Source organism: Sphingobacterium sp. UBA6645 (assembly GCF_002455685.1).
GTDB classification, from domain to species: Bacteria; Bacteroidota; Bacteroidia; order Sphingobacteriales; family Sphingobacteriaceae; genus Sphingobacterium; species Sphingobacterium hotanense.
This window is the reverse complement of sequence record NZ_DKLH01000077.1, coordinates 1-45,930: the sequence shown is the minus strand read 5'-3', so window position 1 is coordinate 45,930 and position 45,930 is coordinate 1. Positions and strand designations below refer to the sequence as shown.

Genomic DNA, 45,930 nt, shown 5'->3' with positions numbered 1-45,930 from the left:
AATTTAGAAGTGTTTTGTTTTTATTTGTACCTTTGTCTCCCAATAAAATGAAAGAGACCTTCTACCCAATATCGTCACAAATCGCATCTGTAAATCAGATCAATTCATAAATTGATATAATAGCCCGTTTGGGCTTTTTTTGTGCTCGGTCGGGAAAATGGTTTCACAAAGGAATGAATTAATTTAACTCGAAATAAGAATGACCAACTACAGCAAATTGCCAGCAATTTTAGTCCTTGAGGATGGAACTGTTTTTCATGGAAAAGCAGCAGGTAAAATTGGTACCACGACGGGAGAGATCTGTTTCAATACCGGAACGACGGGTTACCAAGAAATCTTTACCGATCCTTCGTACTATGCGCAAATTATGGTTACCACCAATGCACATATTGGAAACTACGGTATCGACGAAGAGGATGCGGAATCGAATAAGATTCAGATTGCAGGTTTAGTTTGTAAGAATTACAATATCAACTATAGCCGCAAGATGGCGGATGAGTCCATCCAAAATTATTTCCAAGACGGCAACTTAGTAGGTATCTCGGATATTGACACTCGCTCATTGGTACGCCATATCCGTAGCAAAGGTGCGATGAACGCTATTATCTCTTCTGAGAATCTTGATGAGGAGTCTTTAAAAGCAGAATTAGCAAAGGTTCCTTCGATGGACGGCTTAGAGCTATCTTCAAAAGTATCGACAACAGAACCTTATTTCTACGGCGAAGAGTCTGCTCCAACGCGTATTGCTGTGTTAGACCTAGGTATCAAGAAGAATATCTTACGCAACTTTGATTCTCGTCAGGTTTATGCAAAGGTATTCCCTGCGAAAACGACATTTGCGGAGATGGAAGAATGGAATCCTGATGGTTACTTCATCTCGAATGGTCCTGGCGATCCGGCAGCGATGGACTACGCAATCCAAACGGTTAAAGATATCTTAGCAGCAGATAAGCCGATGTTCGGTATTTGTTTAGGGCATCAAATCCTTGCATTAGCAAATGACATCCGTACGAGCAAGATGCACAATGGTCACCGCGGTATCAACCATCCGGTAAAAAATATCATAGCTAACAAATGCGAAATCACTTCACAGAATCATGGTTTCGGTGTAGTAGCAGAAGATATCAAAAACTCAGACAAAGTAGAAATTACACACATCAACTTAAACGACAATTCGATCGAAGGTATCCGTGTGAAGGGCAAGAAAGCATTCTCGGTTCAATATCACCCAGAATCATCTCCAGGTCCACACGATTCACGTTACTTATTCGATGACTTCGTTGCGATGATCAAAGCATAAACAAAAACGATAATAGCAGAGCCTCAGAATTTCTTCTGAGGCTTTGTCATTTTAATAGCGTCTGTTTTCAAAGGCCGCCAAGTACTTTCCTCTCGCTTTTCATTTGCTTTTGAACATAAAAAATCTGTATTCCGCCACTTACAAAAAACCAACAGAAACCCCATATTTATCTAAATACCCAACAGATATTCTTGAATATTTATTTATCCAAGCTCAATTAAAATTCCTTTTGCTTAGCATTAACATTGTAGTTTTTTCCTATTTTTGATTAAGACATATATTTTACTATATTAGTGTTCTGAATACACTAAGTATAGACAAGAGAAAAATAAACCAAAGAAAAAAATGAGCTTGATAATCGATGTACATGCGCGTCAGATTTTAGATTCGCGAGGAAACCCAACCATTGAGGTTGATGTAACGACACAGAATGGTTTTGTAGGCCGTGCAGCAGTTCCTTCTGGAGCTTCTACAGGAGCACACGAGGCAGTAGAATTACGTGACGGCGACAAAAAGAAATACCTAGGAAAAGGTGTTTTGAAAGCTGTTGAAAACGTGAATACTAAAATTGCAAAAGCATTAGAAGGTGTTGATGTATTCGAGCAAAATGCAATCGATAAGATCATGATCGATCTTGACGGTTCAGAGAACAAAGGAAAATTAGGAGCAAACGCAATCTTAGGTGTTTCTTTAGCAGCAGCTAAAGCAGCAGCACAAGAGAGCCGCCAGCCATTATACCGTTATATCGGTGGAGTAAATGCAAACACATTACCATTGCCGATGATGAACATCGTGAATGGTGGTGCGCACTCAGATGCTCCAATTGCTTTCCAAGAGTTCATGATTATGCCAGTAGGTGCTGAATCATTCTCAGAAGCTTTACGTTGGGGTGCTGAAGTATTCCATAACTTGAAGAAAATCCTTCACGACCGTAACTTATCTACAGCAGTAGGTGACGAAGGTGGATTCGCTCCAACTTTCGAAGGTACAGAGGATGCTATCGAAACGATCCTTGAGGCAATCAAAAAAGCAGGTTACAAACCAGGAAAAGACATCTGTCTAGCATTAGACTGTGCTTCAACGGAGTTCTTCGTAAAAGGAAAATACGATTACGCGAAGTTTGAAGGTAAAGGCGGTGCTGTTCGTACAGTAGAAGAGCAAGTAGCTTACTTGGCTGAATTAACTGAGAAATACCCGATCATCTCTATCGAAGATGGTATGGCAGAAGACGACTGGAAAGGTTGGAAATTATTAACAGAGAAAATTGGAGACCGCGTTCAATTAGTAGGTGATGATTTATTCGTTACGAACACTAAACGTCTTCAACAAGGTATCGACACCCAAACAGGAAACTCTATCCTAGTAAAAGTAAACCAAATCGGTTCATTAACGGAAACTATCAACGCGGTGCATTTAGCACAAACGAATGGTTATACTTCGGTAATGTCTCACCGTTCTGGAGAAACTGAAGATAATACAATCGCTGACTTAGCGGTAGCATTGAACTGTGGACAAATCAAAACAGGATCAATCTCTCGTTCAGACAGGATCGCAAAATACAACCAATTGCTTCGTATCGAAGAAGAATTGGGTAGCAATGCCAAATTCATTGGCAAGGAGTTTAAATACGCTCCTAAGAAGTAATCAAATTCGAAAAGGGAACCGCAGGTTCCCTTTTTTATTTTCCCTATATTTTCTTCAAAATTCCCATTTGTAATCTTCCCGAGAAAATAACTATCTTTATCGAGGTTTTAGCTTAACAACTCAATTCTATGGAACGCTTTATCAATACTATTCGAAATAAATACCTTATCGCAGGGGTTGCCTTTGTCGTATGGATGGTATTCTTTGATCGGTACGATTTTGCAACGCAATATAGTTTCCAAAAGGAGAAAACAAACCTGGAGGTAGAGAAAGCCTATTATACGGCAGAGATTGAGAACATCGAAAACTCCATTAAAGATGTTCAATACAACCCGAGCGAAATACAAAGAATTGCGCGCGAGAAATATAAGATGAAGAAAGATCACGAAGATGTCTACATCGTTACAGAAGTAGAGCCGACAGAAAAATAAAAAAAGCCGTCAACAAAGACGGCTTTCTTATTTAGATTTCACTAAAGAAATTTCCTGATAAGTATCGGATATCGCAAAGATGCGATATCCCTTTTGATAGAGTTGTTTAAAGAATAGATCGCCCTTTGCTTTGCCATCTGTAAAAAAGCGTTCATGCGTTTCAACCAGAATCTGTTTGATCGCAATGCCACTGTTCAGTATTCCTTCCATTACCGCATATTCCGAGCCTTCTATATCCATTTTAAGTACATCGATAGCCGCATGCCCATTCTCTTGAACAATCTCCGTAAACTCTTTTAAAAGAACATCTACAGCGTTCGTTTCGTCCACGAGCTTGTGGCCATATACGGAGCCCGAAACATGATCTTGATTTTTAGGAAGGTGGAAAGTGAAGACTCCCGTCTTTTCGCCAATGCCGAAGGGGTGGAAATGAAAATTTGCCGGCAACTGTTGCTTGGCAATCCAGTTGATGGATTTGGGTGTAGGGTCGAAGCCAAATACTTGAGCTCCGTGCTTACTGATGATATCGCGGTCGAAAGAAATGTCTTCGCCAATACCGAAAGAATAAACAATGGCATTTTCCGGAACCAAGCTCGGATCTACATAAAATCCGCCATAGCCATTGCCGTACCATTGTTTATCTCTTTTTTCTTCTATATCAATAAAGGATATTTTTCCTAATCTAGCTTTTATCCAATATTCAATTCTTTTTAAAGCATTGTTTCTTTCCATCCTTTTTTAGCCATCTTACTAAAGATAACGAAAAATATAGGAAAACTATATGTCGGAGATAGCGTTGATAATATCGTATTGCGTAATAATATTTATCCTGCCTAGTTCATCTTCCACCAATACCGCTTGCGTATCCTTGTCAATCAAAGTGGAAATCTTATCGATAGACATATTTAAGTCTACAAATGGGAATGGCTTTGACGCGATAGTTTCTACTTCAGCAGACTTCAGCGAAGGATTATCCAACAGCGCATTCAAGATATCGGCTTCCGTCACTTTGCCGACGACCATACCCTGTTGGGTCAGTGGTATTTGAGAAATATTTAAAGACTTCATGACGTTGAATGTCTCCAGAACCGACTGTTTAACATCAACAGTAATGATTTCCTGATTGGCGCGTTTCTTCAGAATTGACTTAGCCGTGAGTTTCTCATCTTTCAGGAAGCCACGCTCACGAAGCCAATCCTCATTATACATCTTGCCCATATAGCGCGAGCCATGGTCATGGAAGATCACGACTACCAGATCCTCGTCTTTCAGTTCAGCACCCAATTGTAACAGGCCAGCCACCGCTGCACCCGCCGAGTTGCCCGCAAAGATACCTTCTTTACGTGCTAATTCTCTCGTCATCAAGGCCGCGTCCTTATCTGTGACTTTCTCGAACAGGTCGATCACATCGAAGTTGACATTTTGAGGAAGGAAATCCTCACCGATGCCCTCCGTGATATAAGGATAGATCTCATTCTTATCGAAAACACCCGTTTCCTTATATTTCTTAAAGATGGAACCGTAGGTGTCGATTCCCCATACTTTAATGTTGGGATTTTTCTCGCGAAGGTATTTCGCAGTACCCGAGATTGTACCGCCGGTTCCCACACCTACGACGAGGTGCGTAATCTTTCCTTCGGTCTGCTCCCAAATCTCCGGTCCGGTTTGTTCGTAGTGCGCCTGCGTATTCGATAGGTTATCATACTGATTTGCCTTCCACGCATTTGGCACTTCTTTTTCTAAACGACTAGAAACGGAATAGTAGGAGCGTGGATCCTCCGGATCGACGTTCGTCGGACATACGATCACCTCCGCACCAAAAGCGCGCAGGGCATCGATCTTCTCTTTGGATTGTTTGTCGGTCGTGGTAAATATGCAACGATAGCCTTTTACTACGGCTGCCATGGCCAATCCCATCCCGGTATTACCCGAAGTACCCTCGATTATGGTACCTCCGGGTTTTAATAGGCCTGCCTGTTCGGCATCCTCAATCATTTTTAAAGCCATTCTGTCTTTGATCGAGTTCCCTGGGTTGGTCGTCTCTATCTTTGCCAGTATGGTTCCTTTTAGGGGTTTGGTAACTTTGTTTAGTTTAACCAAAGGGGTGTTCCCAATGGTTTCTAAGATGTTGTTGTACCACATAGGTGAAAGTTTGTGCTGTTTGTTTTCTTCCACAAAGGTAGCCAAATTTTAGAACTTCAAATGTTTCACCGTTAAGCCGTTATTAATCAGTTGGCTCAATGCATCGATTCCAATCTTCAGGTGCTGCTCTACATAAGACTTAGTAACCGACACATCTGAAATCTCTGTCTTTACACCTTCAGGAATCATCGGCTGGTCCGAAACGAGCAATAGGGCGCCAGTTGGAATCTTGTTTGCAAAACCAACGCTAAAGATGGTAGCGGTTTCCATATCCACAGCCATTGCACGGATCGTTTTTAAGTATTTCTTGAAGTTCTTATCGTGCTCCCAAACGCGTCTGTTGGTTGTATAGACAGTACCTGTCCAATAGTCCCTAGAATGATCGCGAATGGTCGTTGAAATTGCTTTCTGCAGCGCAAAGGCCGGTAAGGAGGGCACCTCCGAAGGGAAATAATCGTTTGAGGTTCCTTCTCCGCGGATGGCAGCAATCGGTAAGATCAACTCGCCAACACCAATTTTCTTTTTCAATCCGCCGGTTTTTCCTAAGAATAAAACTGCTTTTGGAGCAATGGCCGATAAGAGGTCCATGATCGTTGCCGCCATTGGGCTACCCATACCAAAATTGATGATCGTGATGCCTTCTGCTGTACAACTTTGCATCGGCTTGTCTTCACCCATAATAGGGGCGTCGTCGTGCATTTGCGAGAACAACTTCACATAATTCGAGAAATTTGTCAACAAGATATATTCGCCAAACTCATCCAGCGGCCGGCCAGTATATCGGGGTAACCAATTGTTAACGATATCCTCTTTTGTTTTTAATCCTGCTTTTACAGGTGAATCTACTTCCTTTACATTCTTTTTTGTCATCTATATTCCTTTCTTTAAAATTCACATTTTATAAAAAACCCCCGCCGATGGGCGAGGGTCAAATCGTTATGCAACTTGGAGCTTCTTGAAATCCGTCTTGGCGAACTTATTCTTCGCGTAATCCAACGTAATTTGCAAGTCCTTCTCGTTGCTATGCTCCTTGCTGGTCGGTATCTCAAACATCGCGTCAAGCATAATCGCCTCACAAATGCTTCGAAGACCACGAGCACCTAATTTAAATTCCCAAGCTTTATCAACGATAAAATCATATACCGCCTCATCGAACTTCAGGTTAACACCCTCATATTCAAATAGCTTCTTGTATTGTTTAACCAAAGCATTCTTAGGCTCTGTCAAAATGTTCAACAAGGTCTCTTTATCCAATGGATTTAAGTGTGTCAATACAGGTAGACGACCAATCAACTCAGGGATCAAACCGAAGTTTTTCAAATCCTGAGGAGTGATGTACTTGTACAGATTATTTAAATCAATTTCTTGTTCCTCGTCGTTCATTTTGTAACCAACAGTCTGCGTGCGCAAGCGGTTAGCAATTTTCTTTTGAATACCATCAAATGCACCACCACAAATAAACAGGATGTTATTCGTGTTCACCGTAATCATTTTCTGATCAGGATGCTTTCTACCGCCCTGCGGTGGAACATTCACATTTGTACCTTCTAAGATTTTCAATAAAGCCTGTTGAACACCTTCTCCCGACACATCTCTGGTAATTGAAGGATTATCGCTCTTTCTTGCAATCTTATCAATCTCATCAATGTAGATGATACCGCGCTCTGCTGCCGCTACATCGTAATCCGCCGCCTGCAACAAACGCGTTAAAATACTCTCCACATCCTCACCCACATAGCCTGCTTCAGTTAGTACAGTTGCGTCTACAATACAAAACGGAACATTTAGAATCTTAGCGACCGTTTTTGCCAATAAGGTTTTTCCGGTACCCGTCTCGCCAACAATAATTAAGTTTGATTTCTCAATCTCTGTCTCATCGTTGTCAACACGTTGATTCAAACGTTTGTAGTGATTGTAAACCGCTACAGAAATTACTTTCTTAGCGTCATCCTGACCAATAACATATTGATCCAGATGTTCTTTGATTTCTTTAGGACGAATAAGCTTTAAAGTCGTCTGTAAAGACTTGTTCTTTCTCTGCTTTAATTCCTCCGCCAAAATCTCTCCAGCTTGTTGAACACATCTGTCACAGATGTGGGCACCATCGCCTGCGATAAGCATTTGGGCTTCATTTTTACTGATGCCACAAAAAGAGCAATGGATGTCTCTACTGTTCGATTTACTCATTTTCTTTATTTTGTTTCCTTTTTAGGAAGCAATACTTCGTCGATCATACCAAATTCTTTGGCCTCGGCAGCACGCATCCAATAATCACGATCTGATGATTTCTCTACCCAGTCATAAGTCTGGCCAGAGTGCTCAGCGATAATCGTGTACAATTCCTCTTTCAATTTCAACATTTCACGAAGGTTGATCTCCATATCCGAAGCAACACCTTGTGCACCGCCCGAAGGTTGGTGAATCATCACGCGCGAGTGTCTTAATGCTGCACGCTTTCCTTTTGCTCCAGCAACTAATAATACAGCGCCCATCGAAGCGGCCATACCTGTACAGATAGTCGCAACATCGGGTGAAATATACTGCATCGTATCGTAAATACCTAAACCTGCATAAACACTACCACCTGGAGAGTTGATGTAAATTTGAATATCACGCTGAGCATCAGTAGATTGTAAGAACAATAACTGTGCCTGTACGATGTTTGCTACTTGATCATTGATACCATCACCCAAAAAGATGATGCGGTCCATCATCAAACGCGAGAACACATCCATCTGCGCAACGTTCAATTGACGCTCTTCGATAATGTATGGCGTAAGATTGGATGGAATTTGTTGCTGTAAGCGAGAAATATAGCCATCAACGTGTTGACTTCCAATTCTATGGTGCTTAATCGCGTATTTTCTGAATTCGTCTTTATTGATATCCATGTTTTGTTCCTTCTAATTTTGACTTACTAATATAATACTTATTTTAAATTCTCCTATTGCTCATGGGCGAATGTTGGTAAATCCGACAGAAATGTGAAATTCCCATGATCGAAATCTATACTACAATAATGGTGCTCAAGTCCATTACTGACTAAAAGCAGCGGAATTTTATAAATAGTATTGTAATTCGCGATTTGTCGAAAGGTGTTTTCGGTAATTTTGACAGTCGGCGCCTTAAACTCTGCCAAAAGAATGCGCTCGCCGGAAGTATTGTAAATTACCAAATCGCTGCGTTTCTGTAGCGTGTTGAGCAGTAGCCCGCCTTCAATTTTCATTAGCGAGAGTGGGTAACCTTTCTCGTTGTGCAGGTGATGAACCCAATGTTGCCTTACCCATTCCTCCGGAGTTAACAATAAATGCTTTTTCCGAAGCTCATCAAAAATAAAATATTGATCGGCTTTCTTTATAATTTTCGCTGGAAAGGGGGGTAAATTCAGTGGGACTGGCCTAAACATTTACAAAATTACGAAATATTTAGCATATACCTTCTATGATATAGTTCCCTTTCAAAGCCCTTTCAAACCCAATGTATAACCCAATCAAAGCCGCTCGGAAAGGGGGTTGATAGGGTTGTACATTGGATGATATCTGTCGCATTCTCGAAGCGGAATGCTAAAAGATTTTTTGTAATTTCGTGGGACATGAATACCCAATCCATTTTAGCTGATATCAAGAAGAAAAAGCTTAGCCCGATTTATTTACTACATGGCGAGGAGCCTTACTTTATCGACCTCATATCGGATGCTATTGAGCATCAGGTACTCGATGAGGCGCAGAAAGGCTTTGATCAGTCGGTGGTCTATGGTAAGGAAACTGACTTCTCTACACTGATCAGTATGGCAAAGCGCTACCCTATGATGAGCGACTTTCAAGTTATCATTGTGAAAGAAGCGCAGAACCTGAAATGGAAGGATGATGATCTGCTGCAGAAGTATTTGGAACATCCTACACCGACAACGGTATTGGTTTTCGCGCATAAATATGGTAAGTTCGACAAGCGGAAAAAGTCGTATAAAGCGATGGATAAAGCGGGAGTGGTATTGGAGTCGAATAAGCTTTACGATGATAAAGTTGCCGGATGGATTACAGAGCAATTAGGCGCTAGTGGACGAAAGATTCATCCGCAGGCTGCAGCAATGATGGCCGACTATCTGGGTACTGATTTATCGAAGGTGGCTAACGAGCTCGAAAAGTTGATGCTCAATGTGTCGGCAGAGCAGGAGATTGGGCCGGCGGATATTGAGCGCAATATTGGTATCAGCAAGGATTTCAATGTGTTTGAACTGAATACGGCACTTTCCAAGCGAAATTCACTGAAGGCATTTCAAATCGTTAATTATTTTGCTGCGAATCCTAAATCCAACCCTATACCGGTGGTCATTGGTTCACTAGGTACCTACTTTACGAAGATCCTCAAATATCATTATCTACCGGATAAGAATTCAGCAGCGGCAGCAAAGGCACTTGGCGTGCACCCTTTCTTCGTGAAAGAGTATGAGTATGCCGCGAGAAATTTCAATCGCCGGAAAACTTTCGATATTATTCATTTGATCAAAGAGTACGACTTAAAATCGAAGGGTATGAATGTCGGTCACTTGACCAGCCATGGCGATTTAATGAGCGAACTAATCTATAAGATACTTAACTAACCTTACTATGCTAAAGCGACTTTTTACGATCGGTGCCTTTTTACTTTTATTTTCTACTCACAGTTTTGCGCAACGAGACTATTATACCTTATTGCAAGGTGGGGGGAGTATCGGAGTCAACAATCCGGGTTTCGAGGGGACTTTTAATGGATATAGTTTGCATTTTATTTTTGGTCGCAACTTCGACGAACGTGCTTTTGTAGGTATTGGGTTAGGAAACGAAGTATTGCGTGGCGATTATACGTTCAAAAATCCAACGGAAACTCAACAAGGTAATTTCAAATACGATCGTAATCTATTTCCGCTTTTCATCGACGCTAGATTGCCTTTTGCTTATATAGGCGATTTTTCACGTGTTGGTGCCGTTGCAAATGCCGGTTATTCGGTTCGCCTAGGCGGAGTGTATGATAAAGGCGCGATGGGAAAGATCGGTCTTTTCTACCTTTATGATGATATCAGACGTACGAACTTTACGATCTCAGCAACCTATGCGTATCAACAACTTACTTATGTGAGCTTTCGCGAAAAAATGAACCACCAGAGCATTAATTTGTCGGTGGGTATTTGGTTGAAGTAGGGGATTAGATATTAGATGTTAGATATTAGATTTTAGATATTAGATATTAGAGTAGGGCGCCGATTAGGCGCCATTTTTTGTGTTTTGTTTTGAACCAAGAAAGGAAGGATTTAAGGATTGGCAGGATCGGGTGTGATTATTTTCTGAACCAGGAAAGGAAGGATGTAAGGATTGGCAGGATCATGTCTAATCTCTAATATCTAATGTCTAATATCTAGTCTGAAATAATTACACCCAATCCTGCTAATCCTTGTATCCTTCCTTTCCTGGTTCAAAGACAAAACCCAAACTCCAAAATCAACATTCTTTTCTAGTAGACCCAAATCGTCAAAAAACTTTCTTTTCCAACTAATAATTTTTGTCTTTCGGCTTAACGGATCATTCTTGTTCATTTATTTAAAAAGAAATTCAATCCCATATAGGGTACAGTCATACGATACGGTACTATATATTAAACCTTGTCCCGTTTAGTTAATTTATGAAGTATAATTGCTGTGTAGATAGTTAAACAGGTTGAGCATCAGATTGATTGATCGCTCAAGTAGAACGCATGCTGAAGTAGAGAAAGCAATTGAAAAGCTTCCAAAAAGCATGCAATATAATTATACGAAAATCCTGAAGGATATACATATGGGTAAAAAACTGTGATCGTAATATATGTTTTTCCTAATGTTGATTGCAAGTTTTTAGGGCTCTCCGTTTGGAGGGCCTTTTTTTATGCGATAGTTAAAGGACTCATTTACCCTTCCTTTTCTGTTTCCAAAAAAAGAAGCTGTCCTTTCGAACAGCTTCTTCATTTTAAGAAATATTTCTTCAGTAGCCGCCATCGGTCTAACTACTATGTACTAACTAATAACTACTCCTAATGAGCACTCAAATTCTTTTTCTTCTCTTCATCGAAATTCGCTTCCAATTCAGCAAGTTTCTTTTTACCGTATGCTAGACGTGTAATTACAACGAATAGTACCGGTACGAAGAAGATGGCTAAGAATGTCGCTGCGGTCATCCCTCCGAATACTGTCCAGCCGATTGTTTGGCGTGAAACAGCACCTGCGCCCGTTGAAAGCATCAAAGGAATAATACCTAAGATAAACGCCAAGGATGTCATGATAATTGGACGAAGACGAAGTTTTACGGCGTCTAATGTTGCGTCTAATAGGTTCATTCCGATATCCACACGTTCTTTTGCAAACTCCACGATCAAGATCGCATTTTTCGCGGCAAGACCGATGATAGTTACTAGACCGATCTGCGCAAAGATGTTGTTATCCAGTTGCGGCAATAAGGTCAGGGCAAGAATTGCTCCGAACACACCCAATGGAACGGATAACAGGATTGAGAATGGCACGGACCAACTTTCGTATAGCGAAGCTAACAGCAGGAATACGAATAGAATACAGAGCGCGAAGATTTGGATGGTCTTGCTGCCGGATTGTTTCTCTTGCAACGATATTCCGGAGAACTCGTATGAATAACCGTCTGTTAATGTTTGTGCTGCTACTTCTTCTAGTGCTGCAATCGCATCCCCAGAAGAATATCCAGGAGCCGCTTCACCCGATAACTGGATCGAACGGAAAATGTTAAAGTGGTTGACGATCGAAGGATTCGTAATCAAATCATAACGTACTAAGTTGGTCAATGGAACAGGTTGTCCTTGTACATTCTTGACGTATAATTTATTGAGATCCTCAATATGCATTCTATAGCTGGTATCTGCCTGTGTTACGACGCGGAAGTTACGACCATATTTGGTAAAGTCATTCACATAGCTACTACCCATATAAGCTGAAATAGTGCTGTAGATATTGGTCAATGGTACACCCATTCTCTTGGCCATTTCACGATCTACATTGAGTTTGTAGTTTGGCGAATTACTATTGAATAGGGTATAGGCCATCCCAATCTCAGGACGTTGATTTGCTGCGGCTAAGAATTTACCGATCATCGCCTCAAACTGTTTGATATCTACCGTCTGTCTATCCTGAATTTCCATGGTGAAACCGCCAGATGATCCAAGACCCGGGATTGGCGGAGGCGTGGCAGCAATAACAGAAGCTTTAGTATAACCACGGTATTTACCCATGATCGCTCCGGTAATATCCGTTACTGTTTTCTCGCGTTCTCCCCAAGGATAAAGCGAAACGAATAGACTGGCGCCGTTAGGTTTCGCCGATCTATTCAATAAGTTCATCCCGTTAATTGCCGTTACATATTGAATTTCTGGGAAAGTCTTTCGCAAATCTTCCGATAATTCCTGTAATACAGCCTCTGTACGGGCACTAGATGCACCTTCTGGAAGGTTGACACCCATAAAGAATATACCAGCGTCCTCGGCAGGAATAAAGCCTGTTTTCTTATTCGTGAACATCAGTCCTGTTCCAACAAATATACAAAGCAAGATAATCAAGGCTAATGGAGCCGCTTTTATCACCTTCTTAACGCCTTTTGAATAACGATAAGTTACTTTATCGAACCAAACGTTGAATTTGTAGAAGAACTTGTTTAGGCCTTTAGAATCCTTGCGAATTGCTGTTGGCTTCAACATGATCGAACATAATGCTGGCGTCAGCGAAAGGGCGATAAATGCCGATAACATTACGGATACGGCAATGGTAATAGCGAACTGTTGATAAAGCTGACCCACCATCCCCGGGATAAATCCTACAGGAACGAATACTGCCGCTAAGATCAGGGCAATGGCAATAACCGGTGCGGTAATATCTTGCATCGCGCGTCGCGTCGCTTCTTTGGCGTCCATCTTATAATGGTCGATATAGTGCTGCACGGCTTCCACCACAACGATGGCATCATCCACCACAATACCGATCGCGAGGACGAAGGCAAGCATCGTTAAGTTGTTTACCGAGAATCCGAATATCGTAAAGAAGATGAACGTACCGACAATAGAAACAGGAATCGCTAGCAACGGAATCAAGGTTGCTCTCCAACTTTGTAGGAAGAAGAATACAACAAGAGTTACTAAGATCAATGCTTCGATCAAGGTATGAATTACCGAGCTGATGGATGCATTAACAACAGAAACCGTTTCATATGCAACTACATAGTCTACGCCCTTAGGGAAGGATTTTTTTAACTCCTCTAATGCCTTGTAAATACCATCTGCAGTCTCAACGGCATTTCCTCCCGGTGTTTGCGAGATCATCATACCAGAGGTTGTCTTACCGTTTACTTTCGTCGTGATACCGTAGTTGAATTGTCCAAGCTCAACGCGGGCTACATCTTGTAATAAAACGATGGAACCGTCGGTGTTTGTTTTTACGACGATATTCTCGAAATCTTCGACTTCTTCCAAATCGGAGTCAAGGATAATCGGATATTCGAATACTTGTGCATTCTCTTGCGGACGCGCACCAACGCTACCCCCAGCCATACGTGAGTTTTGCTCAGCAATGGCTGTACTTACGTCAGATGGTGTTAAACCTAAGTTGGTCAGTTTGTTGGCATCTAGCCACACACGCATGGCGAATGGCTGTCCGAAGGCCTGCACATCACCCACACCTTTAACACGCAATAGGGCGTCTTTCAGATACAGGTTGACATAGTTTGCCAAGAAGTTCGCATCACGTGATCCGTCAGGTGAGGTCAGGGATACCATCATTAAGATATCCGTGTTCACTTTACGAGTGGTTACCCCTAAACGGCGCACTGCTTCAGGCAATACAGGTTCAGCGATACTTACACGGTTTTGTACATCTAGCGTTGCGATGTCGATATCTGTACCTACTTCGAAGGTTACCGTGATACGAGAACCACCGTCAGAGGTACTGTTCGAACTCATATAAATCATCCCCGGCGTACCGTTGATCTGGCTTTCAATCGGGGTTGTTACTGTTTTCTCTACTGTTTGGGCATCAGCACCGGTATAGTTCGCCATTACGGATACCGTAGGCGGCGCAATATTGGGATACTGACTGATAGGTAGGGTCGTGATGGAAATAGCTCCAATGATGGTGATCAATATGGAGATAACCATCGCGGTTACCGGTCTTTTTATAAATACTTCTGAAATCATTATCTATGAATATGTTGGGACTTAGCAAATTATTTCTTTGGTTGAGCGTTCGCGTTGTTGTTTTCAACAACCTTAGCGCCTTGTTTCAATGCGGCAACACCGTCTACGACAATGCGCTCGCCGACTTGAAGACCGTTGGTAATTACCACCTTATCTCCAAGTTTTTGACCTAAAGAAACTTGCTTCAAGTCTACCGTGCTACTATCAGTTACTGCGTATACTGAGAATGTTCCTAGCTGTTCAAATATCGCGCGGTATGGAATTACCATTTCCTCGTGCGCAGTCGTACTTTCTACATTCAATGTTAGGTTCAAGCCTGCGCGCAAGGTATTTGCAGGATTATCAAACGAGGCACGTACTTTTAGCGTCCCTGTTTGCGGATCTACAGCGCGGTCTATGGTAGAGATACGACCCAAAGAGTTGTATGTGCTACCATCAGGTAAAGTCAAGTTGATTTTGGTAGATGATTTGCCGGTTTGTAGCCCAGTAAATTCAGGAATCTCCTTTTCGTTGATCTGGAATTCAACGGCAATAGGATTTGTTGAACTCACGGTATTTAAAAGGGTTGTTCCAGCACTTACTAAAGCACCAGTGCGAACTTGGGAAATACCGATATTCCCGGAAAATGGTGCAACGATCACCGAGCGTTGTAAGTTAGTTCTAGCAGTTGTTAATGCTGCCTGAGCTGCCTGTACTTGCGCCTTTTGGTTATTAACGTCTGTGTAAGCATAGTCTAAGGTCTGCTTAGCGATCGCGTCTTGATCTGCAAGTTTTTCATAACGTTGTAAATCCTTTTCAACACGAGCAAGGTTTGCTTTTGCGATTTCCATATTCGCACGTGCCTGATCGACAGCAGCAGCATATCGAACGCGGTCAATCTCATATAATCGTTGTCCCTTGCTTACATAAGCACCATCGGCAACATAAATATTCGTAATATAGCCTGATACCTCAGCACGTATTTCTGTTTCTTGCAAAGGAACAACATTTGAAGGGTAGGAGCGAATCCCCGTTACAACTTCCTTACTAACTGTTGCGGTGGTTACCGGTGTTGCAGGTGCTTGCATTCCAGGTCCTGCTCCTTGTTTACCAGCTTCTTTATTCCCACATGATTGTAGAAATAATCCTGTTCCTAATAGAAGTGCTGTTAATATGTGATTTGTCTTCATTATATCTTTATTGCTTGTGGTTGATTAATTGCTAATGTTTACTGTTCCTAATGCTTTCTGAATATCTAACTTGCTTGACAACACCGCGTAAAGGGCATTCAAGTAGTTTAATTGACTTGTCTTCAAATCGGTTTCTGCGGTCATAAGTTCTAAGTAAGTTTTTACGCCTGCATCGTATTGAAGTTTTATGGTATTGTACACTTCTTCAGACAAATCCATGTTTTCTTTCGCATTTCTCCATTCGTTCATGTTGGCGCGATAGGATGCCATAGCTGCTGAATATTGTGCACCGATTTGATTCTCCAGATTTTCCATCTCTAAATCCAATCTGGACTCTTGTAATTCCGATTTACGGATTTCCTGAATACGTTTTGTTCCTTGGAAGATTGGAATAGATAGGCTTAAACCCACACTAGAATTCGGAAAGTTATCTTGAAAAAGATCACCAAACTGATTGTTTCTGTAGTTTAGACCATAGTTAGCAAAGGCGCCCACTCGTGGAAGGTAGTTCCACTTTTGATATTGTGTGTTCAACTTTTGCAGGTTTTGCAAGGTCTGCAACTGTTTAATTTCAACTCGGTTAGCATATTGCAAAAGCTCAGTCGTGTCTAAAAGGATATTCGACTCCATGTTTTGGTTTTCGAATGATAAGCTAACAGGCGCTGATGGATTTAAGCCCAACAGAGTCTTTAGGTAATCGTATTTATAGCGGCGAAACTCATTTGCCGATTTTAGCTCAGCATTTGCATTATTCAATGAAATCTGCGCTCGTTTATAATCTGTTTTATCGACTAATCCAGTTTCGTAGCGCGCGTTGGCTTCAGTGTATTGTCTTTGAAGGCGAGCAATGTTTTCAGTGATAATATTTATTTGCTCTTCGCTTGTAAGGATATCATAATAGGCCTTACTGACATCAACCACGGTATTGATACGCGTGTCTTCAATATTTAAATCATTTTGTTCGCGAATAAATCGAGAGGCCTTAGATGCTTGAAATAACCCCGGGTTTATAATGGCTTGGTCAGCTTGAAATACCATTGAAGCCGTATTCTTTTGTCCCATATTGATATTCTGATCATTGATGTTCGCCGTAGGGAGCTGTATATTATGGGTGTAATTTCCATTAGCGTTAATCTGTGGAAACCAACCTGACAGTGCTGATGCAATTTCACGTTCTCCAATTTCCTTGTCGATCTGTGCTTGCTTTAGCTCGATCTTGTTGCTCAATGCATAGTTAATTAGCTCGTCAAGCGTCGCGTTGCTGTTCAAAGAACCAGCTTGCTGCGCTTGGCTAATACCGATGGTAGTACAAGCTACCGATAGGTATACTACGATTTCCTTAAAATTTAATCTCATGTTTCTAACTTATATTTTAACGCCGTTCCAAATAATTTCTACTAATTGATTCATCTCCTCCTCCATAATCTCTTCTTTGGTGATTAAACAGTTGCGAAAGAGGGAGATAGCTCCTCCAAGGTAGATCGAGAGTATTAATCGAACATTCAGATCTTTTAAATGTTTTTCTTGAACTCCTTCTTCGATAAAATGGATTAGTTTATTTCGTTCTACTTTCTGTCCCAATACATTGTTTCGGACTTCTTCGTAGAAAGGGGAGCCATAAAACTGATCTAGAAATCCGAAGATTTCAATGTTCTGCTGGTAAAAGCCGATCCATCGTTTCCAGATTGTCTTAAATCTTTCCTCATAGGATTGCTCCGGATTGACACCTCTGAAGACATCTCCGTTCAGCTTTTCCTTGCAGTACCAGTACAGCTCGATAATTAAATCTTCCTTCGAAGGAAAGTAATGATATATAGAGCCTACAGCCACGTTGGCTTCCTTCGCAATCTTGCTCATAGGGGTCCCATGGAATCCATAAAGATGGATTAAGCTAAGCGTGCTAAGGAAAATTTGCTCTTTCTTTTCTGTCAATTGAATGTTCATTCGGTTGCAAATGTAGGCATTTTTGGAAGGCGTATTTGTCAAATAATCGTTATAAAGTGCTAAAGCGATTGAGCAGTGATGAGAGTCCATGTTAACAAATTGTTAAATTTCATAAAAAGACTTGACATGTGTATGTTTTACACTTACCTTTGTAGTATCATAATTTAGGTTTATAATTGGTTATTAAAGGTTTTCATTCTCCCCGTTTGAAAACCTTTATCTTTTTATAGAAACCACGTTTTCAAGGCCTTGAAGTAATATTATTCCGTAATTCTTGTTTATCACAATTACAACTCCGGATAGGGGATAGTGGTCTCTGAAATGTTCTAGATATTTTATGCAATCAATTAAATTATTCTTCTGACATTCTTTTTGCAAACAAAAAGACCCTTGAATTTCTTCAAAGGTCTAAAATCTTATATCTATTTTTCAGAATCTACTCACACTTTGCTAAGTACTTTTCTATTTCTTCTCTTGTAAAATGTGTTTTACTATTTCCAAAATAAGTAGTTACGTAGGTCAAGACGTAAGCGATGTCTGTTGCGTTCATTTGAGGCACCCCGGGCATCTCTTGATTATACTTTACGCCATTAACGGTGATTTCCCCACTCATGCCGTTTTTAACAATGCAAGCCAGCTTATCGCGATTCACATTTAGAAATACAGTGTCTGTCAGGGGGGGATAAAGTTTTCCTAATCCCTCTCCGTTGGCTCCATGGCAATTTTGACAATGCGTGGTATAGACTTTTTGCCCATTAGTAGCATACTGCATTGTTTCCACGCTTAATCCCGACTGGCAGGAAAAGAGCAGATAGAGTCCGAATACAATACTTAAGATAAAATAGGTAGATCTTCGGAGCATTACTTATACTCTTTTAATATAACATCTAAGTCTTCTAACAGCTTATTAACCTGCGTTTGGTCTGTTCCGTCATAAGCACCACGAATTCTTTTATCAGGGTCAATGATCACCAGGTAACCTTGATGGTCATAACCTCCGGGAGCATTCGCATCTTCTTTAGCATACACTAAATAACGATCGGCCATACCATAGATATCCGCCTTAGAACCATTCACAAACTGCCATTGGTCGTTATCCACCCCAAGTTTATTAGCGTAGTCTTTTAGAATATAAGGTTGATCGTATTTGAAATCGATACTATGTGATAAAAACGCGATTTTCTCATTGCCTTTGTATTTTTCGTAAGCCTTTAAGAGATTACGCTGCATCGTCGGGCAGATGCTTGGACAATGCGTAAAAAAGAAGTTGGCAACATAGATCTTCCCTTTAAAGAAGTCTTGAGTCAATTGGACGCTATCTTGATTTAAAAAGCTAAAGTCAGGAATAGTTTGATAAACCGTATCAACTACCTTTTTACCATCTATTTCTTTCTCCACAGGCGTTCTTTCTCCATAGATTGGCAGTTTTCTGTCTGATGATGAACAAGCGAATATACCGCTAAGAAGTACTGCTAGGATGGCTGAACTGAATAGTCTATTCATTCGGTCTTATTGATTAAATGGGGTTAAAGTTTTGTTGATTTGACTAGTTACACTTTCAAATTGTTTCTGCATAGCTGTAATCTTGTCTAACTCTTTTTGTTGATAAGCATCATCGGTGCTAGCAGCATCATAATCCTTCATCCAAGTCATCATATTATCGGTCGCTGCTTCAATGCTATCCTGCAAATTTGTTAATTCAACGCGTGTTGCCGCAGTATCTAAATCTGCTTTCGTTGCTTTAATTTCGGCTAGATTTGCTAAGATGGAATCAATCTTAACTGTCGTTTTATCAAACGTAGAAATTTGAGGCATGATTTCATCATGTATTCTGATGGCTTCAGCGCCTAGCTTTTGGTTTTTGGTTTCATCAGTCTTATTCTGGCAAGATACCATTGCCATGCTGATTCCTAATGTAATAAAAGCTAAATTTTTCATGTGATATAATTTATTGTTGTATAGGATTAGCTTCCTGAGAAGCTTTTTGTTTGTAGTAGGAGTCGAAATCAAAATCCAGATTTCGAATGTAGATTTCATTATGCGCGACAGCGCAGAGCGTCCCTTTTTTGTCGTAGACATGCGTGGCGAAAGTCTTTACCACTTTACCGTGTGTTTGAATGGTTTCTAATGCTTCTTTCAGCACTTCTTCATCCAAACGTATGCTGAACTGCATACTCGTTCGTCCGGGCTTTCTATACTCGATATGGGCCGTCTTAAGCCAGGCAACTGTACGCAGGATACCCTGATGTTTAAAATACTGATCGAGTAGGATGGGATAGAAGGGGTCTATGGCAGAAAAGATCGTTCCTCCGAAAATCGTGTTGTTCGAATTGATATTGAAAATACTCTTGAAAATCTTTAGATCGGCACCTAAGTAGTTGTCCAAGATGTTTTTCACCCAAATCCGCTGGAAGAAGAAAGGCGGATAAATTCTTAGCGCCCATTTCATGGTTTTCGGAGATAATCTCATGGCTCAAAAATAACGCTTATTTACAAGATTATTTCCCTTTTAATTGTAATAATATCTTTTAAAAACGCGGATCATGCTTATTTTAGTATTATGACTAATCAAGAACCTAACACAAAGAATGTGTGGATATTGGTATTCGTGGCTGCGCTCGGATACTTCGTCGATATCTACGACCTCATAATTTTTTCCATTGTTAGAATTCAATCATTCACGGATATCGGTGTTCATGTTGAGGAGATGCGGACAAAAGGTGAGTTCGTCTTGAATATGCAAATGGGAGGATTGCTTATTGGAGGTATAATTTGGGGTGTTCTTGGTGATAAATATGGGCGTATCAAAGTGCTCTTCGGTTCGATATTGATGTACTCATTGGCCAACATAGCGAACGGTTTTGTACAGGATGTTATGACCTATGGAATCATACGATTTATTGCCGGTATTGGTTTGGCTGGAGAACTCGGTGCTGGAATCACTTTAGTCAGTGAAACGATGCATCGGAAGAAGCGTGGATATGGTACGATGATTGTCGCGGGCGTAGGTGTTTTAGGCGCCATATTAGCCTATTATATTTCAGAATGGTACAGTTGGAGAACCGCCTATTTTGTCGGTGGAGGAATGGGACTACTATTGCTTCTCATGCGTGTAGGCGTATTTGAATCCGGGATGTTCAATCAAATTAGCGATAAGAGTGTAGCGAAGGGTAAGATTTCGATGCTATTTACAGATAAAGAGCGCTTCAAGCGATATATCTACTGCCTGTGTATCGGATTGCCTATATGGTTTGTTGTTGGTGTGCTGGTTACTCAGGCGCCAGAGATAGGACAGGCGCTGGGAGCGGAGAGCGTATTGAGTGCCGGAAAGGGCGTCATGTTTACCTATTTGGGGATCTCGCTTGGCGATTTTCTCGCGGGGCTAATCGCACAGATATTTAAGTCGAGAAAGAAAGTCGTATTGGTTTATCAGCTCGTAATTCTTTTATTCTCCTGCATTTATCTTACGCGCTACGGCATTACGGAAACAGAATTTCTATGGTTGGCCTTCTTCATGGGATTGGGAGTAGGTTATTGGGCAACTTTTATTACCATCGCAGCGGAACAATTTGGAACCAACATACGAGCAACGGTGACCACGACAGCGCCTAATTTTGTGCGCGGGGCACTGATTCCATCAACAATTCTTTATGGCGTTTTTGTCAACTGGGTTGGGATTCTTCCTGCAGCAATCATCATGATTGTGCTGCTCTCGGGAATAGCAATCTTTGCCTTGAGTCGATTGAAAGAAAGCTTTGACAAGGATCTAAATTATATCGAAGAATAGTTAGCTAGCGATCCGGGCACTTCTTGCAGCGCTTGCCTCGCTTGTATTTCTTACAACACTTCTTAAAAACAACCTCTCCATGATCCTGAAACGGATTATGTCCTTTGTTGTTGTCAAAAGGCGATGAATCAATTACTTGTAGACGTATCATGTTTTCAAACATGGTACAAATATAAGTAATTTAGATTGATTAAAAATAACTAGTAGATTCTTTTACGTAATTCTGATGCGATATCGTTCGTAAAACTTTGAATAACCGCCGGCTCATCCGTATTATTTTGAATAACTAAATCGCAAGTTTCGCGAAATGGTAACAAATATTCATTGTAAGAAGGCACGACATGGTTAATCCACTTATACATTACATCATCGTGGTCATATCCTCGTTCCACCAAATCTCTCCGAAGGCGTCTCCTCAAAGCAATGGATTCTTCCGCATCTAGGAAGATACGATAATCCAACAACTGATTGATCTCCTCATAGTGAAAGATAAATAAACCCTCTACCACCAAAATATGTGCTGGTTTAATCTCCAACATCTTCGGCGTTAAAGCGGGGTTGTTGAATGTGTACTCTTCTTTATATACCGTTTTTCCGTCGAATAGATCTTTAATATCCGAGTAGAATGCATTTCTATCAATGGAAGTCGGTAAATCGAAGTTATATAATCTATTTTCCTCCTGCGTTTTTGTGTTCGCGGGGATATAATAATCATCCTGAGAAATCAAAGTGATCTCATCAGGAGAAAAGTGATCTAAGAAGCTTTTTAAGAAAAAGGTTTTACCCGACCCGCTACTTCCTGCTATACCTATTACGTAAGGTTTGTCCATGCTTACTCTTAATTTTCGATTGGAGCGCCGTAGGTGATTTCTATTAAGAATCGCTTATCGAATGCACCGATATGAGATGCCGCCGATTTCGAAAGAATAACGATTGCGTCGCGGCTATCGGCCGTATCAGAGAATTTTCCTACAACTTTCGCAAAGGTAATATTTTTCGTCAAAGGATTCGTAATCTTTAGTATTGTTCCAACAGGAGCCGTGCGGTGAAGTGCTAAATTGCTCTTTCCTCTAGATTCCAGATTGTCCATCCAAATACCGATACCTTTTTCTTTTTTCTCGCGAATACCATAGCGGTTCGTCTCAAATTCAATCTCTTGCTGACGGTTTACATCCGGAATAGGTAATTCTATCGGCTCTGTCGGAGTTGGCTCTTGAACCGCAATTTTACCATCCGGTATTTTTAAGGTCTGTCCCTCGCGAACGACATCACTGGTCAAGTTATTCATTGATTTGATGCTTTCCACATTAGTAGCAAATCGCTTCGCAATAGAATATAAGGTCTCGTTAGGCCCAACTTTATATTGTGTTAATACTTGCCCAGATTGCTCGGCAATGACGGTGTTGATGACCTCTCTAGTCGTATCTTTCTTTGGTGCCGGAGTCTCTACCGGAGCTGCCGTACTTGGAATACGAACGACATCCCCTAAACGAAGGTTCTTCTGATTGTTCGCAGACATAATCGTTTTTACAGGTACCCCATATTGTCTGCTCAGCTGATAATAAGTGTCCTTGGCAGCGATGGTATGTATAATAAATGTCTTTCCGTTGATTGTTTCTGTTTTCTGACTATTGTTGGTCTGTGCCTGCGCGGTTGCTACTCCCATCAATACAAAACACGTAGAAAATATAATAAGAGACTTCTTCAAAGTCTGAAATTTGAATGCTTGTTTTTTCATTTTATGCAATTATACTAAATATGAAATAATATCCCGCTTATTGAATGACATAAAGAATAATCGTTTGTCAATCTGAAAATAGGGTTGCGGAATCAATTTATCCATATTTTCCATTATGACTTGTCGGTCCAGTTTGTGGTTTAAATCACTTAACGTTAAAATGAGATTTAAATTATCTTCATTCTTCACATGATAACACCAAATATAATGCTGGCAACATTTACTAAGCCATAAAGGACCCTCAATTGCCTCATTGCTGAGAAATTCGGGCTTGTTGGGGTAGGTGAGAGGATATTGAATTTTATTACTTGCGAAACGGAAGTTGCGATCCGTTGCGGGGGCATATTTTCCGGTCCGGATATCGATTAGGATGGTCTCACCGGATGATATCGAGCGATGCCGTGCATGCACCACATCTTCGAATACGTCCAGCAGAATAAACTCGTAACTGGAAAAGACAACCTGCTCGGTGGCAATCTCAATGATTTGTATGCCTTCCTGAATAGGGCGGTGCTCGCCAATCCGCTTTAGGATCAGAAATCCATCCTGAATCGCGTCTAATGTCCATTCCTTGGCTTCCGCAGTGCAGGGTGCTTTGACTACTTTGCCGGTAAAATCGAATACCGAAAACGAAGCAACGGTAGAATCCAAATCACGGGTTTCCACAGCGACCAAGGACTGTACGGGGTCGATCTCGATTTTCCAGATATTGGCAGGAAAGCTTCGCTCAAAAATTTTATTTATTGTATATTTAGTCATCCGATATAATATGCTGATCGGTGATAAAATCATTTTCTATGAACAAATTTACAAAATACATTTTAGGTATTATCGTCATTTGTTTGCTGACCACCATGAATAGCAATGCACAATCGGTATATTCTGTTCAAATAAAGGACGATATAGGTCCTAATGCTTGGCGAACGTTGAAAAATGCGCTCAAGGAAGCGAAAGCGAATGAATCAACTTATTTCTTATTGGAGCTAAATACCTACGGTGGAGCGCTGAACTTTGCCGATTCCATGCGTACAGCACTCTTGAATGCAGCACCAATGAAGACTATTGCTTATGTAAACAACAATGCTGCCTCCGCAGGCGCATTGATATCCTTGGCAGCCGATTATATCTATATGCAAGATGGTTCTAGTTTCGGAGCAGCGTCGGTAGTGAATCAAAGCGGTGAGCTCCTTCCGGAGAAATATCAGTCTTATATGCGTGGCTTAATGCGTGCGACCGCTGAAGCGAAAGGCCGCGATCCTAAGGTGGCCGAAGCATTTGTCGACCCAAGTATCTCTATTCCTACGTTGAAGGAAGATGGTAAGTTGCTTACTTTAACCACGCAGGAAGCTGTGAAGATAGGTCTGGCAAAGAAAGAAGTGAAGAGTCAAGCGGATATATTCTCCGACCTTCAATTCAGCAGTCCCGATGTAAAAGCTCATCAGACCACTTTGGTCGATATGATTATAGGGTTTCTCATCAATCCTTTAGTAAGTGGTATTCTGATCATAGGGATTATTGGCGGTATTTATTTTGAAATGCAATCTCCAGGAATTGGCTTTGCATTGGTGGTTGCTTTAGTCTGTGCCACATTATTTTTCGCGCCCTTATATTTGCAAGGCCTTGCAGATCATTGGGAGATTGCGATATTTGTCCTCGGTGTCATACTGATAGCCTTGGAAATATTTGTCATACCAGGCTTTGGAGTGGCCGGTATATCAGGAATAATTCTGATACTATGTGGATTAGCATTCTCAATGGTTGCTAATGATTACTTTGATTTTAAACTTGCTCAACCAGGGCTCTTAATGAACTCATTTATAATTGTAATTGGCGCGATGGTCGGAGCGATCATTCTAGCGGTAATTTTTGGAAAAAATATCCTTCAATCTTCCGGTTTCAAAAAACTGGTGCTGGAGGATGAACAGCGCGCTGATGTGGGGTACACTTCCTCAGTTCAAAAGATTAATCTGATAAACAAAGAAGGTATTGCAAAGACGGTACTCCGCCCCGGAGGAAAAATAGAAATTGATAATGTCTGGTATGACGCAGTCGCATTAGACGGATTTATCGACGCCGGCGAACAGATCTATGTCGAAAAGCATGAAAACTATAATCTATTTGTCCGTAAGCTCTCTGAGCGCAAAGCATAAAAACAAGGATGGGTTGAAAATAATATTCAACCCATTTTTTTTCTACTAAGATTCCTTCCGTTGTCGTTTCTTCAATTTAGTCACGAAATACAGAATAAAAATTCCAATAATAAATGTGATAAATAGACAGTACAATGCCTTCAAATAGAAAGCATCAGTAGGGTACTTCCTGTCATATAGATACCAAGTCGCTCCGAACAATACAATTGCCCCGATAGCATTAATAAATACTTTTTTCATAACATTGGTTAATTAGTGATAAGTAAATAACTAATGATTAAATGTAATGAATTATAGTTATAATTCATAGTATTTAGTAGTTAGTATTTTTATTAGATGTAAGACATTAGATATTAGAGGTTAGAGTTTGTCTTGAACCAGGAAAGGAAGGATGAAAGGATTGGCAGGATAAGGTGTGAAATTAATTTTCTCGTCTGAATCAGGAAAGGAAGGTTCAAAGAGTCTAATGTCTTATATCTAATGTCTTACATCTAATAGAAATACCAACTACTAGATAAAACCCTTGTAAACCCAATTCAAACCCAATACAAACCCCAATCAAAGCCGCTCGGAAAGGGCTTTGATTGGGGTTTGATACGAATAAAAAAAGCCTGTTCTTGCTTTTAGAACAGACTCTCTCTAATAAATATTTTAATTCTTGCGCTTAGAACTTTGCTCCTAACGTTAGAACGACATTCGTTCTGGAGCTTTTCACTTCTGCTGTAGGGGCAGGGCTGTTCCATAAACCCGCTAAAGAGTAAGGGGAACTATTATATGTTTCTTTTTTATATTGTATTGCTGCTAAATCAACATACAGGTTTTGATTGATGATATAGCCCAATCCAAGGCTTGTCATGTGGTCGCCGCTATCTATTCCTTTAATAGGGCTGCTGTAGTAGCTAAATCCTGCACGACCGCTTAAACGGTCGGTAAATAGTAGTTCGCCACCGACACGGAAGTTCACTGCACTTTTGTACACGTCCTTGATACTCGCGTTGATCTCATTCTCTTCTGTGAAATCCATTACCTCTGTAGAAGTCTCTCGATACGTAATGCTGCTATAGTCTGCGAATTCCAAGTCAGCGGAAACCAAACCGCGTCCGAAGAACTTAGTTAATCCTACTGAGGCTCTCAATGGAGAGATTACCCCGTAATCGTAGGAAGCTGTCGATGGAGTTGAGTTGTAAGTAGGCAGGAAAGTCGTGGTTGCATTTTTATCCTTATAATAATCTGCAACCGTCTCTAGCACTCTTTCTTCGTTGACTGTGGTCCAGGTAGGAGAGACGATATGCACGCCAATATTCCAGTCCCAAGTTGGTTTGAAGATCATCCCTAAGGCCACATTGACACCGGTTCCGCGAAGTCTATTATCTTCATAATCTGTCACCTCGTAGTTGATCTCGGTATACTGATGTTTGGGGTTTGAAGGATCTAAGAAGCCGGAGTTTGCACTAGCATTCGGTCTGATTTGATCTGCATTTTTTGTCCATCCACTCTCGAATACACTGTAATTACGATCGTATTTGAACGACACTAATCCTAAGCTACCGCCCAGATAGAATTTATTGTTGTAATTTCCACCGAAAGACAAAGTGGTTTTAGCCTTGTAACCTTTGGTAAGTACGTCGACTTGTTGGGACTTTGGATCGGTTTCTAAAGCGATCGGGAAATAACCCTCTGAAGGATCACTAAAGCGTTCCACTAGATTCGATCTAGAAAAATCAGAAGAGAAGTCATCGAACTCATACATCTGATCAGTTAAATATTGGACGATGGTATTGGCGTCGTTAACCCCGGAATAAACGATCTGATTTGCGAAGTTATTCGAGCGGTCATAACTAATCCCCATATTGAAATTCTGCCAACCATAGCCGCCATTTGCTGTAGGCATGTGCAAGACAATACCGACATTTTCTAATCCAAACTTGCCTTGATTGTGATTGGTGGTTGTGCCGAAGTAATTAGCTTTATTATTATTGTTCAAGTAATTGACCGAAACCGAGATATCGGATTGACCGTAAAATCCAAGTCCGGCAGGGTTACCACTAATAGAGCTGATATCTCCTCCTAAAGCGGTGTTTACTCCACCCATCGATTTAAAGCGGGCTGATCCTGAACTTACGTCTTTTGATACATCATAGACATAGTCTAAGGTTGTTTGGGCAAATACATTGGAAATTCCTGCACTTAGAGCTAGCAGGCTAAGCGTTAGTAAGGTTTTCTTCATACGATTTCAGAATCTTTCTAAAAGATATAGCCAATATAAAAGGTTCTATATTGGCTATAAAAAATATAATTATATTAATTAACGTCTTGATCCACCGGATGCTCTTGATGATCCACCGCTTGAGCGACTTCCGCCACCACCGCTAGTTCCCATGCTGCTACCACCTGATGATCCTCTGCTGAATCCACCGCTGTTAGATGATGGACGGCTAGATGATGATCCTCTGTCGAAGCTTCCGCTTGAACGAGATGGTGTCTGGCGAACAGAACCTTGGTTTCTGCTGCTCGGAGTTCTGCTGCTAGGTGTTCTATTGATCGTACCTTGAGAACGTGTCGCCGGGTTTCTCTCTACAGTTCCTTGCGATCTTGTACTCGGGTTTCTATAGATAGTACCTCTGTTACGATCTGATGAAGTTCTGTCGATCGTTCCTTGCGATCTTGATGTATTCGTTCTGCCCGATGATGTTCTATCGACAGTAGATCCACGATCCACGCGTCCTGAGTTACGGTCGCTGCCCGCTCTATTTACGGTGTTGCGCGTACTTGCTGCACGGCCGGTTACATAACGACCGCTTGCATCTCTAGTCACATATGAACGTCCTGAGTTGGCGCGCTGACGTGCTGCAACATCATTACGGTTCGATGCTACGCGACGGTTGCTATCGTAATAGTGGTTGTAATATCCACCTCCGTAGCCATAGCCATAGTATGGGTTGCCCCAGTGGCTGTAGTAGCTGTTATAACCCCAGTAACCACCGTAGTATGGCCATCCGCCATATCCGTAGCCGTAGTATGGACTACCCCAGCCCATGCTCCAGTAAGGACTTCCCCAGCCGAAGCCTATATTCCATCCCCATCCGGAGTTCCAGCCGAAGCCGAATCCGCTGTACCCGTACCATGGATCAAACCATGGGTCGTAGTACATCATTCCTGGCGAGTTATAGTAGAATCTGTTAATGCGGTTTGCATATTCCAAATCATTCAATGGCTCGTAGCCACCTTCTGCATAAGCTTCATCAGTATAGTCATCTGCATAGTATTCTGCATCTGTTGTAGTACCTTCTGCTGTCCCATCAGTATAATAATAGTCTGGGCTTTGGTATACTTGTCCCGCATCACGATTATTGTAGACATCGTCCCGGTATACGGTGCGGCTACTTGTAGAACAAGAGCTTATCAACGCTAGTAATCCTAGTGCTGCTCCTCCTAAAAATATCTTCTTGTTTTTCATGATGCTAAAACAGTTAAAATTCGATTTTACGTCTTTAATTATTATCTTAGACCCGGCATAACGCCTGGGGTTTAATCTGCCAATCAAATTTACAAATAATTTTTCGTAAAGGTATATCAACCCTTCTCTAGGGCTTGCAAACGCCCTTTTGTTTAGATAAAATAGTATTATAGAATGAGTAAAGGAATTACGAGCCGTAGCGAAGACTATTCGCAGTGGTACAATGATCTAGTCATTAAGGCAGATCTAGCAGAATACTCTGCTGTAAGGGGATGTATGGTTATAAAACCATACGGTTATGGAATTTGGGAAAGAATGCAAGCCATTCTTGACAAAAGATTTAAAGAAACCGGTCACTCGAATGCTTATTTCCCCCTTTTTATTCCTAAATCATTCTTCTCGAAAGAGGCTTCTCACGTGGAAGGTTTTGCCACTGAATGTGCTGTAGTAACGCACTACCGTTTAAAGAACGATGGCAATGGCAATATCGTTGTGGATGAAGAGGCGAAGTTGGAGGAAGAGCTAATCGTTCGTCCTACATCTGAAACCATCATCTGGAATACCTATCGTGGATGGATCGAATCATACCGTGACCTTCCTATATTAGTTAACCAATGGGCTAACGTTGTTCGCTGGGAAATGCGTACGCGTCTTTTCTTGAGAACTGCGGAGTTTCTTTGGCAAGAAGGCCACACGGCGCACGCAACCTCTGAAGAAGCAATCGCAGAAGCGGAACAAATGCTAGAAGTATATGCAGAATTTGCGGAGAAAATTCTAGCTGTACCGGTAGTACGAGGTCGTAAGACCGAAAACGAGCGCTTCGCAGGAGCGTTGGATACTTATTGTATCGAGGCTTTGATGCAAGATGGTAAAGCATTGCAAGCTGGTACATCGCACTTCTTAGGTCAGAACTTCGCGAAAGCATTTGATGTGAAGTTTACATCGAAAGAAGGAAAGTTGGAGCACGTATGGGCAACATCATGGGGTGTATCTACTCGTTTGATGGGAGCATTGATTATGGCGCATTCCGATGACCAAGGTTTAGTATTGCCTCCAAGATTGGCGCCAATACAAGTGGTAATCGTTCCTATCTATAAAACAGACGAGGAAAAAGCTAATTTGGATGCTTACGTCGATGGCTTGAGCACAGAGTTGAAGAACTTAGGTATATCGATCAAATATGACGACCGCGATACACAACGTCCGGGCTTTAAATTTGCAGAATGGGAACTGAAAGGTGTTCCATTGCGTGTTGCGATTGGCGCACGTGATATGCAAAACGGTACGGTGGAATTGGCGAGACGCGATACGCAGACAAAAGAAACAGTAGAACAAGCGGGGCTTGCAAATAGAATTCATAGTCTATTAGATGAGATCCAAGACAATATTTATCAGAAAGCGTTAAACTTCAGAGATTCACACATCACCGAAGTTAATTCCTATGATGAATTCAAGACTTTATTAGAAGAAAAAGGTGGATTCTTGAGCTGTCACTGGGACGGTACAGTGGAGACCGAAAAACGCGTAAAAGAAGAAACGAAAGCAACAATCCGTTGTATTCCTTTGGATGCGAAGGAAGAAGAAGGGGTTTGTATTTTTACAGGCAAGCCTTCAAAACAACGCGTGTTGTTTGCGAAAGCATACTAAAATATGAAGCACCTATTGATATTAGGTTGTGGCTGGGTAGGCGAGGAGCTTGCCAAGCTATACCAAAGCAAGGGGTGGCAAGTTTGGGCAACAACGACCCAGGAAGAAAAATACCATCGCCTCAAAAGCGATGGTATTTTTGCTTATGTCCACAACTTCGACCAAGAGAAGGAACTGGATCTTCCGCTGGAAGTACGCTTTGATGCGGTGGTCACTTCAGTCCCCGCAACAGCGAAGAATAGTCTGGAAGATTTGGGATTTCGTTTCTACCAGGTCTTTCGAACTCTTAGCGCAATAGCCTACGACAAACACTATTTCTTAAGCTCGGTAGGCGTCTATCCGGATATCGACGGAACTTTTGATGAAAGGTATAATGAAGAAGACAAGTTAACTCCGAAACTAAGGTTCGCCGAAAAACGCTTGCAAAGCCTGCCGGAAACAACTGTGTTTAGACTTGGAGGTCTATTCGGAAAGCAGCGGATTTTTGCTAAGTACTTTCAGAATAAAATCGTTACAACAGGTGACCAACCTGCCAACTTCATTCATTTGGACGATGTTTTAGGTCTAATCGATGGGGCAATAGAGCAAAAAATCCAAAACGGCATCTATAATCTGGTCTGTCCGGAACACCCTTTGAAAAAGGACGTGATCATGAAATCTGCTGAGAAATATATCTTATCGTATCCGGCAGGGTTTGAACCCAAGGATAGTTTTCAGAAGGTTGTCCTAGGAGAAGAACTTCCACTTTTGCTCAATTACACTTTTAAATACCCCTCTCCGCTAGATTTTTGATAACTTAGCGAGTACAAAACAAATTTATTATGGCTTACAAATTCGCAACAAAGGCAATCCATGCCGGACAACAAGCTGATCCGACGACGGGTGCCGTAATGACCCCTATATACCAAACATCAACCTATCAACAAAAAGCTCCCGGCGATCATAAAGGCTTTGAATACTCACGTGGAACTAACCCTACGCGTAAAGCTTTAGAGGACTGCATGGCAGCTTTGGAAAATGGAAATTTCGGTTTAGCTTTTTCTAGTGGAATGGCAGCGACAGACTGTGTTCTTCGATTGTTGAAACCTGGGGATGAGGTAGTAACGGGTGATGATCTTTATGGTGGTTCATACCGAATCTTTACCAAGGTTTATGAACCGATGGGCATTAAATTTACGTTTGTGGATACTTCGGATGTGGAGGCCGTGCGCGGAGCAATTACCGATAAAACGAAATTGATCTGGGTAGAAACGCCGACTAATCCAACGCTAAAGCTAGCAGATATCGCAGCGACTGCAGAGGTAGCAAAAGAAAATAAGGTGCTTTACGTTGTCGATAATACGTTCGCCTCTCCATACTTGCAAAATCCATTAAACTTAGGTGCGGATATCGTTATGCATTCCGTAACGAAATATTTAGGCGGGCACTCTGACGTCGTGATGGGGGCATTGTTGATGAACGATGAAGATTTATATAAACGTTTATGGTTTTATTATAATGCATGTGGCGGGACCCCAGGGCCACAAGATGCGTTCCTGGTGTTGCGAGGAATTAAAACGCTTCATTTGCGTATGAAAGCGCATTGTGAAAATGGCCGTAAAGTAGCCGAGTATCTGAAGGATCATCCGAAAGTAGAAAAGATTTATTGGCCGGGATTTACTGATCATCCAGGGCATGAGGTTGCGAAAAAGCAGATGCGTGATTTTGGAGGGATGGTATCTATCGTGTTGAAAGGTGCTGACCTGAACGAAACCTTCCGTATTGCCTCTCAATTTAAGGTGTTCACCTTGGCGGAGTCGCTAGGTGGAGTGGAGTCATTGATTAATCATCCAGCAACGATGACTCATGGCTCAATTCCGAAAGAAGCGCGCGAGAAAGTAGGCGTTGTTGACAACTTATTACGCTTATCTGTTGGGGTAGAGGATGCCGAAGATTTGATCGCTGATCTAGAACAAGCACTGTCACGTTAATTTATTGTAATTATTATTTTATTTAGCACATAGAACTTTGTACATTTGTGCAGCTTTAATAAGGATTTAACAATTATGGAAAATACAACTGTAGAAAGACCAGCAAAACATACGGATAATAATGCAAACCGTACAGAATATTATGTTTCTTTAACTATTGCCATCGTTATTGGTTTAATTGGCGTATTTATTCGTTTTGTACCTGATGTGATCACTTCTTTAGATCAATTAGCATCAGTATTCTCTTGGATTGCTAACATTTTAGTACTTGTTGCTTCTTTCTTAGCTTTTAAAGTAGTATTTGGTATCTTAGGATTCAGTAAAAAATAGTTTTTCAGAACTTTAAAATATTAAAAGTGTCTAGATGATTAATCTAGACGCTTTTTTTATGTTCATTCAAAATGTAAAGCCGATGGATATGCCGCTTCCTTAATTTATTTTTCATCCATTCGCTATGGAATAATAGGTCTTCTGCATCATAGAAGTATATAACACTTTGAATTATGAAGAATCTACTATTAATCGCGAGTGTTCTTCTTTCGTTTATAAGCTGCAAAGAAGAAACGGGAATTAGGCACAAAGCAACCGCTGTTTGGATGGGCGAATTAACGCAATTTGATTTGGAGTTTGAGCACGCTAAAATTATCGATGCCATCATTGAACCAGATTCCATTGAATTTGAGTTCATCAGAGAGGGAGTTTCACATGCATACATTGTCGACTCGCTCGAGGCTTATCATTTAGCGGAAGCTATAGATGAAAACAACGGTTTAATAATCGGAAATATCCTGCCACTTAGAAAAATAATCAGATTGATGGGCGCCGAAGAACAGGATTCGATCGGTATTGTTGTGCAAAGCGCTTTAGCCTCCACGACCCGCATGCCGCCATGGTTGAAGCAAAAGTACCCCATTATGCCAAAATTATCTGGGGACAGGAATCCAAAGCAATATCAAGGACGATACGAATTTAGTTTACCCATCTTAAACAAAAATAAAGACAGAGCGGTAGTCCGCTTAGATCAGCATTGCATTGATTGTGGAATGGGGTGGTTATTTCAACTCAGTAAAATAAACAATAAATGGATTGTAAGTGAGTTTCACCTTAATTGGATGCGCTAATAATTCAATAAATATACTAGCGGGATAGACAAGAGTCTAATATCTAATGTCTTAAATCTAAAAAAGCCGGCAATAATGCCGGCTTTCAGTGTCTAAAATCTGATATCTAATATCTAGTTCAAAATAGTCCATGTAGACCATGGAATTCTAGATAGGATAAACACCAAACCGATGATATAGAAAATCAGAACCGTTTGGTTCGCTTTCTTTTGATCAACGATTTTCTTAGCTTTTGAATATCCCATTGTAATCAATACAATTGCGATAATCATCATCAAAGGGTGTTCTAGAAAGTAAAGTCTAGAAAGGCTGTTTTTCATGTTCTCTCCTGAGAAACTCTGTAGGCCAAGCGGGGAAGTAAAATACAATACTGCACCGATAACCAGTTGTAGGTGGGCTGAGATAAGACCGATTAAAGCGATTTTACGGTTGTAAGCTTTGTTTCCAGCGTAGTTTACAAGTGTAATAACGATCGCAATGATCAGTGCTATCAATAGCACCACAGCTAGTGTTGAGTGTAAATGTTTCATTCCTGTAAGCATAGTGATAATTAATGATTTGCAAATATACTATTTTGAAAGACGTTTATCGCCTAATTCTTTAAACTCAGATTTAGCCTTAAAGTTTGGAAATGATTTCTCCATACTGAGCATATAGCCGACGTCAAAGAACAGCCGGGTATCGGCTAGTGGTCCTTCAAAGTTCCAGTGCTCATCCAATTCATCAGTGACCGCGTGATAACGCCCGGCTAATGCTTGCTGACGCTTGTTCAACGCAACAGTGTCTTGGTCTAAATAATCGCCTCCACTGCCCATATACAAACCAGGAACACCTACTTTGACAAAGTTGAAGTGGTCTGATCGGTAGAAGCCACCCGATGTCGGACTTCCCTCAGGCTGTAGTTCGCGATTGAACTTAGCACCAGATTTAATGGCATAATCTTCTAATTCTGTCTGCCCTGTACCTACAACCCGGAAGCCCTTCATGGCACCCACGGGGTTGAAGGAGTCCATATTCAGGTTAGCAACAGTTTTTGCTAAAGGATAGATAGGATGTTCCGCATAATATTGAGAACCTAACAGACCTTGTTCTTCCGCAGTAACCGCCAAGAAAACAATGCTGCGCTCCGGTTTTACCTTCGCAGCCTTGAAAGCCTTTGCAATCTCAAAGAGAGCAGCAACTCCCGTTGCGTTATCGATGGCTCCATTGAAGATCGAGTCGCCATCGACTGCTTCTCCTATACCGAGGTGATCCCAATGTGCAGAGTAGATAATCGTCTCGTCTGGGCGTTTGCTACCTTTGATTGTCGCGATGACGTTGTTAGATTTAGACTCCCGAAAGGTTGTTTTCAATGCCACAGAAGTCTTCACATTCATCGGGACAGCTTTAAATCCGGGCTTCTTCGCTTGTTCGATAATATTTGGATCTAAACCACCCAATTGAAATAACTTGTTCGCAGTTTCAGTCGTTACCCAGCCTTGGAAGTTCACTAGATTAGCGCCTTTATTCTCCGGTACTAAAGATAGTTGCGGGCCGGTCCAGCCGCTACGCACAACATTCCACCCGTATGATGCAGCTGCCGTTTCATGAATAATCAATACACCAGCTGCTCCTTGTCTGGAAGCCTCCTCAAATTTGTAAGTCCAACGACCATAATAGGTCATGGTATCGGCTTTGAATAATGTTTTATCATAGCGTCCCGGGTCAGAGACCATCACGACTACTGTTTTTCCTTTGACATCAAGCCCTTCATAATCATTCCATTTATATTCTGGAGCTACAATGCCAAAGCCGGCAAAAACAAGCTCTGTGTCTTTGATGTCTATATTGTTGGACATGCGCGGTGTGCCGACAACATAATCGTCCAGATAGTTAATGGAAAGATTGGAGTTTTTTCCTGTGAAAATTAGTTTAGGCGCTATAGGTTCTGATTTGATCTCCACCATAGGTACTTCTTGAAAATAAGAATTTCCATTTCCAGGTTCTAAACCTAATGCTTTGAATTGCTCTTCCAGATAGTTTACAGCGAGCGTGTCGCCCTTCGTGAAAGGCATACGCCCCATAAACTCGTCGGAAGCTAGCTTCTCTACATAGGCACGATATCCGGCTTCGGTGATCGCGTTGATAGCACCCGAATCTAAGACCGTCGGATCGTAGGATGATCCGGTATCTCCAGATTTACAGGATGCCAGTCCAAGTAAAAAGGCCGTTCCAATGAATAGTTTTGTTTTCATAATGAATGATATTGTTCTTGGTTTTACGATTGCTAATAAAGCTTATGCCTGTACGGGAGTCTCGATAGGGAATACCTCTGCTATCGGGTGGAATAAGTAGATGCGCTTGGTAGCTACTTCCATACATTTATATCGCTTTCTTAGTTTTTCTTGTTTCTGAAATACTCTGCCCGATTTAATGGAAAAATAACCGTCGAATTCTATAGATTCAATGGTGATGATTTCCGTTTGCTTCGTGTCATGCAGTCGTAGAACGCGGAAAAGATTTAAGTCTGTGCAGGACGAAGCGGCCGGGTTATTCATGTATTTTACCAAGGCATGTGTAACATCGACAGGAAAAATGTCGAGCCTTAAAAAAGGATCCATCAAAGCCTTGAAGTTTTGTTTCCATTCCGTACCATGCGGTTTTACCTTGTTCTTAAATTGTTGCCATGTTTTCAGATGAGCAAATTCATGAACAGTGGTAATCAGAAAAGAATATGGATTTAAATCATGGTTTACCGTAATCTGATGAGGTTCGTTGCGATGGGGAGAGCGGTAATCCCCAAGTTTTGATGCTCTGGATTTAGTCACCTTAAATCTACAGCCTGTATCATTTATCCATTGGGAGATGATAGGCGCGGCAGATAGGGGAATATACTTGCTTAATTGTTTGCTGAAATCCGGCATGTATACAAACATATTATATAATTGGCAGATTTCAGAATACAAAAACCAATATTTCGAGGAGGATTTAGAAATAACTATATTTGATATCTGAACATTGATCGGGCATGCTAAGTAAATTACAGATTAAAAACTATGCATTAATTGATGCATTAGATATAGAATTCGACAGGAAACTGAACATTATTACGGGCGAGACCGGGGCTGGTAAATCCATCATTATGGGGGCTTTGGGGTTGATACTTGGAAATCGCGCCGAGAGCAAGCATTTCTTTGATGAGTCTTCCAAATGTATTATCGAAGGTCATTTTGAAATTGCCCAGTACGACTTAAGCGATCTGTTCAATCAATTGGATCTAGACTATGAGGATACAACGATTATCCGTCGTGAACTGCATGCCGATGGAAAGTCCAGAGCTTTTGTCAATGATACGCCTGTAACTTTACAAACCTTAAAAACATTGGGCGAACGCCTGATTGATATTCACTCACAACATGCGACTTTGCAGATTAATACCGAGTCTTTCCAACTTTTGGTATTGGATACTGTTGCGCAGCAACAAGCATTGTTAAATGAGTACAAAACGACCTATCTGTCTTATAAGAAGTCCATAGCAAGCTTGCAGGCACTTGAGGAAGAATTAGCAAAATCGAGAGCGGAGTATGATTTTAATCAATTTGTATTCAACGAGTTGGAGCAAGCAAATCTTCAAGCTGACGAACAAGAAACTTTAGAAACGGAGCAAAATCAATTGGAAAATGCGGAAGAAATAAAACGGCATTTCCATGGAGCAGCAAATTTGATGCAATCTGAAGAGGTAAATGTTTTAGACGGCTTAAAGTCAGTGCTTTCCTTTGTGCAGAATGGAACAAAATATCTCCCTTCAGCAGAAGCATTACAGGAGCGTTTGCAAAGTTCATTGATTGAATTGAAAGATATCGCAGCCGAATTGGAGCAGGTAGCAGACGGGGTAACGATGGATGAAGAGCGATTGAACATTGTCAATGACCGACTTTCTGTTCTTTATTCATTGCAGAAGAAACATCGCGTCGACAAGATTCAGGATCTGTTGCAGCTTCAAGAAGAACTGGAACAGAAGCTTCAAGCGTCAGACTCGCAGGAGGAGCAGATTGAAGTCTTGAAAGTAACTATAGAAAAATTAAGAAGTAACTTAAAAGCATTAGCTGATCAGATCACCGCGAATAGAACGCAGGTAAAACAAACCATCGAACAAGAAGTGCAAGATGTGCTTTCGAAAGTCGGCATGCCGAATGCGCAGTTACAGATAGAATTAAAGAAAAAGGAAGACTTTAAATCCACTGGACAGGATGAAGTAGCCTTTTTATTCTCGGCTAATAAGGGACAAACTTTACAGCCTATTCATAAAGTAGCATCTGGAGGAGAGCTTTCGCGTGTTATGCTTGCTATCAAATCGCTCGTTGCAAAGTCTTCATCACTACCGACTATTATCTTTGATGAGATTGATACGGGTATCTCCGGCGAAGTTGCTTTACGAGTAGGGGAGATCATGGAGCAGCTTGCTGAACATATGCAAGTGATCAGTATTACGCACCTTCCGCAAATTGCGTCACAAGGAACTGCGCATTTTAAAGTGTATAAGGAAGATCTGGGTGAAAAGACGAAGTCCAATATTGTACTATTGAAGAAAGAAGAACGTGTCTTGGAAATAGCACAAATGCTGAGTGGAGCGAATCCTGAAGCAACGGCTATCAAGCATGCCGAAGAGATGTTGAAATAAAAAAAGGAGCTTTTAGCTCCTTTTTTTATTTCTGAATTGCTGATTAATCACCAATTTCTGCATCGCTAAGAACAATCTTAATTAGCATCCCTTCAGGAGCTTTAATGTTTGCCATAGCGCCTTTATATACGGCATAGATGTGAACAACACCTTTTCCATAACGTGCCGAGTAAGAATAGTTTCCAATCTCTGCAGGGATGTTTTCGTAATATTCTGGTGCACTATCTAAAGAGATAGAAACATCCACGTGACCATCTTGGAAATATCGATCATCCAATTCTGGCATATTAATGCTTGTAGCGTATTCCGTACCGTCACGATTCCAATCCGCTGAGGCCACATCGATAACATAACTTACCCCTGGTAAATAGTTGTTAGTGATATATTCTTTTGTACATCCAGTGAAACTTACTAGTGAAGCGGTTCCAATTGCAAATGCTAATAACAGTTTTTTCATGTTTGGTAAGATTATGTTGTTAAAAATATGTTTCTTGTAGATTAAGACAATTGAAAGACTCAATAGTTTAACAGAACTAAACAAAAATATTGCCATAAAAAAAGCGGTTGCTTAGCAACCGCCTTTTCATATATTAAATTTTCACAGAATTAATCCTTTTTTTTGTTGTCTTTTACGTCAGATGCGAGGTTAGAATCATCGCTCTCATCTTTACTTGCCGCAGCAACCTTGATCTCGCTCTTAGCCTCATCGAAGTCCACTAAGATGGCTTCACCAGACTTTAACTCGCCTTTCAGAATTTCCTCTGCAATCGGATCTTCTAAGTATTTTTGAATCGCACGCTTCAACGGACGAGCTCCAAAATTACTGTCATACCCTTTCTCAGCGATGTAATTCTTCGCTTTTTCTGTAAGAGTGATTTTGTGACCCAAACCTTCAATTCTAGTGAATAAAGATTTAAGTTCAATATCAATAATCTTAAAGATATGCTCTTTGTTCAACGAGTTGAATACAATCACATCATCAACACGGTTCAAGAACTCAGGAGCAAAAGCACGCTTCAACGCAGTTTCAATTACTCCACGAGAGTGTGAGTCTGCCTGATCTGCTTTCGCGGCAGTCGTGAATCCAACACCTTGTCCGAACTCTTTCAACTGGCGTGCACCAATATTCGAGGTCATGATGATGATCGTGTTTCTGAAGTCAACCTTACGGCCAAGACTGTCGGTCAACTGTCCTTCATCTAATACCTGTAATAATAAGTTGAACACATCAGGGTGAGCTTTTTCAATCTCATCTAATAAGACAACTGCATAAGGCTTACGGCGAACTTTCTCTGTCAACTGACCACCTTCTTCGTATCCCACATATCCTGGAGGAGCACCTACTAATCTAGATACCGCAAATTTCTCCATGTATTCACTCATGTCAATTTGAATCAATGCATCTTCAGAATCAAACATAAAGCGGGCGAGCTCTTTCGCTAATTCCGTTTTACCAACACCAGTCGGACCTAAGAAGATAAATGAACCTATCGGTTTCTTAGGATCTTTCAAGCCGGCACGCGTCCGCTGAATAGCTTTTACAAGCTTCTGAACAGCATCGTCCTGACCAATGATACGACCTTTCATCGATTCGCCCATATTCAATAGCTTTTGGCTATCCGATTGGCTAACGCGTTGAACAGGGATACCTGTCATCATCGACACAACTTCCGCAACATTATCTTCCGTAACAGTATAACGTGTAGTCTTCGTCTCAGCTTCCCAAACAGCCTTTTCTTTTTCAAGCTCTTCGATCAGCTTCTTCTCGGTATCACGTAATTTCGCTGCCTCTTCGTATTTCTGACTGCGAACAACTTTGTTTTTCTCAACCTTTACTTCTTCGATTTTCTCTTCAATATCAATGATGCTTTGCGGCACATGGATATTGTTCAAGTGAACTCGAGAACCCGATTCATCTAAAGCATCAATCGCTTTATCCGGTAGAAATCTATCGGTGATATAACGCGTTGTCAATGACACACAAGCCTCAATCGCTTCCGGAGTATAAGTTACATTGTGGTGCTCCTCATACTTGTCCTTGATGCGGTTCAAGATCTCAATCGTATCATCATAGGTAGTCGGTTCTACCGTTACTTTTTGGAATCGACGATCTAAAGCACCGTCTTTCTCAATATACTGACGGTATTCGTCTAATGTCGTTGCACCGATACATTGGATTTCTCCACGTGCTAAAGCTGGTTTGAACATATTAGACGCATCTAACGAACCTGAAGCACCACCTGCACCAACAATGGTGTGGATCTCATCAATGAATAAGATAACATCCGGAGATTTCTCCAATTCGTTCATTACCGCCTTCATACGCTCCTCGAATTGCCCACGGTATTTCGTGCCTGCTACTAATGACGCTAAGTCTAAAGTAACAACACGCTTATTGAACAATACACGTGAAACCTTACGTTGTATGATGCGTAATGCTAGTCCTTCTGCAATAGCAGATTTACCAACTCCCGGTTCTCCAATTAGAATAGGGTTGTTCTTCTTTCTACGTGATAAGATTTGCGACACGCGCTCAATCTCTTTCTCACGTCCTACAATAGGATCTAGCTTACCTTCTTCGGCAGCTTTTGTTAAGTCGCGTCCGAAGTTGTCCAATACCGGAGTTTTAGATTTGATATCAGAAACCTTCTTCGGAGCAGAGAATTGCGAATCATCTTCCGCATAATCATCATCGCCACTAGGAGGGGTACTCGATGCTTCATCCGTAATGCCAGAAGCATTTTGCTCAACCTCAGATTTGAAAGTATTATACGATACTTTGTACTGCTGCAAAATCTGCGAGGCGATGTTTTCTTCGTCGCGCAAAATCGCTAGTAACAGATGCTCGGTGCCAATAATATCACTCTTAAAAATCTTAGCTTCTAAATAAGTTATCTTTAAAACCTTTTCGGCTTGTTTTGTTAGGGGCATGTTGTTGTTCACTGGAGAACGCGAAACGGAAGAACCTTTCACAGCATCCTCCACAGACTGACGAACTGCCGCCATGTCTATTCCGATATTCTTCAATATCTTGATCGCAACCCCATCGCCCTCACGTATTAATCCGAGTAAAAGGTGCTCAGTCCCGATATAATCGTGACGCAAGCGTAATGCTTCCTCACGACTGTAGGAAATGACATCTTTTACGCGGGGTGAAAATTTTGCTTCCATTTAAATTACCTTTCTCAATTAGTGGATGTACCAAACATTATAAATGTAATAAAAATACATGGTACCGCCTTTTGTTATAGATATTATTTATCAACAATTAGACCATACCCGTAAAACTACCAATTTGTCAGTATTTCCATTATCTTTGTGTAAAAAGTTACATTTCTCTTATGTCTGACGAAAAAATCATTTTTTCGATGGCTGGTGTGAATAAAATACACCCACCATCCAAACAAGTTCTAAAAAATATCTATCTGTCTTTTTTCTATGGAGCTAAAATCGGTGTTATAGGTTTAAATGGTTCCGGAAAATCATCCTTATTGAAGATTATAGCAGGAATTGATAAATCGTATCAAGGTGAAGTCGTGTTCTCACCGGGATATTCCGTAGGATATCTTGCGCAAGAACCCGAACTGGACCTAACTAAGACCGTAAAGCAGGTGGTAGAAGAAGGCGTAGCAGAAACAACTGCAATCCTTCAGGAATACGAAGAAATCAACGAGAAATTCGGATTACCTGAGGTGTACGAGGATGCTGATGCTATGGATAAACTATTAGCGAGACAGGGTGAATTGCAGGATATTATTGATGCAACCAACGCTTGGGAGTTAGATGCAAAGCTAGAACGTGCAATGGATGCATTACGCTGTCCAGAGCCAGATGCGCTCATTGCCAATTTGTCAGGTGGAGAGCGAAGAAGGGTGGCATTGTGTCGATTATTATTGCAAGAACCAGATGTTTTATTGTTAGACGAACCGACCAACCACTTGGACGCCGAGTCTATTGATTGGTTGGAGCAACACTTGCAACAATACAAAGGAACGGTAATCGCTGTAACCCACGACCGTTATTTCCTTGACAATGTAGCGGGATGGATTTTAGAGCTTGATCGCGGAGAAGGTATTCCTTGGAAAGGTAATTATTCGTCGTGGTTGGATCAAAAGGCGAAGCGCTTAGCACAAGAAGAAAAACAAGAAACAAAACGTCAGAAAACCTTAGAACGCGAGTTAGAATGGGTTAAAATGGCTCCTAAAGCACGCCATGCCAAATCAAAAGCGCGTTTGCATAATTATGAAAAGTTAGCCTCAGAGGAAACGAAAGAACGCGAAGAGAAATTGGAGTTATTCATTCCACCGGGGCCAAGATTGGGGAATGTGGTAATCGAGGCCGACAATGTCTCTAAATCTTATGGAGATCGCATCTTGTTCGAAAACCTAAGTTTCTCTTTACCACCGGCAGGAATCGTCGGAATTATCGGACCTAACGGTGTTGGTAAAACAACTCTATTCCGACTAATTACCGGCCAAGAGCAGCCTGATTCAGGAACGTTTAAAGTTGGTGAAACTGTAGTATTAGGCTATGTAGACCAAATGCATGATGACCTGGATCCGAATAAAACTGTTTGGGAGAATATTACAGGGAGTAATGAAAATATCCTGTTAGGGAATAAACAAGTCAACTCTAGAGCCTATGTGTCGAAATTCAACTTCAACGGTGGTGATCAGCAAAAGAAAATATCCGTATTATCGGGAGGTGAGAGAAATCGTGTACATTTGGCAATAACATTGAAGAAAGGTTCAAACGTATTATTGCTGGATGAGCCAACCAACGATATTGACGTGAATACCTTACGTGCATTGGAAGAGGGATTAGACAACTTCGGCGGATGCGCTGTTGTTATTTCCCACGACCGTTGGTTCTTAAATAGAATTTGTACACATATTCTAGCGTTCGAAGGTGACTCGCAAGTTTACTTCTTCGAAGGTAACTATACGGAATATGAAGAAAATCGTAAAAAACGCTTAGGCGATGTCGCTCCAAAAAGAGTGAAATATAAAAAATTAGTAAAATAGTACAGTACCCTTGGATTCATCAAAACTACTCGAAGCAATTATTGAAAATGCGATCGATGGCATCATTACTATCGATCCGCATGGCATTGTGGAGAGTATAAACCCTTCCGCATTAGTGCTATTCGGCTACCAAGCCGAAGAAGTGATTGGGAATAATATTTCCATGCTAATGCCCGAGCCTGATCGCTCGAATCATGATCGGTATATCTCCACCTATGAGGAAACCGGTCATAAAAAAATCATCGGAATCGGACGTGAAGTACGCGGTCTCAAAAAAGACGGCTCCACTTTCCCTTTCCGACTGTCGGTAAGTGAAGTGTTCTATAAAGACGGAAAAATCTTCACCGGCTTTGTTCATGATCTAACGAAAGAGAAACAAGCAGAAGACGAACTAAAGAAGCATGCTCTAGAACTCGAAACAAAAGTTAGAGAAAGAACGAAAGACCTGATAAAACTTGTTTCGGAACTCGAAAAAGCCAAAGCCGACGTCAGCGTCTCTTTGGAAAAAGAGAAGGAACTCAACCAACTGAAATCACGCTTCGTCTCGATGGCGTCGCACGAATTCAGAACACCATTGAGCTCCGTGCAACTGTCTGCATCTTTAATCGACCGCTATGTCGAGAAGTCCGAATATGGGCCAATTGAAAAGCATACTGCACGCATAAAAGGATCTGTTCAATTGTTGAATACCATCCTGAATGATTTCCTTTCCTTGGAAAAACTGGAAGCAGGTGTGGTAGTAGTGAATAAGGCGGAAACTAATATCGTTCAGCTAGGCGAAGAGATAGCCGAGGAGATGCAGCTGATTTGTAAGAAGAACCAGCACATTGTGTATCAACACACCGGCGAAGCTTCCAACTTCTATGTGGATCCCAATCTATTGAAAAATAGTATCATCAATCTGGTCTCCAACGCTATCAAATACTCTGGAGAGGATACCTTCATCGAATTCAGCACAGAAATCGATAAAGATAATCTTTTGGTAACCGTGAAAGATAATGGCATTGGAATCCCTGCCGAAGAGCAAGCAAATCTAACCGAACCGTTCTTTAGAGCAAATAATACAGGAAATATACCAGGTACCGGCTTGGGGCTAAACATTGTGAAGCGTTACGTAGGATTGATGGGAGGAGAGATGGATTATTGGTCCGAAGTAAACCAAGGTGCTATTTTTAAAATGAGTTTTACCCAACTATAATGGAAAAAAGAAAAATCTTAATCATCGAAGATAATAGTGATATCCGAGAGAGCACAGCAGAGATTTTAGAATTAACAGGCGAATATACTGTCATTGTCGCGGAGGAAGGAAAGACAGGAGTAGAGATGGCAATGAAACATCATCCTGACTTAATTCTATGCGATATTATGATGCCTGAACTGGATGGTTATGGCGTGTTGTACATGTTAGGAAAGCATGAGGAAACACAGCATATTCCATTCATTTTCCTAACGGCGAAAACTGAAAAAGCTGACGTCCGAAAAGCCATGGAGATGGGAGCAGACGATTACCTGACCAAGCCGTTCGACGATTTGGAACTATTAAACGCCATTGAAAGTCGATTCAAAAAACGCCAGCAGTTACAAGCGAAAGCAAGCCCGAGCATGGATAGCCTTCGTCTGGATGAATCAGAACAAGCTTATCTGTTGCAGGATTTAGCTAGTAACGGACGCGTAAAGTCGATCAAGAAAAAACAAACGATTTACGAAGCAGGTGATACTCCAGTATACGTCTATTACATCAAAAAAGGAAAAGTACGCAGTTTCCTAAATTACAAAGATGGTCGAGAGCTGTCGACCAATATTTATATCGAAGACCAATTCTTCGGCTTGGAATCTGTCCTGTTAAATATCAAATACGGAGATAATACAGCGACTTTGGAAGATGCTGAAATTGCTTTGATTCATAAGGACGCCTTCTTCGAATTGATGTACAAGAAGCCCGCAATCGCAACGAAGTTGATCAAATTGTTATCTCAAAATATTCGCGATAAGGAAGAACAGATGCTTGGCTTTGCATACGACTCCGTAAGGAAGCGTGTAGCGAATGCCTTAGTCAATGTGGCAGAGAAATCAGAAGCCGATATGGACGAGGTTACTATCAAAATATCACGTGACGATCTTGCTGCATTAGCAGGAACGGCAAACGAAACAATATCTAGAATGCTGGCTGATTTTAAAGACGAACGTCTACTAACAAAAGAGGGCAATGCAATCAAGATATTCTCGATTTCAAAGCTGAAGAACATCAAGCAATAATCACTCGGTTGGAGAATTGCAGCATTTCCTATTGTGCAGTTCCAAATTACCGGATAAAATACAAAGAGCCCTTTTGCGGGCTCTTTGTTTTGTGTGCCCAGCATGTGCAATAACTCTAGGGTGTAAGTCCCGAACACGCCTTTACAGTGGGAAGTGTTAGCTTAGGACAAGGGTGTCCACCGCGAGGTGGAATCTGAAGGAAGTCTGAGGCAAAACCTCGGTCCGACACACAGACACTACATACAAGGCCGCAAGTGTTGGGTGAGGCTGCAACACAAGC

Annotated in this window: 41 protein-coding genes; 16 read left to right on the top strand and 25 right to left on the bottom strand. The window is 41.3% G+C overall.

The features are described from left to right. Positions 1–199: 199 nt before the first annotated feature. The 3 genes from carA (at position 200) to B2400_RS14015 (ending at position 3,375) form a co-directional block, all read left to right on the top strand. Complete coding sequence (carA, locus tag B2400_RS14025; RefSeq protein WP_149525198.1) at positions 200–1,300, top strand: glutamine-hydrolyzing carbamoyl-phosphate synthase small subunit; 1,101 nt, start codon at positions 200–202, stop codon at positions 1,298–1,300. 345 nt (positions 1,301–1,645) lie between these two features. After that, complete coding sequence (eno, locus tag B2400_RS14020; RefSeq protein WP_149525199.1) at positions 1,646–2,944, top strand: phosphopyruvate hydratase; 1,299 nt, start codon at positions 1,646–1,648, stop codon at positions 2,942–2,944. Between the two features lie 128 nt (positions 2,945–3,072). Next, complete coding sequence (locus B2400_RS14015) at positions 3,073–3,375, top strand: FtsB family cell division protein (RefSeq protein ID WP_149525200.1); 303 nt, start codon at positions 3,073–3,075, stop codon at positions 3,373–3,375. A gap of 27 nt (positions 3,376–3,402) precedes the next feature. On the opposite strand, the gene B2400_RS14010 is transcribed toward B2400_RS14015, so the two are convergent. The 6 genes from B2400_RS14010 to B2400_RS13985 all read right to left on the bottom strand — a co-directional run bounded on the left by B2400_RS14010 (position 3,403) and on the right by B2400_RS13985 (position 8,923). After that, a complete protein-coding gene (locus tag B2400_RS14010) occupies positions 3,403–4,107 on the bottom strand; it encodes an FkbM family methyltransferase (protein WP_293934368.1) in 705 nt (234 codons plus the stop codon). A 45-nt stretch (positions 4,108–4,152) separates the two neighbouring features. Continuing rightward, the gene (locus B2400_RS14005) at positions 4,153–5,517 is read right to left on the bottom strand and encodes a pyridoxal-phosphate dependent enzyme (RefSeq protein ID WP_149525202.1); all 1,365 of its coding nucleotides are present in this window, start codon (positions 5,515–5,517) and stop codon (positions 4,153–4,155) included. Between the two features lie 48 nt (positions 5,518–5,565). Next, on the bottom strand, positions 5,566–6,387 hold the full coding sequence (locus tag B2400_RS14000) for an AMP nucleosidase (RefSeq protein WP_149525203.1): 822 nt from the start codon (positions 6,385–6,387) through the stop codon (positions 5,566–5,568). Positions 6,388–6,453: 66 nt separating this feature from the next. Further along, a complete protein-coding gene (clpX, locus tag B2400_RS13995) occupies positions 6,454–7,704 on the bottom strand; it encodes an ATP-dependent Clp protease ATP-binding subunit ClpX (protein ID WP_149525204.1) in 1,251 nt (416 codons plus the stop codon). A 5-nt stretch (positions 7,705–7,709) separates the two neighbouring features. Next, entirely contained in the window at positions 7,710–8,408 is a 699-nt protein-coding gene (gene clpP, locus B2400_RS13990) for an ATP-dependent Clp endopeptidase proteolytic subunit ClpP (protein ID WP_149525205.1), read from the bottom strand. A 53-nt stretch (positions 8,409–8,461) separates the two neighbouring features. Next, positions 8,462–8,923 carry a type I restriction enzyme HsdR N-terminal domain-containing protein gene (locus B2400_RS13985; RefSeq protein ID WP_149525206.1) on the bottom strand — a complete coding sequence of 154 codons (462 nt, stop codon included), beginning with the start codon at positions 8,921–8,923 and terminating at the stop codon, positions 8,462–8,464. Between the two features lie 186 nt (positions 8,924–9,109). On the opposite strand from B2400_RS13985, the gene holA reads away from it, so the two are divergent. Both holA and B2400_RS13975 read left to right on the top strand, forming a co-directional pair. Then, a complete protein-coding gene (gene holA / locus B2400_RS13980; protein WP_149525207.1) occupies positions 9,110–10,117 on the top strand; it encodes a DNA polymerase III subunit delta in 1,008 nt (335 codons plus the stop codon). 7 nt (positions 10,118–10,124) lie between these two features. Next, positions 10,125–10,694, top strand: a complete 570-nt coding sequence (locus tag B2400_RS13975) for a hypothetical protein (RefSeq protein ID WP_293934361.1) — start codon at positions 10,125–10,127, stop codon at positions 10,692–10,694. A gap of 862 nt (positions 10,695–11,556) precedes the next feature. Here B2400_RS13975 and B2400_RS13970 read toward each other — a convergent pair. From B2400_RS13970 to B2400_RS13935, 8 genes are all read right to left on the bottom strand, one after another. Further along, a complete protein-coding gene (locus tag B2400_RS13970) occupies positions 11,557–14,727 on the bottom strand; it encodes an efflux RND transporter permease subunit (RefSeq protein WP_293934358.1) in 3,171 nt (1,056 codons plus the stop codon). Positions 14,728–14,756: 29 nt separating this feature from the next. After that, positions 14,757–15,896, bottom strand: coding sequence for an efflux RND transporter periplasmic adaptor subunit (locus B2400_RS13965; RefSeq protein ID WP_286651647.1), 1,140 nt, complete (start codon positions 15,894–15,896; stop codon positions 14,757–14,759). A 24-nt stretch (positions 15,897–15,920) separates the two neighbouring features. Next, on the bottom strand, positions 15,921–17,252 hold the full coding sequence (locus tag B2400_RS13960; protein ID WP_293934355.1) for a TolC family protein: 1,332 nt from the start codon (positions 17,250–17,252) through the stop codon (positions 15,921–15,923). 9 nt (positions 17,253–17,261) lie between these two features. Next, the gene (locus tag B2400_RS13955) at positions 17,262–17,840 is read right to left on the bottom strand and encodes a TetR/AcrR family transcriptional regulator (protein WP_187773981.1); all 579 of its coding nucleotides are present in this window, start codon (positions 17,838–17,840) and stop codon (positions 17,262–17,264) included. A 436-nt stretch (positions 17,841–18,276) separates the two neighbouring features. Then, positions 18,277–18,702, bottom strand: a complete 426-nt coding sequence (locus B2400_RS13950) for a c-type cytochrome (RefSeq protein ID WP_149525213.1) — start codon at positions 18,700–18,702, stop codon at positions 18,277–18,279. After that, on the bottom strand, positions 18,702–19,343 hold the full coding sequence (locus B2400_RS13945) for an SCO family protein (RefSeq protein ID WP_149525214.1): 642 nt from the start codon (positions 19,341–19,343) through the stop codon (positions 18,702–18,704). Before B2400_RS13945 ends, B2400_RS13950 begins: the two co-directional genes overlap by 1 nt. Before the next feature lie 6 nt (positions 19,344–19,349). Further along, positions 19,350–19,778, bottom strand: a complete 429-nt coding sequence (locus B2400_RS13940; RefSeq protein ID WP_149525215.1) for a transposase — start codon at positions 19,776–19,778, stop codon at positions 19,350–19,352. Between the two features lie 10 nt (positions 19,779–19,788). Beyond that, positions 19,789–20,289, bottom strand: coding sequence for a DUF4442 domain-containing protein (locus B2400_RS13935; RefSeq protein WP_286651645.1), 501 nt, complete (start codon positions 20,287–20,289; stop codon positions 19,789–19,791). A 111-nt stretch (positions 20,290–20,400) separates the two neighbouring features. On the opposite strand from B2400_RS13935, the gene B2400_RS13930 reads away from it, so the two are divergent. After that, positions 20,401–21,627: an MFS transporter gene (locus B2400_RS13930; RefSeq protein WP_149525217.1), complete on the top strand. Its 1,227-nt coding sequence runs from the start codon at positions 20,401–20,403 to the stop codon at positions 21,625–21,627. A 200-nt stretch (positions 21,628–21,827) separates the two neighbouring features. On the opposite strand, the gene B2400_RS13925 is transcribed toward B2400_RS13930, so the two are convergent. The 3 genes from B2400_RS13925 to B2400_RS13915 form a co-directional block, all read right to left on the bottom strand. Next, positions 21,828–22,457 carry a uridine kinase family protein gene (locus tag B2400_RS13925; RefSeq protein ID WP_149525218.1) on the bottom strand — a complete coding sequence of 210 codons (630 nt, stop codon included), beginning with the start codon at positions 22,455–22,457 and terminating at the stop codon, positions 21,828–21,830. Between the two features lie 8 nt (positions 22,458–22,465). Beyond that, the gene (locus tag B2400_RS13920) at positions 22,466–23,293 is read right to left on the bottom strand and encodes a DPBB and LysM peptidoglycan-binding domain-containing protein (protein WP_187773983.1); all 828 of its coding nucleotides are present in this window, start codon (positions 23,291–23,293) and stop codon (positions 22,466–22,468) included. An 81-nt stretch (positions 23,294–23,374) separates the two neighbouring features. Next, positions 23,375–24,124 (bottom strand): hypothetical protein, encoded by a 750-nt coding sequence (locus tag B2400_RS13915; protein WP_293934349.1) that lies wholly within the window; start codon positions 24,122–24,124, stop codon positions 23,375–23,377. A 38-nt stretch (positions 24,125–24,162) separates the two neighbouring features. On the opposite strand from B2400_RS13915, the gene B2400_RS13910 reads away from it, so the two are divergent. Then, the gene (locus tag B2400_RS13910) at positions 24,163–25,515 is read left to right on the top strand and encodes an NfeD family protein (protein ID WP_149525221.1); all 1,353 of its coding nucleotides are present in this window, start codon (positions 24,163–24,165) and stop codon (positions 25,513–25,515) included. Between the two features lie 45 nt (positions 25,516–25,560). Here B2400_RS13910 and B2400_RS13905 read toward each other — a convergent pair whose 3' ends face one another. The 3 genes from B2400_RS13905 to B2400_RS13895 all read right to left on the bottom strand — a co-directional run bounded on the left by B2400_RS13905 (position 25,561) and on the right by B2400_RS13895 (position 28,972). Further along, positions 25,561–25,755 (bottom strand): hypothetical protein, encoded by a 195-nt coding sequence (locus B2400_RS13905; protein ID WP_149525222.1) that lies wholly within the window; start codon positions 25,753–25,755, stop codon positions 25,561–25,563. A 424-nt stretch (positions 25,756–26,179) separates the two neighbouring features. Next, a complete protein-coding gene (locus B2400_RS13900) occupies positions 26,180–27,742 on the bottom strand; it encodes an OmpP1/FadL family transporter (RefSeq protein WP_293934345.1) in 1,563 nt (520 codons plus the stop codon). 78 nt (positions 27,743–27,820) lie between these two features. Continuing rightward, positions 27,821–28,972, bottom strand: a complete 1,152-nt coding sequence (locus B2400_RS13895) for a hypothetical protein (RefSeq protein WP_149525224.1) — start codon at positions 28,970–28,972, stop codon at positions 27,821–27,823. Positions 28,973–29,146: 174 nt separating this feature from the next. Between B2400_RS13895 and proS the strand changes: the two genes are divergently transcribed. From proS to B2400_RS13870, 5 genes are all read left to right on the top strand, one after another. Then, positions 29,147–30,619, top strand: coding sequence for a proline--tRNA ligase (gene proS, locus B2400_RS13890; protein ID WP_149525225.1), 1,473 nt, complete (start codon positions 29,147–29,149; stop codon positions 30,617–30,619). A 3-nt stretch (positions 30,620–30,622) separates the two neighbouring features. Next, positions 30,623–31,411, top strand: a complete 789-nt coding sequence (locus tag B2400_RS13885) for a GDP-L-fucose synthase (RefSeq protein WP_293934340.1) — start codon at positions 30,623–30,625, stop codon at positions 31,409–31,411. 29 nt (positions 31,412–31,440) lie between these two features. Continuing rightward, positions 31,441–32,589 carry a cystathionine gamma-synthase gene (locus B2400_RS13880; RefSeq protein ID WP_293934337.1) on the top strand — a complete coding sequence of 383 codons (1,149 nt, stop codon included), beginning with the start codon at positions 31,441–31,443 and terminating at the stop codon, positions 32,587–32,589. A 75-nt stretch (positions 32,590–32,664) separates the two neighbouring features. Continuing rightward, the gene (locus B2400_RS13875) at positions 32,665–32,919 is read left to right on the top strand and encodes a hypothetical protein (RefSeq protein WP_149525228.1); all 255 of its coding nucleotides are present in this window, start codon (positions 32,665–32,667) and stop codon (positions 32,917–32,919) included. A gap of 173 nt (positions 32,920–33,092) precedes the next feature. Continuing rightward, entirely contained in the window at positions 33,093–33,710 is a 618-nt protein-coding gene (locus B2400_RS13870; RefSeq protein ID WP_293934335.1) for a hypothetical protein, read from the top strand. 113 nt (positions 33,711–33,823) lie between these two features. On the opposite strand, the gene B2400_RS13865 is transcribed toward B2400_RS13870, so the two are convergent. The 3 genes from B2400_RS13865 to B2400_RS13855 are packed head-to-tail and all read right to left on the bottom strand — an operon-like array spanning position 33,824 to position 36,625. Beyond that, the gene (locus tag B2400_RS13865) at positions 33,824–34,240 is read right to left on the bottom strand and encodes a hypothetical protein (RefSeq protein ID WP_293934333.1); all 417 of its coding nucleotides are present in this window, start codon (positions 34,238–34,240) and stop codon (positions 33,824–33,826) included. 39 nt (positions 34,241–34,279) lie between these two features. Beyond that, positions 34,280–35,944, bottom strand: a complete 1,665-nt coding sequence (locus B2400_RS13860) for a M28 family metallopeptidase (protein ID WP_286651640.1) — start codon at positions 35,942–35,944, stop codon at positions 34,280–34,282. Between the two features lie 42 nt (positions 35,945–35,986). Then, entirely contained in the window at positions 35,987–36,625 is a 639-nt protein-coding gene (locus tag B2400_RS13855; protein ID WP_293934329.1) for a SprT-like domain-containing protein, read from the bottom strand. 92 nt (positions 36,626–36,717) lie between these two features. Between B2400_RS13855 and recN the strand changes: the two genes are divergently transcribed. Then, on the top strand, positions 36,718–38,370 hold the full coding sequence (gene recN, locus B2400_RS13850) for a DNA repair protein RecN (protein ID WP_149525232.1): 1,653 nt from the start codon (positions 36,718–36,720) through the stop codon (positions 38,368–38,370). Between the two features lie 43 nt (positions 38,371–38,413). Here recN and B2400_RS13845 read toward each other — a convergent pair whose 3' ends face one another. Both B2400_RS13845 and B2400_RS13840 read right to left on the bottom strand, forming a co-directional pair. Then, positions 38,414–38,827 carry a hypothetical protein gene (locus B2400_RS13845; protein WP_149525233.1) on the bottom strand — a complete coding sequence of 138 codons (414 nt, stop codon included), beginning with the start codon at positions 38,825–38,827 and terminating at the stop codon, positions 38,414–38,416. A 149-nt stretch (positions 38,828–38,976) separates the two neighbouring features. Further along, entirely contained in the window at positions 38,977–41,541 is a 2,565-nt protein-coding gene (locus B2400_RS13840; protein WP_149525234.1) for an ATP-dependent Clp protease ATP-binding subunit, read from the bottom strand. Between the two features lie 170 nt (positions 41,542–41,711). On the opposite strand from B2400_RS13840, the gene ettA reads away from it, so the two are divergent. The 3 genes from ettA to B2400_RS13825 are packed head-to-tail and all read left to right on the top strand — an operon-like array spanning position 41,712 to position 45,650. Then, positions 41,712–43,394, top strand: a complete 1,683-nt coding sequence (gene ettA / locus B2400_RS13835) for an energy-dependent translational throttle protein EttA (protein WP_293934325.1) — start codon at positions 41,712–41,714, stop codon at positions 43,392–43,394. A 10-nt stretch (positions 43,395–43,404) separates the two neighbouring features. After that, positions 43,405–44,592 carry a PAS domain-containing sensor histidine kinase gene (locus tag B2400_RS13830; protein WP_293934323.1) on the top strand — a complete coding sequence of 396 codons (1,188 nt, stop codon included), beginning with the start codon at positions 43,405–43,407 and terminating at the stop codon, positions 44,590–44,592. Then, positions 44,592–45,650: a response regulator gene (locus B2400_RS13825; protein WP_293934321.1), complete on the top strand. Its 1,059-nt coding sequence runs from the start codon at positions 44,592–44,594 to the stop codon at positions 45,648–45,650. The genes B2400_RS13830 and B2400_RS13825 overlap by 1 nt, the downstream gene beginning before the upstream one ends. Positions 45,651–45,930: the final 280 nt, after the last annotated feature.

What these genes read in the sequence shown, in the direction of transcription:
- B2400_RS13860 (WP_286651640.1), bottom strand. Translation starts at nt 35,944, where the DNA reads ATGAAAACAAAACTATTCATTGGAACGGCCTTTTTACTTGGACTGGCA.
- B2400_RS13930 (WP_149525217.1), top strand. Translation starts at nt 20,401, where the DNA reads ATGACTAATCAAGAACCTAACACAAAGAATGTGTGGATATTGGTATTC.
- B2400_RS13825 (WP_293934321.1), top strand. Translation starts at nt 44,592, where the DNA reads ATGGAAAAAAGAAAAATCTTAATCATCGAAGATAATAGTGATATCCGA.
- carA (WP_149525198.1), top strand. Translation starts at nt 200, where the DNA reads ATGACCAACTACAGCAAATTGCCAGCAATTTTAGTCCTTGAGGATGGA.
- B2400_RS13875 (WP_149525228.1), top strand. Translation starts at nt 32,665, where the DNA reads ATGGAAAATACAACTGTAGAAAGACCAGCAAAACATACGGATAATAAT.
- B2400_RS13905 (WP_149525222.1), bottom strand. Translation starts at nt 25,755, where the DNA reads ATGAAAAAAGTATTTATTAATGCTATCGGGGCAATTGTATTGTTCGGA.
- B2400_RS13910 (WP_149525221.1), top strand. Translation starts at nt 24,163, where the DNA reads ATGAACAAATTTACAAAATACATTTTAGGTATTATCGTCATTTGTTTG.
- B2400_RS13895 (WP_149525224.1), bottom strand. Translation starts at nt 28,972, where the DNA reads ATGAAAAACAAGAAGATATTTTTAGGAGGAGCAGCACTAGGATTACTA.
- B2400_RS14000 (WP_149525203.1), bottom strand. Translation starts at nt 6,387, where the DNA reads ATGACAAAAAAGAATGTAAAGGAAGTAGATTCACCTGTAAAAGCAGGA.
- B2400_RS13845 (WP_149525233.1), bottom strand. Translation starts at nt 38,827, where the DNA reads ATGAAAAAACTGTTATTAGCATTTGCAATTGGAACCGCTTCACTAGTA.
- B2400_RS14015 (WP_149525200.1), top strand. Translation starts at nt 3,073, where the DNA reads ATGGAACGCTTTATCAATACTATTCGAAATAAATACCTTATCGCAGGG.
- recN (WP_149525232.1), top strand. Translation starts at nt 36,718, where the DNA reads ATGCTAAGTAAATTACAGATTAAAAACTATGCATTAATTGATGCATTA.
- B2400_RS13970 (WP_293934358.1), bottom strand. Translation starts at nt 14,727, where the DNA reads ATGATTTCAGAAGTATTTATAAAAAGACCGGTAACCGCGATGGTTATC.
- proS (WP_149525225.1), top strand. Translation starts at nt 29,147, where the DNA reads ATGAGTAAAGGAATTACGAGCCGTAGCGAAGACTATTCGCAGTGGTAC.
- B2400_RS14010 (WP_293934368.1), bottom strand. Translation starts at nt 4,107, where the DNA reads ATGGAAAGAAACAATGCTTTAAAAAGAATTGAATATTGGATAAAAGCT.
- B2400_RS13855 (WP_293934329.1), bottom strand. Translation starts at nt 36,625, where the DNA reads ATGTTTGTATACATGCCGGATTTCAGCAAACAATTAAGCAAGTATATT.
- eno (WP_149525199.1), top strand. Translation starts at nt 1,646, where the DNA reads ATGAGCTTGATAATCGATGTACATGCGCGTCAGATTTTAGATTCGCGA.
- B2400_RS13940 (WP_149525215.1), bottom strand. Translation starts at nt 19,778, where the DNA reads ATGAAAAATTTAGCTTTTATTACATTAGGAATCAGCATGGCAATGGTA.
- B2400_RS13985 (WP_149525206.1), bottom strand. Translation starts at nt 8,923, where the DNA reads ATGTTTAGGCCAGTCCCACTGAATTTACCCCCCTTTCCAGCGAAAATT.
- B2400_RS13840 (WP_149525234.1), bottom strand. Translation starts at nt 41,541, where the DNA reads ATGGAAGCAAAATTTTCACCCCGCGTAAAAGATGTCATTTCCTACAGT.
- B2400_RS13925 (WP_149525218.1), bottom strand. Translation starts at nt 22,457, where the DNA reads ATGGACAAACCTTACGTAATAGGTATAGCAGGAAGTAGCGGGTCGGGT.
- B2400_RS13975 (WP_293934361.1), top strand. Translation starts at nt 10,125, where the DNA reads ATGCTAAAGCGACTTTTTACGATCGGTGCCTTTTTACTTTTATTTTCT.
- B2400_RS13950 (WP_149525213.1), bottom strand. Translation starts at nt 18,702, where the DNA reads ATGCTCCGAAGATCTACCTATTTTATCTTAAGTATTGTATTCGGACTC.
- B2400_RS13960 (WP_293934355.1), bottom strand. Translation starts at nt 17,252, where the DNA reads ATGAGATTAAATTTTAAGGAAATCGTAGTATACCTATCGGTAGCTTGT.
- B2400_RS13885 (WP_293934340.1), top strand. Translation starts at nt 30,623, where the DNA reads ATGAAGCACCTATTGATATTAGGTTGTGGCTGGGTAGGCGAGGAGCTT.
- B2400_RS13955 (WP_187773981.1), bottom strand. Translation starts at nt 17,840, where the DNA reads ATGAACATTCAATTGACAGAAAAGAAAGAGCAAATTTTCCTTAGCACG.
- B2400_RS13900 (WP_293934345.1), bottom strand. Translation starts at nt 27,742, where the DNA reads ATGAAGAAAACCTTACTAACGCTTAGCCTGCTAGCTCTAAGTGCAGGA.
- B2400_RS13965 (WP_286651647.1), bottom strand. Translation starts at nt 15,896, where the DNA reads ATGAAGACAAATCACATATTAACAGCACTTCTATTAGGAACAGGATTA.
- B2400_RS13865 (WP_293934333.1), bottom strand. Translation starts at nt 34,240, where the DNA reads ATGAAACATTTACACTCAACACTAGCTGTGGTGCTATTGATAGCACTG.
- clpX (WP_149525204.1), bottom strand. Translation starts at nt 7,704, where the DNA reads ATGAGTAAATCGAACAGTAGAGACATCCATTGCTCTTTTTGTGGCATC.
- ettA (WP_293934325.1), top strand. Translation starts at nt 41,712, where the DNA reads ATGTCTGACGAAAAAATCATTTTTTCGATGGCTGGTGTGAATAAAATA.
- B2400_RS13920 (WP_187773983.1), bottom strand. Translation starts at nt 23,293, where the DNA reads ATGGGAGTAGCAACCGCGCAGGCACAGACCAACAATAGTCAGAAAACA.
- B2400_RS13915 (WP_293934349.1), bottom strand. Translation starts at nt 24,124, where the DNA reads ATGACTAAATATACAATAAATAAAATTTTTGAGCGAAGCTTTCCTGCC.
- clpP (WP_149525205.1), bottom strand. Translation starts at nt 8,408, where the DNA reads ATGGATATCAATAAAGACGAATTCAGAAAATACGCGATTAAGCACCAT.
- B2400_RS13870 (WP_293934335.1), top strand. Translation starts at nt 33,093, where the DNA reads ATGAAGAATCTACTATTAATCGCGAGTGTTCTTCTTTCGTTTATAAGC.
- holA (WP_149525207.1), top strand. Translation starts at nt 9,110, where the DNA reads ATGAATACCCAATCCATTTTAGCTGATATCAAGAAGAAAAAGCTTAGC.
- B2400_RS13935 (WP_286651645.1), bottom strand. Translation starts at nt 20,289, where the DNA reads ATGAAATGGGCGCTAAGAATTTATCCGCCTTTCTTCTTCCAGCGGATT.
- B2400_RS13945 (WP_149525214.1), bottom strand. Translation starts at nt 19,343, where the DNA reads ATGAATAGACTATTCAGTTCAGCCATCCTAGCAGTACTTCTTAGCGGT.
- B2400_RS13880 (WP_293934337.1), top strand. Translation starts at nt 31,441, where the DNA reads ATGGCTTACAAATTCGCAACAAAGGCAATCCATGCCGGACAACAAGCT.
- B2400_RS14005 (WP_149525202.1), bottom strand. Translation starts at nt 5,517, where the DNA reads ATGTGGTACAACAACATCTTAGAAACCATTGGGAACACCCCTTTGGTT.